This window comes from Pseudomonas furukawaii (genome assembly GCF_002355475.1).
In the GTDB taxonomy this organism is placed as follows: domain Bacteria; phylum Pseudomonadota; class Gammaproteobacteria; order Pseudomonadales; family Pseudomonadaceae; genus Metapseudomonas; species Metapseudomonas furukawaii.
Genome location: NZ_AP014862.1, coordinates 623576 through 678047, shown reverse-complemented (window position 1 = coordinate 678047; position 54472 = coordinate 623576). Strand labels below are relative to the sequence as shown.

Below are 54472 nucleotides of genomic sequence, written 5' to 3'. Positions count from 1 at the left end.
GCCCGCCAGCGGCTCGAGCGGATTCCCCTGGATGACGCGGCCCTGGACGAGATCGCCCGCCGCTGCTTCGACGCCGGCGTCGACGGCCTGCGCGCGGACCTGGTCTGGCTGCGCGCCGCCCGTGCCCATGCCGCCTGGCGCGGCGCCGAGCGGATCGCCGCCGTGGACATCGACGCCGTGGAGCGCTTCGCCCTGGCCCACCGTCGCCACCACGCACCGCCGCCGGCCGCACAGCCGCCCCGCGAAGCGCCTGCCCAGGCCCCCCGCCCCCAGCAGGACGCCAGCGGCGAAGGCCAATGGGGCGAACTGCCCGCCCAACCCACACCCACCGGGGAACGCAGGGCCCTGCCCACCTGGCCAAAAAAGCCCTGAGCACCCGCCCACGCCACGCCAAGGGGACGGGTGCCAAGCCCCGGCCAGGGCGCCTCGGCCAAGGCCGCAGCGGCGCCCGCAGCGCCGGCCAGGAGGGCGCCATCGCCTGGCTGCCCACCCTTCTGCGCGGGCGCCCGCGCCAGGCCGCCGACCTGGTCCGCACACCGCGCAGCCGTGCCCCGGAACAGCTCTGGCTGGTGATAGTCGACGCTTCCGCCTCCACCCGTCGCCACGGCGCCCTGTCCCGCGCCAAGGGGCTGCTGGCCCAGCTCTTCGACGATGCCTACCGCCAGCGCGCCCGCCTCGCTGTGCTGAGCGCCACCGGCCGAGAGGCCCGCTGGCAGTGGCAGGGCCGCAAGGCCGACGCAGGGCTGCAACCCTGGCTGGAAGGACTGGGCGCTGGCGGCGGCACGCCTTTACGGGATGCGCTCGAGCGATCGGGCCAGTGGCTGGCTCGCCGTCAGCGGCAGAAGCCCGGCGAGGAACAGTGGGTGCTGATCCTCACCGACGGCCGCCTCAAGGACCTGCCCGCCTTGCAGCCGCTGGGCTGCGCCACCCTGCTGGTGGACATCGAGTCCGGCCCCGTCCGCCTCGGCCGCGCCCGGCAACTCGCCGCCGCGCTGGGCGCGGAGTACCAGGCGCTGTCCGACTGAGTCCGGCGGTCCGCCGCACGACGAGCGCACCCAGGCCATCCAGCGGATCGCCCTGCAGTTGCACGGACCTCATCCCAGGACCGGAGTTACCCTCAAAGCCTGCGCACCTGCGAGAGAGGCACCATCTGCCCACCGCAAAACCGAACACGCGGAGTGACCATGAGCACCAACGCAGCCCCCCAGATCACGGCGATCGCCTTGGCCGATGCGTCACACATGGCCTTGCAGCACCTGGACTATGACCTCGAAACCCTGACGGTGACGCTGCGCAACTTGGAAACACAGGGCCTCACCTCCCTCCGGATCAGCGCCGTCGAAGGATTCCGCGTGCTCGACGAAGGCGACCTGCTGGAGTTCTGGCCCCATTGCTCCGGGAGTTGGCTGCACGAGATCACCGCAGGTGGCTGGCTCGATCAGGAGCGCCTCCGAGCAGGATTTCTCAGTGGCGACCGAGCCCTGAAGGAATACCTCATCTCCGGCGCAGACACATGCCTCAACGTTCTGACCTGGGAAGCCATCACCGTGCCCCAGCAGCCATGTTCACCGCCCCCTGATTACGCGCAGTAGGGCGTCCCTTTTTCCGTGTAGGCACCCAGCTCCGCCGTTCCACCTTTCGTAGCCCGGGCTTCAGCCCGGGACCGGGGTTATCCCCAATGCCACGTGCCCGGAACTGGTGGATGGAAAAGCGCCATGCACCCAACGCGAGGTCCATTCACGACCACACGACCTCGTCCATCAACCGCCTGGTGGAGCCACAAGGCGCGCGTACCCGTGTTAGGGTCCACCCCTTTTTCCCGATCGGAAGCGCCCATGACCCACGCCGTACCCTGCGCCGACAGCCCTGCCACTCGCCTGGCCACGCGCCTGGCGTTCTTCGTCTCCGGTTTCGGCATGGCTTGCTGGGCGCCGCTGGTGCCCTATGCGAAGGCGCGCCTGGACATCGGCGAGGCGGTGCTGGGGCTGTTGCTGCTGTGCCTGGGTGCCGGCTCGATGCTGTCGATGCCGGTGGCCGGTGTGCTGGCGGGGCGGATCGGCGCGCGCCCGGTGATCCTGGTGGGCGGGGTGGGCCTTTGCTGTGCCATGCCGCTGCTGGCCGGTGCGGATTTCAGCCTGTTGCTGGCCCTCGCGCTGGCACTGTTCGGCGCCTCCCTCGGCGCCATGGACGTGGCAATGAACATCCACGCCGTGGAGGTGGCGAACGATGCGCCAGTACCGCTGATGTCGGGCTTCCACGGCCTGTTCAGCCTCGGCGGTTTCGTCGGCTCCCTGGGCATGACCGGCCTGCTGGCGGCCGGTCTGGCACCGCTGACGGCGATCCTCGTCGCCCTGGTGGTGGTGATCACCGGCCTCGCCCTCGCCGCCCCGCGCCTGCTGCGCACCCGCTCGGCCGGCAGCGGGCCGCTGTTCGTGGTGCCGCGCGGGCTGGTCCTGCTGCTGGGGGCACTGACCTTCGCCATGTTCCTGGCCGAAGGCGCGCTGCTGGACTGGGGCGCCATCCTGCTGGTGGGGCTGGGGGCGGCCAACATCGTGCCGGTGCTGTTCAGTGCCGCCGGTCGCCAGGGCACCATGCCGGCCAACCTCGCCGTGGCGGCGGTGACCACCGTCGGCTATGCCGGCGTGCTCGCCGGGCCGGCACTGGTGGGCTTCGTCGCCCAGGGGCTGGGGCTGGTGACGGCCTTCGTGATCCTCGGGGTGCTGATGCTCTCGGCCCCGCTGACGGCTCTCTGGTTCGTGCGCTGAAACCGCGACCCGCTCAGATACCGGAGATCAGCAGGTCCAACGCCGCGATGATTTCGAAGCGCTGCCCCGCAAGGTCGGCCACCTGGCGCCCCAGTGCACGGCGTGGCACCCCAGCCATTTCCGGCGTGACCATTACCACCGACACCCCCTCGACCTCGAACCGAGGCATGAGCGAACCAACCGCGCGACCACCCATGGCTCGCTCGCTGTAGAGCGGCACCACCACGCGTGTTCCGAGGCCATCCAGCAGATCACTCTGCACGTCGAGGAGGTAAGGGACATCGGCCCGAGTGGCAGGGTTGGTGTTCAGGTAGACGGCGAACTGCGGCATCAGAAGCGCCTCAGCCCGTCACTGAACACACCGTCGCTTTCAACATGCTGGTTGTAGGCCGCGATGGCCTCGCGGTTTTCTGCCAACCACACCTCGCGCTGGCGCGCCCGCAACGTCTCGGCCAGGGCCTGCTCCAGGGTCGCGGACAGATTGATGTCGAGCGCGCGGGCCTTGTTCAACAAGTCGCTGTTGACGCTGAGGTTGGTGGGCTTCTTGGGCGCCTGGGGGTCGTACAGAACGGGCATCGGGATCGCCTCCTTTTAATGCGCATAATCTATGCGCATCTCATCCCTTCATCAACAACTCCGGCACCGCCCGCTCTTCGACTATCCGCTCCTGCACCCAGCGCAGCACCTGCTCCTCGCTTTCCAGGCGGTACCACTCGCCTTCCGGGTAGAGGCTGGCGGTGGGGCCGAGGTCGCAGGGGTACTGGCATTGGGTGCGGGTGATGTGCACGCCGCCTGCGCACTCCAGCTTGCCGGCGGCCTTGAGGGTTTCCCGCAGTTTCTTCCACAGCGGCAGCGCGCCCCGGCGGGTGCAGCGCGGGCCGTTGCACAGCAGCAGGCGGCGGGCGTGGGGCGGGATGCAGGACCAGGCGTGGCTCTCCGGCAGCGCCGGTACCTCCACGCAGGCCAGGTGCAGCTCGGTGCGCGCCACCAGGGCGCAGGCGGCGCCGGCCGGGTCGCTGTCGTACTGGCCCAGCAGGCTGGCGATGAACAGGTGCTCCGGGGCCTCGCACTGGCCGAGTTCGCTGCGCAACCAGTCCAGGTGCGGCGGCGTGCTCTGCGGGTCGAGGTCGATCACCAGCAGCGGGCGCGGGCTGGCCTGCACGGCCTCGCGCAGGGCGTCCGGCCCGGCACCGGTGTCGACCACATCGGCCAGCGCGGCCTCACCCCGCAGGGCGACCAGTTGGCGACGGAACAGCTCGGCGAAGGCGCCCTCGGCAAGGTCGGGCCCGGCGAACAGCACGCGGGCGTAAACGGTGGCGGTCATGGTGTGTCCAGGTAGGGGCCGAGTGCCTGCCAGAGGCCTTCGACCGAATCGAATTCGCGGGTCACCGGCGGCAGCGCCGGACGCCTGAGGATGAGCACCGGCAGGCCGCGCTCGCGGGCCACCTGCAGCTTGGGCTCGGTGGACTGGCTGCCGCTGTTCTTGCTGATCAGCACATCGGTGCCGAGGCGCTCGAACAGCGCGCGCTCCTCGTCCAGGTGGAAGGGCCCGCGCGAGCCGATCACCTCATGGCGCTCGCCCGGCGCCTGCCCTTGCAGGCAGCGCACCGTCCAGTGCTGGTGGACGGGCACCGCGTCCAGATGCTCCAGCGGCTCGCGGCCGAGGGTGAAGAAGGGCCGGCGGAACGGCGCCAGCGCGGCCATCAGTCCCGCCCAGTCGTCCACCTCGCGCCAGTCATCGCCAGGCCCGGCCTGCCAGCCGGGACGGCGCAGCGCCCAGCAGGGTACCCCGGCCTGCGCGGCGGCGCGGGCGGCGTTGTGGCTGATCTGCGCGGCATAGGGGTGCGTGGCGTCCACCAGCAGGCCGATGCCCCGCTCGCGGATATAGCCCGCCAGCCCCTCGGCACCGCCGAAGCCGCCGACGCGCACCTGGCAGGCCAGGTCCTGGGGCACCCTGCCGAGGCCGGCGAGGCTGTAGACATGGGCGGGGCCGAGGCTGCGGGCCAGGGCCAGGGCCTCGGTCACGCCGCCCAGCAGCAGGATGGGGGTCATGGGTTCTCCAGCGCCTCGCCGACGATGACGCCCTGACGATCGATGGCGAAGACTTCCAGGGCCACGCGGGCCGGCACCGTGCGCCGGGCGAAGGCCAGGGCGCGGGCGCAGACGGCGTTGCCCAGGGGCACGCCGTCGGCATGGGCCAGGGCCAGGGCCTGCTGGCTGGTGTTGGCGCCTTCGATAGCGGCCTGCAGGGCGCTGTCGGCCCCCAGCTCGGCGGCCCAGCGGGCCAGCTGCGGCAGGTCGATGCTGGAGTGGCGGCTGTGCAGGTCCATGTGCCCGGCGGCGAGCTTGCTGATCTTGCCGAAGCCGCCGCAGAGGCTGAGCCTGGCCACCGGCGCCTTGCGCAGGTGCTTGAGCACCGCACCGGCGAAGTCGCCCATCTCGATCAGCGCCGTGTCGTCCAGGCCGTAGCGCTGGCGCATGGCGTCCTCGCTGGCGTTGCCGGTGCAGGCGGCCAGGTGGGTGAAACCGTTGGCGCAGGCCACGTCGATGCCCTGGTGGATGGAGGCGATGTAGGCCGCGCAGGAAAAGGGCCGGACGATGCCGGTGGTGCCCAGGATGGAAAGTCCGCCGAGGATGCCCAGGCGCGGGTTCATGGTCTTCAGCGCCAGGGCCTCGCCGCCCTGCACGCAGACGGTCACCTCGAAGCCACCGGCATAGCCGAGCGTCCCGGCCAGTTCGGTGAGGTGGTCGGTCATCATCCGCCGGGGCACCGGGTTGATGGCCGGTTCGCCCACCGCCAGCACCAGGCCGGGACGGGTCACGGTGCCGACGCCGGGGCCGGCGTGGAAGCGCACCCCCGGCTCGGCGGCCAGCCGCACCCGGGCATGGATCAGCGCGCCGTGGGTCACGTCCGGGTCGTCGCCAGCGTCCTTCAGGGTGCCGGCCTCGGCGCCGCCGTCGATCAGTCGGCAGAACTCCAGGCGCAGCATCACCCGCTTCCCCTTGGGCAGGACGATCTCCACCGCGTCGGCCGCCTCGCCGCCCAGCAGCAGGCGCGCCGCCGCCAGGCTGGTGGCGGTGGCGCAACTGCCGGTGGTGTAGCCGCTGCGCAGGGGCGCGGGCTGCTCGGGGGTTTCGTCACGCATGGGAGCGTCCCGGCGAGGAACAGGCGGCCGTCATGGCTTGACCGCCTCCAGCAGGGTGATGGGCAGGGCCGAACGCCAGGTGTCGAAGTCCCCCAGCGGCTGGGCCTGGGCGACGGTGATGCGGGTCAGGCTGCCGCCGTTGTCGGCGCGGAAGGCCACCAGAGTCGACTCGCTCTGCAGGGTCACGGCGTTGGCCACCAGGCGGCCGCCCGGCTTGAGCCGCGCCCAGCACTGCGCCAGTACGCCGGGGTCGGTGACGCCGCCGCCGATGAAGATGGCATCCGGCGCCGGCAGACCCTCCAGCGCCGCCGGGGCCTCGCCGGCCACCAGTTGCAGCCCGGGCACGCCCAGGGCGTCGCGGTTGTGCCGGATGTGCGCCTGGCGTCCGGCATTGGCCTCGATGGCCAGGGCCCGGCAGGCGGGATGGGCGCGCATCCATTCGATGCCGATGGAGCCGCAGCCGGCGCCCACGTCCCACAGCAGCTCGCCGGGGCGCGGCGCCAGGCGGGCCAGGGTGATGGCGCGGACATCGCGCTTGGTGAGCTGGCCATCGTGGCGGTAGGCGTCGTCGGGCAGCCCGCAGGTCACCGGCAGCGCGCGGGTGCCGGGATCGGCCGCCACCTCCACCGCCACCAGGTTGAGGTCGGCCACCTCCACGGCGCTCCAGGCGCTGGCCAGGCCGTCGAGCCGGCGTTCGAGGGGACCACCCAGATGCTCCAGCACGGTGAGGCGACTGGCGCCGAAACCGGCCGCCACCAGCAGGGACGCGAGGCTCGCCGGGGTGCCGCCGTCGTTGCTCAGCACCAGCAGCCGCGCGCCGGGGTGCAGGTGGCCATTGAGCACCGCCAGGGGCCGCGCCACGGTGGAGAGCAGCGTCACCTCCTGCAGCGGCCAGCCCAGGCGCGCCGCTGCCAGGGAAGCGGACGAAGGCGCCGGCAGCACCCGCAGCTCCTCGGCCGGCACCTGACGCGCCAGGCTGGCGCCCACGCCGAACAGCATCGGGTCGCCACTGGCCAGCACGCACAGCGTCGTGCCCCGTCGCGCCAGCACCGGCTCCAGGGAGAAGGGGCTCGGCCAGGGTGTACGCACGGCACGGATGCAGCGCGGCAACAGCGCCAGCTGGCGCGGCGCCCCCACCACTTCGGCGGCGCCCAGCAGCGCATGCCGGGCGGCCTTGCCCAGCCCCCCGTAGCCGTCCTCACCGATACCCACAACCGTCAGCCAGGGCTGCATGGAAACTCCCGTTTCTACCGAGGTGTCAGCCGCTTGCCCTTCCGACAGGCAGCCTTTTCCTCATGTCGCTCAAAGCGGGCATAATAGCGCCCTTCATCGGTTGCCGGCGCCTGCCAGAGGTGCTGGCCGGGGGTCGTGACGAGGGTATTTCCCGTGCGATGCCCTGAGGGAACACGGTCGCACCGTGGCTGCCCCCGCAACTGTAAGCAGCGAGTCCACGCACCCTGGCCACTGAGCACCGCTCGGGAAGGCCGCGAAGGATGACGACCTGCCAGCCAGGAGACCTGCCGGTGAAACCAGTCGCGTGTGAGCGCATCGGGCGGGGTGTATCGATGCAAGCGTGTCCCTGGGCCAGGGATATTCCGGTCGCCGCGACGCCAACCAGGGTGACCCGTTGAAACAGGCCGAATCCGCTGCCACCTCCGTCCGCCCCTCGGCCTGCCCGGGGTTGCTGCGCATCGTGCAATCCGGCGATGGCGGCCTCTGTCGCATCAAGCTGCCCTGTGGCCGCCTCCACGCCCACCAGGCCCGTGCCGTGGCCGCCGCCGCGCGGCAGCAGGCCAGCGGCGTGATCGAGGCCACCAACCGCGCCAACCTGCAGATCCGTGGCGTGCGCCCCGGCGCCGAAGGCGCGCTGATCGAGACGTTGCTGGCCGCCGACCTGGGTGCGCCCTCCCCCGGCGCCGATGACCTGCGCAACCTGATGGTCAGCCCGCTGCTGGGCCTGGAGCCCGGCGTCGGCCAGACGGTCGCCGCCCTGGCCGAGCGCCTGCTGGCACTGCTGCAGGACACCCCGCGCTTCCATGCCCTGTCGCCCAAGTTCGCCCTGCTGCTGGACGGCGGCGAACCCCTGGCCATGCTGGAACACCCCCACGACATCTGGCTCGCTGCCCTCGGGCCGCAGGCCGACGCGCCCTTCGCCTTCGGCCTGGCCGGGTGCCCGCCGCTGCGCGCGGACGACGCCCCCGCCTTCGGCGCCGTGCCCGCCGCACAGGTGCCGGCCCTGGTGGAGGCGCTGCTGCAGCTCTTCCTCGACCGCGCCCGCCCGGAGCAGACACGCATGCGCCACCTGCTGGCCGACCTCGGCCCCGCCGCCTTGGTGGCGGAGCTGGAACGCCGACTCGGCACGCCCCTGCAGCCGTTGCCGGACTGGCGCCGCGACACCGCCGCCACCCTCGGCCACCTGGGCCCCGTGGACGGCCGCCATGCCGGCGCCGCCGCGCCCCTCGGCCGCCTCGACGCCGCTCAACTGGACGCCCTGGCGGACCTGGCGGACCAGCAGAGCGACGGCCAACTGCGCCTCACCCCCTGGCAATCGGTGCTGCTGCCGGCCCCCCGCGACCTCGACGGCACCCTCGCCGCCCTCGCCGCCCTGGGCTTGGTCACCGACGCCACCGCCCCGCTGGCCCGGCTCATCGCCTGCACCGGCTCCGCCGGCTGCCCACGCAGCCTCGCCGACACCAAGGCCGACGCCCTGGCCCTGGCGCCCCGCCTGCCACCCGAGGTGCAGCTGCACCTGACCGGCTGCCCGCGCTCCTGCGCCGCCGCCCACGTCGCGCCCTTCACCCTGCTGGCCCGCGCACCGGGCCGCTACGACCTCTACCAGCGCGCTCGCGACGGCTTCGGCCGGCTGCTGGCGAGCGACCTCGACCTCGAACAGGCCAGCGACCGACTGGCCGCCACTCCTGACAGCTGGAGCTCCTCCGAATGATCGATTACATCCGCGATGGTCAGGAGATCTATCGCCACTCCTTCTCCATCATCCGCGCCGAGGCGGACCTCAGCGCCATCCCGCCGGACCTGGAGAAGCTCGCCGTGCGGGTGATCCACGCCTGCGGCATGGTCGATGTGGTGCAGGACCTGGCCTTCTCCCCCGGCGCCGGCACCGCCGGCCGGGCCGCCCTGGCAGCCGGCGCGCCGATCCTCTGCGATGCGCGCATGGTGGCCGAGGGCGTCACCCGCGCCCGCCTGCCGGCGGACAACCGGGTGATCTGCACCCTCAACGACCCCGGCGTACCGGAGCTGGCCCGCGAACTGGGCAACACCCGCTCGGCGGTGGCCCTGGAGCACTGGCGCGAACACCTGGAAGGCAGCGTGGTGGTGATCGGCAACGCTCCCACCGCGCTGTTCTACCTGCTGGAAATGCTCGACGCCGGCGCACCGAAGCCGGCGCTGATCCTGGGCTTCCCGGTGGGCTTCGTCGGCGCAGCCGAGTCCAAGGACCTGCTCGCCGCCGACAGCCGGGGCGTGCCCTACGTGGTGGTGCGCGGCCGCCGGGGCGGCAGCGCCATGGCGGCGGCGGCGGTCAACGCCCTGGCCACGGAGGTGGAATGATGAGCGGCAAGGGACGGCTGATCGGCCTCGGCGTGGGCCCGGGCGATCCGGAACTGATCACGGTCAAGGCCCTGCGCCTGCTGCAATCGGCGCAGGTGGTGGGCTACTTCGTCGCCAAGGCCAAGGCCAATCGGGGCGAGGGCGGCAACGCCTTCGGCATCATCGAGCAGCACCTCGGCGAGGCCCAGCAGCGCATGCCGCTGGTCTACCCGGTGACCACCGAGAAGCTGGAGCCGCCGCTGTCCTACGAGACGGTGATCAGCGACTTCTACGACACCGCCGCCCAGCAGGTGGCCCAGCACCTGGACGCCGGGCGCGACGTGGCGGTGATCTGCGAGGGCGACCCCTTCTTCTACGGCTCCTACATGTACCTGCACGACCGCCTGGCCGACCGCTACGAGGTGGACGTGGTCCCCGGCGTCTGCTCCATGCTCGGCAGCGCGGCGATGCTCGGCCTGCCCCTGGTGTACCGCAACCAGAGCCTCTCGGTGCTCTCCGGGGTGCTCCCCGAGGACGAGCTCAAGGCTCGGCTGGCCACCGCCGAGGCCGCCGTGGTCATGAAGCTCGGCCGCAACTTCGACAAGGTGCGCCGGGTGCTGGTGGAGCTGGGCCTGGCCGACCGCGCCCATTACGTCGAGCGCGCCACCATGGCCAACCAGCGCATCGTGGCGCTGGACGAGGTGGATCCGATGGCCTCGCCCTATTTCTCGATGATCCTGGTCCCCGGCCAGAAATGGAGGGGCTGATGAAGGCCCCCGCCATCGTCCTCCTCGGCAACGGCGGCCTGGCCGTCGCCCGCCGCCTCCAGGGACTTTATCCACAGGCCCGGGTGCTCGGCCTCGCCGGGCGCGTCGAAGGCGCCGACGAGCCCTACAGTGAATTCGGCGAGACCCTGCGCGAGCTGTATCGCAACGACACGCCGATCATCGCCCTGTGCGCCGCCGGCATCGTCATCCGCACCCTGGCGCCGCTGCTGGCGAGCAAGGGCGCCGAACCGCCGGTGCTGGCCCTGGCCGAGGACGGCAGTGCCGTGGTGCCGCTGCTCGGCGGCCTCGGCGGGGTCAACCGCATGGCCCGCGAGATCGCCGCCTGCCTGGAGGTGGCCCCGGCCATCACCACCAGCGGCGAACTGCGCTTCGGCACCTGCCTGCTGGACCCGCCATCCGGCTACGCCCTGGCCGACCTGGAACAGGGCAAGCGCTTCGTCGCCGACCTGCTCGGCGGCGAGACGATGCAGGTGGCCGGCGACGCGCCCTGGCTGGAGGCGGTCGCCCTGCCCCGCGACAGCGCCGCGAAGCTGACCCTGCACATCACCCCCGAACAGCGCCCCGCCGCCCGCGACGAACTGCTGATCCACCCCCGGGTGCTGGCCGTGCGCGTCGACGGCGACGCCTCGGCCGAGGCCATCCGCGAGGCCCTGGTAAGTGCCGGCCTGGCACCCCAGGCGCTGGCCTGCCTGGTGGCCGACCCGGCGCGCATGACCGACGCCGGCCTCGCTGCTGCCGCCGCCGAACTCGCGGTGCCGCTGCGCTTCGCCGCCGAGGACGCCGACCTACCCAGTCCCGTGGCCCGTATCGGCGACCTGCGCCTCTACCGCGCCCAGGCGCCCCTGGACCCGGCGCGCATCGGCCAGGCCCGAGGCCGCCTGACGGTGATCGGCCTCGGCCCCGGCGACCCGGTCTTCATGACCCCGGCCACCCGCCAGGCCCTGGACGAAGCCCAGGACCTGCTGGGCTACGAAACCTACATCCGCATGGCCGGCCCCCTGCGCGCCGACCAGGTGGCCCACTGCACCGACAACCGCGAAGAGCTGCAACGCGCCCGCCACGCCTTCGAGCTGGCGGCCAGCGGGCGCCGGGTGGTGGTGGTGTCATCCGGCGATCCGGGCGTGTTCGCCATGGCCGCCGCCGTGCTGGAAGCCCTGGACGAGGCCCGCGACCCGGCCTGGCTGCGGGTGGACCTGCAGATCCAGCCGGGCGTCTCCGCCGCCCTGGCCACCGCCGCCAGGGCCGGCGCGCCGCTGGGCCACGACTTCTGCCTGATCTCGCTCTCGGACAACCTCAAGCCCTGGGACATGATCGAACGGCGCCTCGACCACGCCGGTGCCGCCGACTTCGCCATGGCCTTCTACAACCCCATTTCCAGGGCACGCCCCTGGCAACTGGGCCGCGCCCTGGAGATCGTCCGCCAGCACCGTGGACCCGAGACCCTGGTGGTGCTCGGGCGCGACATCGGCCGCCCGGCGGAGAAGCTGACGGTGACCTGCCTCGGCGACCTGCTGCCCGAACAGGTGGACATGCGCACCCTGGTGATCATCGGATCGTCACTCACCCGCCGCGTACCTCGGGCCGAAGGTGGGGATTGGGTGTACACGCCGCGCTGGTATCGGTAGCGACACCTGTAGGGGCGGGTTCGCGAGCTCAGCTCGCTCCTACAAGTGAAACTTCCGGCGCAGCTATCAGATTCGATCCCGGATCCTTGTTGCAAAACCGCGTCGCCAACAAGAGAATGCGATTGGTTTTCATTTGATATCGCTTCTCGCGGTGACGTCCATGCCCTCTCCCCTCTCGATCCAGACGCTGTACAGCGAGCACCACGGCTGGCTGAGGAGCTGGCTGCGCAGCCGGTTGGGCAATGCCGCCGATGCCGCGGACCTGGCCCAGGACACCTTCCTGCGCCTGCTGGGCAAGGGTGAACTGCCGGACCTGCGCACGCCTCGGGCCTTCCTGCGCACCGTGGCGCGTGGCCTGGTGATCGACCATTGGCGCCGGGAAGAAGTGGAGCGTGCCTATCGGGAAGCCCTGGCGCACCTGCCGGAAGCGGTAGCACCCTCCCCCGAGGAGCGGGAGCTGATCCTCGAACTGCTGGAGCGCGTCGCCCGCCTGCTCGACCGCCTCAAGCCCAGGGCCCGCATGGCCTTCCTGCTGGCCCAGTGCGAGGGGCTGACCCAGAAGGAGGTGGCCGAACGCATGGGGATCTCGCTGCGCTCGGTGGAGCGCTACATCGCCGACGCCCTGTACCAGTGCTATCTGCTGAGATTCGAGGAATGAACCCGACCTCCCGCAGCGCCAGCCCCGACGAACCGGTGGTGCGCCAGGCCATCGCCTGGATGCTGCGCCTGCGCGGCAAGGCCGACCTCGACCTGCAACGGGCCTGCGAGCACTGGCGCGGACAGAGCGACAGCCATGAACTGGCCTGGCAACGGGTGCAACAACTGGAGCAGGAACTGGGGCTGGGCCTGAAAGCCATGCCCGGGACCGCCAACCTGCTGGACGACGCCCGGACCGGCCTGCGTCGGCGCCAGGCCCTGAAGCTGCTGTCGGGCGCCGCCCTGGGGGGAAGCGCACTCTGGCTGACCCGCGACCTGGCCCCCTGGGAGCGCCTGACCGCTGACCTCGCCACCGCCACCGGCGAACGCCGCTCGCAGGCGCTGGCCGACGGCAGCCGGCTGCTGTTGAACACCGACTCGGCGGTGGACCTGCGCTTCGACGGACGACAGCGGCTGATCCGCCTGCGGCGCGGGGAAATCCTCGTCGACGGCAGCGCAGGGCCCCTGCGGGTAATGACCGACCACGGCCTGCTGGACGCCCGTGACGCCCGCTTCGTCCTGCGCCAGGGTCGGGCCTCCTCCCGCGTCAGCGTGCTCGAGGGCCAGGTGAGGCTGGGCAGCGCCAGCGGCCTGCACCGCCAGCAGGCCGACGCCGGCCAGAGCCTCGACCTGCTCCAGGATGGCATCCGCCCGGTAACGCGCCTCGACCAGGAGCCCGGCGCCTGGGCCGAAGGCCTGATCGTCACCCGCGACATGCGCCTGGCGGACTTCCTCGCCGAGGTCGCCCGCTATCGCCACGGTCGCCTCGCCTGCAGCGAGCCCGTGGCCGACCTGCGGCTGTCGGGGGTGTATCGGCTGGATGACACGGAGCGCCTGCTGGCCCTGCTGCCACAGGCCCTGCCGGTGCGACTGCACTACCGCACCCGCTGGTGGGTGACGGTGGAGGCACGGGCCTGAGGCGTCGCAATGCCGGTGTCGCTGGCCGTCGACGAACTTTTTTGGCGGGTTTTCCGGGGCGGCCCGGCAATGGGAACGACTCCCATTCACCTTGCCATTCCACGGACATCCCGATGACCTCACCCCGCGCCTCCCGCCTTGCCCTCGCCGTTCGCGGCGCCCTGATCTCCGCCGCCCTGGCCGCGCCGCTGCTGCCGGCGGCCGGTTGGGCCGACCAGGCCGCCGAAGTCGCCAGCCGCAGCTACGCCATTCCCGCCGGCCCCCTGGGGGATGCGCTGAACCGCTTCGCCCGGGAAGCGGGCATCAACCTGGCCGCCACGCCGGCCCAGGTCCGGGGCCTGCGGAGCCCCGGCCTGTCCGGCAACCATGGCGTGGAAGCGGGCCTGGCGCGCCTGCTGGAAGGCAGCGGGCTGCAGGCGGAGGACCTTGGAAACGGCAGTTTCGTCGTGCGCGAGGTTTCCTCCGGCGCGGCCCTGGAAGTGCCCAGCACCCAGGTGTTCGCCCTGGGCAATGCCCTGGGCAGCGCCGACGGCTACCTGGCCACCCACAGCCAGATCGCCACCAAGACCAGCAAGGCCCTGCTGGAAACCTCCCAGAGCGTCTCGGTGGTGACCCGCGAGCAGATCGACGACCAGGGGTCGAAGACGGTGCAACAGGCCATGCGCTACACCCCCGGCATCTTCACCGGCCAGGTGGGCGCCTCCAACCGCTACGACTACATCGTGATGCGCGGCTTCGCCGACAACAGCGTGGACAACGTCTACCTGGACGGGCTGAAGACCATGGGCGACAGCGGCACCTTCAGCTCCCTGCAGGTGGACCCCTACTTCCTCGAACGTATCGATGTGCTCAAGGGACCGTCCTCGGTGCTCTACGGCCGCAGCCTGCCGGGCGGCCTGGTGGCGCTCACCAGCAAGAAGCCCCTGTACGAGGACTACCACCAGGTTCAGGCCACCCTGGGCAACCTCGACCAGAAGGGCCTGGGCTTCGATTTCAGCGGTCCGCTGGACGAGGAGAAACGCATCGCCTACCGCCTGGTGGGCCTGGGCAAGGGCGGCGATACCCAGTTCGACCACACCCGGGACGAGCGCTACGCCATCGCCCCGACCCTGGCCATCGACTTCAGCGACGACACCACCCTCACCCTGCTGGGCTACCTGCAGCACGACCCCAATGGCGGCTACCACAGTGGCGTGCCCGCCGACGGCAGCCTCTACCCGCACAATGGCCGGCGCATCGACCGCGACTTCTTCGACGGCGAACCCGCCCTGGACGACTTCGATCGCACCCAGCGCATGGTCGGCTACCAGCTGGAGCACCGCTTCGACGATGTCTGGAGCGCCCGGCAGAACCTCCGCTACCTGTCCGCCCAGGTGGACCTGTCCCAGGTCTACGGCTACCAGTGGACCGGCGCCGGCAGCAACGCGCTGAACCGCTACTTCTCCGGCGCCAGCGAAGACCTCGACGCCTACATCCTCGACAACATGGTGCAAGCCGAATTCGACTGGGGTCCCGCGCGCCACACCCTGCTCACCGGCCTCGACTACCAGAAGCGCAAGGCGAAGGTCGACTGGACATCGGCCAGCGTGTCGCCCCTGGACGCCTTCGATCCGGTCTACGGCAATGCCACCCTCGGGCCCCTCTACGAAGACAACCACACCCGCCGCCTGGAGCAGACCGGCCTGTACCTGCAGGACCTGGTGGACCTGGACCGCTGGCGCTTCTCCCTCGGCCTGCGCCAGGACTGGGTGGACGTCTCCGACCAGAACCGCAGCACCGGCGGCAGGAGCGAGGGCGACTGGAGCCGGTTCACCGGCCGCGCGGGCGTGCTCTACCTGTTCGACAACGGTGTCGCGCCGTACATCAGCTATTCCGAATCCTTCAACCCCAACGCCTATTCGGACAACGCCGGCAAACCGCTGGAACCCACCGAAGGCAAGCAGTGGGAAGCCGGACTGAAGTTCCAGCCGGCGGACAGCGACAGCCTGTATACCGCGTCGCTGTTCCACATCGTGCAGCAGAACGTGGCCTCCAAGCTGCCGCAGAACAGCTACTACGAGTCGGTCGGCGAAGTGCGCTCCCAGGGCCTGGAACTGGAAGCCAACACCCAGCTCACCGACCAGCTCAAGGTCCTGGCCAGCTACACCTACACCGACATCACCTACAGCGAGTCCGTGGACAAGGCGGTGCAGGGCAACACCCCGAACCAGGCGCCCAGGCACATGGCCTCCATCTGGGGCCAGTACGACTTCGACGCCGGCGCGCTGGACGGCCTGCGCACCGGCCTGGGCGTGCGCTACGTCGGCAGGAGCTGGGCCGACAAGGAAAACACCCTGCGCGTGCCCTCCTACACCCTGGTGGACGCCCTCATCGGCTACGACCTTGGCAAGCTGGGCCTGAAGGGCATGGACCTCAGCCTCAACGCCAACAACCTGCTGGACGAGGACTACGTGGCCTCCTGCTACAGCCTCGACTTCTGCTACTTCGGCGAGCAGCGCAACCTCACCGCCACCCTCGGCTACCAGTTCTGAGGCCCTCCCGGGGCCGGCCGGCCAGCGATGGCCGGCCACGTTATCGTACGACCTCGATATCCCGTCCCTTCCAGCGTCCCCCGCAGACCCTAGACAAAAGCCGTATCCGCGTTGACAAGGGCGACAAGGCCTGTCGATAATCGCGCCACGTTGTACGACGACGTATGACAAAAATAACAACAAGACATTCGCTCAGGGCCCGACCATGACCCTCGACCCGCAGAACGCCGCACCATCCCGCCAGGCCCGCCGCCGACCGCTCGCCCATGCCTTCGCCCACGCCCCCAGGGCACCCACCGGATTCGCCGACGGCTAGCCGCGGCTGAACGCTGGCCTGCGCGCCAGCCACTCCCCCAATGCCCCCATGTCGATGTGCGCTCCCGGCGCGCAGGGGGTCGGCTCAACTCCAGAAACCCCGGAGCACAACAACAATGACCCTCCGCAACGCCCTCAAATCCAGCCTGGCCGCTTCCGCCACCCTCGCCTGCGGGCTTGCCCTGCTGCCCGCCAGCGTCCATGCCGCCGGTTTCGCCGAAGACGCCAAGGTCGGCCTGAACCTGCGCAACTTCTACATCAACCGCAACTTCGTCGACCCCACCTACCCGCAGGGCAAGGCCGAAGAGTGGACCCAGAGCTTCATCCTCGACGCCCGCTCGGGCTTCACCGAAGGCCCGGTGGGCTTCGGCGTCGACGCCCTCGGCCTGCTGTCGGTGAAGCTGGATGGCGGCAGGGGCACCAGGGGCACCCAGTTGCTGCCGGTGCATGACGACGGTCGTCCCGCCGACGACTTCGGCCGCCTGGCGCTGGCCGGCAAGATGCTGGTCTCCAGCACCGAACTGAAGGTGGGCGAATGGATGCCGGTGCTGCCGATCCTGCGCGCCGACGACGGCCGCTCCCTGCCCCAGACCTTCCAGGGCGGCCAGGTCACCTCGAAGGAGATCGACGGCCTGACCCTCTACGGCGGCCAGTTCCGCCAGAACAGTCCGCGCAACGACGCCAGCCTGGAAGACCTGTCCATGAACGGCAAGGCGGCCTTCACCTCCGACCGCTTCAACTTCGCCGGCGGCGAATACGCCTTCAACGAGAACCGCACCCTGGTCGGCCTCTGGTACGCCGAGCTGGAAGACATCTACCAGCAGCAGTACCTGCAGGTGATGCACAGCCAGCCGGTGGGCGACTGGACCCTGGGCGCCAACCTCGGCTTCTTCAACGGCAAGGAAGACGGCTCGGCGCTGGCCGGCGACCTGGATAACCGCACCTGGTCCGCCCTGCTCTCCGCCAGGTACGGTGGCAACACCTTCTACGTCGGCCTGCAGAAGGTCGGCGGCGATGACGCCTGGATGCGGGTGAACGGCACCAGCGGCGGCACCCTGGCCAACGACAGTTACAACTCCAGCTACGACAACGCCAAGGAGAAGTCCTGGCAGCTGCGCCACGACTACAACTTCGCCGCCCTCGGCATCCCCGGCCTGACCCTGATGAACCGCTACATCAGCGGTGACGACGTCCACACAGGCGCCGTGACGGACGGCAAGGAATGGGGCCGCGAGACGGAACTGGGCTACACCGTGCAGAGCGGCGCGTTCAAGGCCCTCAACCTGAAGTGGCGCAATGCGAGCATCCGTCGCGATTTCAGTAACAACGAGTTCGACGAGAACCGCCTGATCATCAACTACCCGCTGTCGATCCTCTGATGCGCCACCGGGGTGGGGAAGGCTCCCTTCATCCCGGCTTTCCTCCAGGCACCTTCGGGTGCCTTTTTTCTGGTTCATCGCGGAATATCGGGGAATTCCTGTTCACACTGGATTGGCGATTTTGCGTGGCGCCCTGACCCACTCCCAGTCTGCGGATACCGCCCTCTCCCCCGCCCCTCTCCCAGAAGAGGAGAGGGGTGACTCGCGCCGGCAGGGGACAAGTCATCCTGCTGCCCAAACCGATCTGAAACCAGGCGAAGACGATGACGCCGCGAGGGGACCCGGCGAAGCCGGGCCGGATGCAGGGGCAAGCCCTTTGGTTCCTTTCGGCGATTGAGAATCGGCATAGGGGGCGGCCATCGGGCCGCGCCCCTGCCACACCACCCGGCATGCGGGTCCGCACCGGGCGGTTCGAGAAGTTGAGGTCAGCAGAGTCGAGGTAGACCCAACCGGTCGAACCACGCCACCGTGAGCACTCCATGGATCAGACCGACACTGTTGTGCCAGAACCTGTGGCTGTTGCCGGCTATCGCCGCTGCCAGATCAGGCCATGCTCCAAGTTTGCGCAGTTCACGGTACGTTCTCCGTCCGGTTTTCCATTGTTTGAGCTGGATGGCCCTGAGTCGTCGGCGTATCCACTCATCAAAACCCCGCCAACGACGAGGGGTTTGCGATAGACCGAAGTACGCTTTCCAACCCAGTAGGTAAGGCCTCAGGCTTTCCACCACTTGCGACACACTTCGGCCTCCGTTTCGAGACGTCAGCTGTCGGATGCGGCTTTTGAACCGCTGCAGTGCTTGGCTGGCCACCCCGCGTTTGATCTCGCCTTGAGCCGACAGCCAAAAGCTGTAGCCCAGGAACTTGCGGCCAAACGCACTGGCAATCGCGCTCTTGCGTTCGTTCACTTGCAGCCTGAGTCGATCATAAAGGCGACGGAGCACTGCCATTACCCGCTGACCGGCCTTGAGGCTGCGTACGTAAACATTCGCGTCGTCCGCGTACCTGACGAAGCAATGGCCTCGTCGCTCCAACTCTTTGTCCACCTCATCCAGCAATACATTGGCCAGCAGTGGTGAAAGGGGGCCGCCTTGCGGTGTCCCTCGTTCACTGGCCACCACCACGCCGTCGATCAACGTCCCGCTGTTCAGGTAGGCCCGGACCAGACGCAGAACGCCTCGGTCGGTCACCTTTCTGCTCAGTCGAGCGATCAACAGGTCATGGTCGACGCGATCGAAAAACTGCTCCAGATCGACGTCCACCAGGATGTTCCGCCCCGAGTGAATGTATCGCTGCGCTGCCAGTACCGCTTGGTGAGCGCTGCGACCGGGACGAAAGCCGTAGCTATGATCACTGAACCCTGGGTCCAGCAACGGCTGCAGAATCTGTAGCAGCGCCTGCTGGATCAGCCTGTCCGTCACCGTCGGGATGCCCAGCTTGCGCTCGCCACCCTCCGGCTTGGGGATCAGGACTCTACGCACCGGACTTGGCCGATACGTCCCGGCCAGCAACTGTGCCCGTATCGCGGGCCAGGCCGTTTTCAGATGCTCGACCGTCTCATCGATCCCAAGACCGTCGACGCCCGCAACACCTTTATTAGCCCGAACGCGCTTGAGCGCCAGTTGCAGGTTCTCTCTTGTCAGGACTTCTTGCAGAAGCCCTGACCCCGTGTGGTTCTGGTCATGGCGCGGACAGCCGGCTTCATCGCTGGACGCCCCGCGTCGGGCTTCACCCGTTGCAGCTCCGTCCCGCCCCGGTTTCCCGGGCATCTGATGCAAGGCCTGCTGTATCGCCATGGTGAACCTCACTCCTTCTCGTTCGGCCCTTCGCTGCAGCGCAACTACTACGGCCTCTGCTGACTTCTCGCTCCAACTTACGTCGTTGCCCTTTCAGGCATAAGGCGAGATCTCCCCAGGTAAGAACGCCATCCTTCACCGCACAACCGCTGCATTTACGTCACCGGGCTTTGGCCACAAGAGCTTCGCAGTACCTTGGCTGCTCGCCCTGTCCGGTAACGCCTCAGATGCAGTTCGTGTACCTCGGCTCGCGGTTTACGCTCCACGCTTCCTCCCCACACTCAGTCGCCTTCATGCAGTTGCGCTTCACTTCATTCGCTGTGGCCAGCTCAAGAGAGGACTTTCACCTCTAGGATGGCGCCCATGCTGGGCGCACAAGGGACTCGCCCGGGAGGGCGAAACAGAAACTCGCAGCCTACGCGGAAATGAGCCGAGCCCCCACAAAACCTGACGCCGGTTCGACAATCCGGCTTGAGCAAGTCCCTTCCCCGATAATCTGCGAAGAACCAAAAAAATCGGCGCACTCGTGATGCGCCGTCGCTGCGAGGCTGCAGCTCAATGTCGTGGGGAGGAAAGGGTGCCGGCTTTTGGCCTGGCACCTTATAGAGGCGACCACCCGACGTGGCCGCCGCTATGGGGGGATCAGGGCACCGGGGTGAGCAGCTCGCCGGTTTCGAGGAAGGCCGCCAGATTGGCGAACACCAGCTCCTCCATCGCCAGGCGGGTCTCTTCGGTGGCACTGCCGACATGGGGCGTCAGCACCACGCTGTCGAGGCCGAGGAGCGCCTCGGGCACCTGGGGCTCGGACTCGAACACATCCAGCCCGGCACCGCCCAGGCGCCCTTCCAGCAGCGCCGCCACCAGGGCCGGCTCGTCCACCACCGAGCCCCGCGCGACGTTGATCAGGATGCCGTCCGGCCCCAGGGCGTCGAGCACCGGTGCGGACACCAGGTGCCGGGTGGCGGCGCCACCCGGGCAGAGCAGCACGAGAAAGTCGGCCCAGCGCGCCAGCGCCAGAAGATCCGGCTCGAAACCGTAGGGCGCGCCCGCATCCGGACGGCGGTTGTGGTAGCGCACCTGCATGTCGAACGCCTGCGCGCGCCGGGCCAGGTCCTTGCCGATGCGCCCGAGGCCGACGATGCCCAGGCGCTTGCCGCTGACCTTGCGCGCCAGCGGGTACTGGCCCGTCTGCCAGCGACCGTCACGAAGGAAGCGGTCGGCGGCGCTGATCCGCCGGGCGCAGTCGATCATCAAGCCCATGGCCAGGTCCGCCACGCAGTCGTTGAGCACATCCGGCGTATAGCTGACCGGGATGCCCCGTTCCCGCGCCTGGTCCACGGCGATGGCGTCGTAACCCACGCCGAAGCTGCAGATGGCGCGGAGGCGGGGCAGGCGCGCCAGGTGCGCGGCCGAGCAGCCGAAGCGTGCCGAGGTGACCAGGATCTCGAACTCGCTGCCGTGGGCGTCGAGGTAGGCCAGGGCATCCCCCTGGCGCCACAGCTGCACCACGTCTTTCCCGCTGGCCAGGCGCTGGTTGAAGCGCTCGGTCAGCGGGCCCATGTGAAGAATCCTGGGTTCCATCCGGGTACTCCCAGCCGATAGGGGCGATCAGGTTACAGGGGCTGGATTGAACAGCGTCAGGTCGTTGTGCAACCGATGCTTCTCCGCCCAGGTGCGTTGCTTCCCGCTGGCCACGTCGAGGTAGTAGTGGAACAGCTCCCAGCCCAGCTCTTCCAGGCTGACGCGCCCGGAGGTGATGCGTCCGGCGTCGACATCGATCAGGTCGGGCCAGCGCTCGGCCAGTTGGGTACGGGTGGACACCTTGATCACCGGCACCATGGACAGCCCGTAGGGCGTGCCGCGACCGGTGGTGAACACGTGCAGGTTCATGCCGGCCGCCAGCTGCAGGGTGCCGCAGATGAAGTCGCTGGCCGGGGTGGCGCAGAACTGCAGGCCCTTGCCGCGCACCCGCTCCCCAGGGGCGACGACGCCGGCGATGGCGCTGTTGCCGGACTTGGCGATGGAGCCCATGGCCTTTTCGACGATGTTGTTCAGGCCGCCCTTCTTGTTGCCGGGCGTGGTGTTGGCGCTGCGGTCGGCCATGCCCCGGGCGAGGTAGCGGTCGTACCACTCCAGTTCCCGCACCAGCGCCTGGGCCACTTCCGGCGTGGCGGCGCGCGGGGTGAGCAGGTGGATGCCATCACGCACTTCGGTGTTCTCGGAGAACATCACGGTGGCGCCGGCGCGCACCAGCAGGTCGGCGGCGACGCCCAGGGCCGGGTTGGCGGTGACGCCGGAGAAGGCGTCGCTGCCGCCGCACTGCATGCCCAGCACCAGCTCGGACGCCGGGCAGGTCTCGCGGCGGCGCGCATCCAGCACCTTCAGGCGGTCCTCGATCATGCCCATGATCTGTTCCACCATGCCGCTGAAGCCGGTGGCTGAATCCTGCAGGCGGAACAGCCAGGCCTCCTCGTCCTGGCCGGCGGTGAGGGCGTCGCCCGGCATCAGTTGCTCGGCCTGGAGCTTCTCGCAGCCGAGGCCGATCACCAGGGCCTGGCCACCCAGGTTGGGGTTGCGGGCGAGGTTGTGCAGGGTGCGGATGGGGATCACCGCGTCCGGTGCGTTGATCGCCACGCCGCAGCCGTAGCTGTGGGTCAGGGCCACCACGTCGTCGACATTGGGATAGCGCGGCAGGACTTCCTTGCGCACCCGTTCCACGCAGTGGTCCAGCACGCCGGTGACGCATTGCACGGTGGTGGTGACGCCGAGGATGTTGCGGGTACCGACGCTGCCGTCCGGGTTGCGGAAGCCCTCGAAGCTGTAGCCCGGCAGTGCGGGCAGGGCCGGCGGTACGGCCGTGGCCATCGGCAGCCGGTCCAGCGCGGGGGCCTCGGGGATGCTCAGCAGTTCCTCGCGTACCCAGGTGCCACGGGGGATCGCCTGCAAGGCGTGGCCGATGACGGTGCCGTAGCGCAGCACGGCGCCGCCGGCGGGAATGTCCACCAGGGTGACCTTGTGGCTCTGGGGAATGGCTTCACGGGTGACCAGGCCGTCGGGGAAGCGGCCGCCCTCGGCGACGCCCTGTTCATTGATGACGATGGCGACGTTGTCGTCCGGGTGCAGGCGGACGTAGCGAGGCGAGTCCTGGTGGGGGATCAGCTGCATGGATGACTCCATTGTTGTTCTGGGATTCGGGCTCCGGAGCGGACCTGCCGCCCCGGAGCGCGGGTTGCGACGGCGGGTCAGCGAACCGGGTTCACGGCCCCGTCGGCGGGGTCCGTTGCGGCCGGTGTCTCGCCCTTGAGCTCGATGCGCTTGATCTCGCCGACGATGAACAGGTAGCTGAAGGCGGCCAGCAGGGCGTTGACCCCGACGAACACCAGGGCCCACTTGAAGGAGCCGGTGGTGGCGATGATGTAGCCGATGACGATGGGGGTGGTGATGGACGACAGGTTGCCACAGGTGTTGAAGATGCCACCGGAGAGGCCGGCGATCTGCTTGGGCGAGGTGTCGGACATCACCGCCCAGCCGAGGGCGCCGATGCCCTTGCCGAAGAACGCCAGGGCCATGAAGCCCACCACCATCCAGTCGGCCTCCACGTAGTTGCAGAGGATCATGCTCATCGACAACAGCATGCCGCAGACGATGGGGGTCTTGCGGGCCAGGGTGAGGCTGTGGCCGCGACGCAGCATCCCGTCCGAGAGCACCCCGCCCAGCACGCCGCCGATGAATCCGCAGATGGCCGGCAGGGAGGCGATGATGCCCGCCTTGAGGATGGTCATGCCGCGCTCCTGCACCAGGTACACCGGGAACCAGGTGAGGAAGAAGTAGGTGATGGCGTTGATGCAGTACTGGCCGAGGTAGATGCCCACCATCATGCGGCTGGTGACCAGTTGCCGGATGTGCGCCCACTTGGGGCCGTTACCCGGCAGGCGGCGGTTCTGGTCCATGTCCACCAGGGCGCCGTTGGCCGCGATATGGTCGATCTCGGCCTGGTTGATCAGCGGGTGTTCCTTGGGGTTGTAGATGAACTTCATCCAGACCCCGGAGAAGAGGATGCCGATCACGCCCATGACGATGAACACGTGCTCCCAGCCGAAGCTGTGGACGATCCAACCCATCAGCGGCGCGAACAGCACCGTGGCGAAGTACTGGGCCGAATTGAACACGGCGGAGGCGGTGCCGCGTTCGGCGGTGGGGAACCAGGCGGCGACGATGCGCGCGTTGCCCGGGAAGGACGGCGCCTCGGCGAAGCCCACCAGGAAACGCAGCATGAACAGGGTCACCACGGTCCAGGCCACCGGCAGGGTGTCGACGAAGCCCTGCAGGAGGGTGAAGACCGACCAGGTGAAGATGCTGACGGCGTAGACACGCTTGGAGCCGAAGCGGTCCAGCAGCCAGCCGCCCGGAATCTGCCCGAGCACGTAGGCCCAGCCGAAGGCGGAGAAGATGTAGCCGAGCATCACGGCATCGATGCCCAACTCCTTCTGCATGGTGGAGCCGGCGATGGAGATGGTGGCGCGGTCGGCATAGTTGATGGTGGTTACCAGAAACAGCATGAGCAGGATCAGGTAACGCACACGGGTCTGTTTGAGGACGTCGCCCATGGTTCTTCTCTCTGAATTGTTCTTGTCGAAGAGTTCGCGCGGCGCGCCGCGCGAGTGTCGGTGTCACAGTCCGCAGGCAGCGGAGAGGCAGCGGTCGTCGACCGGATGATTGTCCCCGCGAAGAGACGATCACACAGCCGCCGCACGTCGCACCCCGTCGCCGCCCCGGCTCTCGGGGCGTCCCTGCCCCGTCGCGATCAGCTCCCGATGTAGGTGGTTTTCACCGTGGTGTAGAACTCCTGGGCATGGCGCCCCTGCTCCCGTGGTCCGTAGGACGAGCCTTTGCGACCGCCGAACGGCACGTGGTAATCCACCCCGGCGGTGGGCAGGTTGACCATGACCATCCCCGCCTGGGCGTGGCGCTTGAAGTGGTTGGCGTACTTGAGCGAGCTGGTGGCGATGCCGGCGGAGAGCCCGAACTCGGTGTCGTTGGCCAGCGCCAGCGCCTCCTCGTAGTCGGCCACGCGGATGACGTTGGCCACCGGGCCGAAGATCTCCTCGCGGCTGATGCGCATGTCCGCCGCGCTGTCGGCGAACAGCGCCGGGGCCATGAAGTAGCCTTCGGTGTCGCAACGGACCCGCTCGCCGCCGGTCACCAGGCGCGCGCCTTCGTCACGGCCGATGTCGATGTAGCGCAGGTCCTGCTCCAGTTGCGCCTGGGACACCACCGGGCCGATATCGACGCCACTGGTGAGGGCGTGGCCGACGCGGATCGCGCGCATGCGCTCGGCCATGGCCTCGATGAAGCGATCGTGGATGCCGGCGGTGACGATCAGCCGGCTGCTGGCGGTGCAGCGCTGGCCGGTGGAATAGAAGGCGCTCTGCACCGACAGCTCGACGGCGGTCTTGAGGTCGGCGTCGTCGAGGATGACCTGCGGGTTCTTGCCGCCCATCTCCAGTTGCACCTTGGCGCCCCGGGCGACGCAGCTGGCCGCGATGCTGCGGCCGACGCCGACCGAGCCGGTGAAGCTGATGCCGTCGACGCGCGTGTCATGCACCAGGGCCTCGCCCACCACCCGGCCGCTGCCCATCACCAAGTTGAAGACGCCGGCGGGGAAGCCGGCGCGGGCGATGATCTCGGCCAGGGCCCAGGCGCTGCCGGGCACCAGGTCGGCGGGCTTGAACACCACGCAGTTGCCGTAGGCCAGCGCCGGGGCGATCTTCCAGGCGGGAATGGCGATGGGGAAGTTCCAGGGCGTGATCATGCCGATCACACCCAGGGGTTCGCGGGTGACTTCCACGCCCACGCCCGGACGGACCGAGGGAATCACCTCGCCGGACAGGCGCAGGCATTCGCCGGCGAAGAACTTGAAGATGTTGCCGGCGCGCGCCACCTCGCCACTGGCTTCCGGCAGGGTCTTGCCTTCCTCCCGCGCCAGCAGCGCACCCAGCTCCTCGCGACGGGCGAGGATCTCGCTGCCCACCTTGTCGAGGGCGTCGGCGCGGGCCTGGATGCCGGAGACGGACCAGGCCGGGAAGGCCGCGCGGGCCGCCGCGATGGCCTGGGCCACCTGGGCGGCGTCGGCCTGGGCGTATTCGCCCAGGCAGTCGGAGAGGTCGGAGGGGTTGATGTTGCGGGAGTAGCCGCTGCCGGCCACCCACTCTCCGCCGATGAAATTGTCGAAGCGTTTCTGTTCGGCCACGGCTGGGCTCCTGGTTGCGGTTACTGGGCGCCCTGGGCGTCGATCAGCGCGGCGAGGCGTTCGTACTCGTCCGGCAGCAGGTCGGTCAGCGGCGCGCGCACTGGGCCGGCGTCATAGCCGGAGATGCGTGCACCGGCCTTGACGATGCTGACGGCGTAGCCGGCGCGGCGGTTGCGGATTTCCAGGTAGGGCAGGAAGAAGTCATCGATCAGCTTGCCCACGGTTTCGTGGTCGTCGCGGGCGATGGCCTTGTAGAAGTCCATGGCGGTCTTGGGGATGAAGTTGAACACGGCGGAGGAGTAAACCGGCACGCCGAGGGCCTTGTAGGCGGCGGCATAGACTTCGGCGGTGGGCAGGCCGCCCAGGTAGCTGAAGCGATCGCCCAGGCGGCGGCGGATGGCGACCATCAGTTCGATATCGCCCAGGCCGTCCTTGTAGCCGATCAGGTTCGGGCAGCGCTCGGCCAGTTGCTCCAGCAGCGCCGGGGTCAGGCGGCAGACGTTGCGGTTGTAGACCACCACGCCGATGTTCACCGACTTGCAGACCTGCTCCACATGGGCGGCGACGCCCTCCTGGCTGGCTTCGGTCAGGTAGTGCGGCAGCAGCAGCAGGCCCTTGGCGCCGAGGCGCTCGGCTTCCTGGGCGTACTGGATGGCCACGCGGGTCGGGCCACCGACGCCGGCGAGGATCGGGACCGAGTTCGCGCAGGTGTCGACGGCGGTCTTGATGATGCCGGAGTACTCGTCCGGCGCCAGGGAGAAGAATTCACCGGTACCGCCTGCGGCGAAGAGCGCCGAGGCACCGTAGGGCGCCAGCCATTCCAGGCGACGGGCATAGCTGGCGGCGTTGAAGTCGCCGGCGGCGTCGAAGTCGGTGACGGGGAAGGACAGCAGCCCGGAGGAGAGGATGGACTTGAGTTCTTGTGGATTCATTATTCGAGCACCCTGCGAAGCGGTTTGAGTTGAACCGGTGATCCGGCGGCCGGAAATCCGGTGGCCGGCACTCCGGCTTGAGAGATACGTTATCGTACAACTAAAAACATTGCCAACCCCCATTCATCCCTCCCTGATGCGCCTACCGCTGTCGACCAACGGCCGGCCCCTCGCCCCGCGCTACCGCGCCATCCCTGGCGAACCCTGCTGTAGAGCGGTTCAAGACAGGCCCAGCGTCGCCGCACCGGGACCGGATAACGCGGCCTGCTGCATGCTTGGCTTCGTACGATGACGAATTTTCAACTTTCGCCGCGTTGACAACGGAAAGAAGCCCTGTCGATAATTCGACCACAGTCATACGACAACATATGACGACGCACTCAATAACAACAACGGAAAGGCCAGAAGCATGAATCCTTCCCAACCCGCGTCCCGCTGCCTCAAGCGCATTCTGCTCACCGGTGCCGCCGGCGGCCTCGGCAAGGTCCTGCGCGAGACCACCCGCCCCTTCGCCGAAGTGCTGCGCCTCTCCGACATCGCCGCCATGGCTCCCGCCGCCGGCCCCCATGAAGAAGTGATTCCCTGTGACCTCGCCGACAAGGCGGCGGTGGATGCCCTGGTTCAGGGCGTCGACGCCATCCTGCATTTCGGCGGCATCTCGGTGGAGCGCCCGTTCGAGGAGATCCTCGAGGCCAACATCCGTGGCGTCTTCAACCTCTATGAAGCCGCCCGCCGCCATGGTGTGAAGCGCGTGGTGTTCGCCAGCTCCAACCACGTGATCGGCTTCTACCGCCAGGACCAGCGCCTCGACGCCGCCAGCCCGCGTCGACCGGACGGCTACTACGGCCTGTCCAAGTCCTTCGGCGAGGACATGGCCAGCTTCTATTACGACCGCTACGGCATCGAGACGGTGAGCATCCGCATCGGTTCTTCGTTCCCCGAGCCGCAGAATCGCCGGATGATGTCGACCTGGCTCAGCTACGACGACCTGACCCAGCTGATCGAGAAGTCCCTGTTCACCCCCGACGTCGGCCACACCCTGGTCTACGGCATGTCCGACAACCGCGAGGTCTGGTGGGACAACCACCTGGCCAGCCACCTCGGCTACCGGCCCAAGGACAGCTCCGAGCCCTTCCGCGCCAAGGTGGAAAGCCAGCCGGCGCCAGCCGCCGATGACCCGGTCGCGGTCTACCAGGGCGGCGCCTTCGTCGCGGCCGGCCCGTTCGACTGAACCCGCTCCTCTCCCGCACGGCCCACAAGAACAAGAGACCGACCGCCATGCATGCCGAACTGATCCTGGATGCCCGCAACGCCACCGGAGAAAGCCCGGTGTGGCATCCACGGGAACAGGCCCTTTACTGGGTCGATATTCCCGCCCGCCGCCTGCACCGCTGGCGCCTGGCCGACGGCGCCAGCCAGAGCTGGGAAGCCGACGAGATGATCGCCTGCATCGCCCGTCGCGAAGACGGTCGCGGCGGTGGCTGGATCGCCGGGATGCAGAGCGGCGTCTTCCAGCTGCAGCCGGGTGACGACGGCCGCCTGCAGTCCACCCGCCTCGCCCCGGTGGAGCATGCCGTACCGGCGATGCGCTTCAACGATGGCCGCTGCGATCGCCAGGGTCGCTTCTGGGCGGGCACCATGCTGCTGGACATGGCCGCCGGCGCACGCGTCGGCGCCCTCTACCGCTTCGACGGCGAGTCCGGACCGCTGACGGCACGCCTGGGCGACTTCATCGTGCCCAACGGCCTGGCCTTCAGCCCGGATGGCACCCGCATGTACCTCTCCGACTCGCACCCCGAGGTGCAGGCGATCTGGGCCTTCGACTACGACACCGACAGCGGCATCCCCTACAACCGCCGGCTGTTCGTGGACATGCGCGAGTTCCCGGGCCGCCCGGACGGCGCCGCCGTGGACGAGGACGGCTGCTACTGGATCTGCGGCAACGATGCCGGCCTGGTGCATCGCTTCACCCCGGACGGCCGCCTCGATCGCTCCCTGGCCGTACCGGTGAAGAAGCCCGCCATGTGCGCCTTCGGCGGACCCGGCCTGGCCACCCTCTTCGTCACCTCCATACGCCCCGCCGGCGACCTCTCCGACCAGCCCCTGGCTGGCGGCCTGTTCGCCCTGTCGCCCGGGGTGAAGGGCCTGGAGGAGCCCGTGTTCCGGGGCTGAGCCCCGACCCGCCGTACCGCTGTTCCCAGAATCGAAACCAGACAACAACAAGACCGGAGTTTCACCATGAACCTGAAACGCAAGCTGCTCGTCGCCGCCCTGCCCTTCGCCTTCAGCCTGGTCGGCAGCGCCCAGGCCCTGGATATCAAGTTCGCCGACGTCCATCCGGCGGGTTACCCCACGGTGGTGGCCGAGCAGAACATGGGCAGGAAGCTGGAGGAAGCCAGCAAGGGCGAGATCACCTTCAAGATGTTCGCCGGCGGCGTGCTGGGCTCCGAGAAGGAAGTGATCGAGCAGGCGCAGATCGGCGCCATCCAGATGGCCCGCGTCAGCCTCGGCATCGTCGGCCCGGTGGTGCCGGACGTGAACGTCTTCAACATGCCCTTCGTGTTCCGTGACCACGCCCACATGCGCAAGGTCATCGACGGCGAGATCGGCCAGGAGATCCTCGACAAGATCACCCACTCCGAATTCAACCTGGTGGCCCTGGCCTGGATGGACGGCGGTACGCGCAACCTCTACACCAAGGAGCCGGTGCGCAGCATCCAGGACCTGCAAGGCAAGAAGATCCGCGTCATGGGCAACCCGCTGTTCATCGACATGATGAACGCCATGGGCGGCAACGGCATCGCCATGGACACCGGCGAGATCTTCAGCGCCCTGCAGACCGGAGTGATCGACGGGGCCGAGAACAATCCGCCGACCATGCTGGAGCACAACCACTTCCAGAACGCCAAGTACTACACCCTGACCGGCCACCTGATCCTTCCCGAGCCGCTGGTGATGTCCAAGACCACCTGGAACAAGCTGACTCCCGAGCAACAGGCCCTGGTGAAGAAGGTGGCCCGCGAGGCGCAGATGGAGGAGCGCGCCCTGTGGGACGCCAAGTCCGCCGCCAGCGAGGAGAAGCTGAAGGCCGCCGGCGTCGAGTTCATCACCGTGGACAAGAAGCCCTTCTTCGACGCCACCGCGCCGGTGCGCGAGAAGTACGGCGCCCAGTACGCCGACCTGATCCAGCGCATCGCCGACGTCCAGTAACCGCGTCCCAACTCCCTGACGAACACCGTGGCGGGCCAGTCCGCCGCGGTGCCGGTGAAGTCCCATGAAAGACACCCTGCTGCGTTTCAACGACGGCCTCTACATGACCTGCATCTGGGTCGCGGGCCTGTCCGTCGCCACCATGTCACTGATCATTCCCTGGGGCATCTTCGCCCGCTACGTGCTGGGCACCGGGTCCAGCTGGCCCGAGCCGGTTTCGATCCTGCTGATGGTGGTGTTCACCTTCGTCGGCGCCGCCGCCAGCTACCGGGCCGGCGCGCACATGGCGGTGGGCATGCTGGTGGACCGCCTGCCGCAACGGATTCGCCTGTCCGCCTCGCTGCTGGTGCAGGTGCTGATGGCGCTGATCTGCCTGTTCATGGCCCTCTGGGGCGCCAAGCTGTGCGCCACCACCTGGAACCAGTTCGTCGCGTCGCTGCCCGGCCTGCGGGTGGGCCTGACCTACGCGCCGATCCCGATCGGCGGCGTGCTGACCCTGGTGTTCGTACTCGAGAAGCTCCTCCTGGGCGACCAGAGCCACCGCCGCGTGGTGCAGTTCGATCTGGTGGAAGAAAACGAAGGAGCCGCATAAGTGGACGCATTCATTCTGCTGGGCAGTTTCATCCTGCTGATTCTCCTGGGCATGCCGGTGGCCTATGCCCTGGGACTGTCCGCCCTGATCGGCGCCTGGTGGATCGACATCCCGCTGCAGGCGATGATGATCCAGGTGGCCGGTGGCGTTAACAAGTTCTCCCTGCTGGCCATTCCCTTCTTCGTGCTGGCGGGCGCCATCATGGCCGAGGGCGGCATGTCACGCCGCCTGGTGGCCTTCGCCGGTGTCCTGGTGGGCTTCGTGCGGGGCGGCCTGTCCCTGGTGAACATCATGGCCTCCACCTTCTTCGGCGCCATCTCCGGTTCCTCGGTGGCGGATACCGCCTCGGTGGGCTCGGTGCTGATCCCGGAGATGGAGCGCAAGGGCTATCCCCGCGAGTTCTCCACCGCCGTGACCGTGAGCGGTTCGGTACAGGCGCTGCTGACGCCGCCCAGCCACAACTCGGTGCTCTACTCCCTGGCGGCGGGCGGCACCGTGTCCATCGGCGCGCTGTTCATGGCCGGGGTCATGCCCGGGCTGCTGCTCTCGGCGGTGATGATGGGCCTGTGCCTGCTGTTCGCGAAGAAGCGCAACTACCCCAAGGGCGAGGTGATCCCGCTGCGCCAGGCGCTGAAGATCGCCGGCGAGGCGCTCTGGGGCCTCATGGCCATGGTGATCATCCTCGGCGGCATCCTCTCCGGGGTGTTCACCGCCACCGAGTCGGCGGCCATCGCGGTGGTCTGGTCGTTCTTCGTGACCATGTTCATCTACCGCGACTACAAGTGGCGCGACCTGCCCAAGCTGATGCATCGCACGGTGCGGACCATCTCCATCGTGATGATCCTCATCGCCTTCGCGGCCAGCTTCGGCTACATCATGACCCTGATGCAGATCCCGGCGAAGATCACCACGCTGTTCCTGACCCTGTCGGACAACCGCTACGTGATCCTCATGTGCATCAACGCCATGCTGCTGTTGCTGGGCACCGTGATGGACATGGCGCCGCTGATCCTGATCCTGACTCCGATCCTGATGCCGGTGATCACCGACATCGGCGTCGACCCGGTGCACTTCGGCATGATCATGCTGGTGAACCTGGGCATCGGCCTGATCACCCCGCCGGTGGGCGCGGTGCTCTTCGTCGGCTCGGCGATCGGCAAGGTCAGCATCGAGAGCACCGTGAAGGCCCTGCTGCCCTTCTACGCCGCGCTGTTCCTGGTGCTGATGGCGGTGACCTACATCCCCGCCATCTCCCTCTGGCTGCCCAGCGTCGTACTCTGACCCACCCCGGCGGGCCGGCATCCGGCCCGCTTCCCCTCCTCCAGAAGAACGGCCGCACGCCGTCCGGAGAACCCGCGCCGAGTCCACAGCGCCTGACAAGGACAGTTTCCATGCCTGCCAGCCTTCCCTTCCCCCGGCACATCGCCGTCCTGATGCTCGTCCTGCTGGCCTGCGCCTTCGCCGGCAACCACATCGCCGCGCGCTTCGCCTTCGACGACGGCACCGGCCTGCTGCTGGCCATCCTCTGCCGCTCCGGCGTCGCCATGACGGTCCTCACCGGCCTGGTGCTCTGGCAGCGCCAGCCGCTGGCCCTGCCACCGGGCAGCCGTCGCTGGCAGTTGCTGCTGGGACTGCTGATCGCCACCCAGAGCCTCTGCCTCTATTCGGCCGTGGCCCGTATCCCGGTGGCCCTGGCCTTGCTGGTGGGCAACACCTTCCCCATCGTCCTGGCCCTGCTGACCTGGGCCCTGGGCGGTGGCGCGCCGAGCCGGCGCAACGCGTTGCTGATGGGTCTGATCCTGGTGGGGCTGGTGTTCGCCCTGGACGTGCCGGCGCGCCTGGCCGCCAGCGAGGGAGCGGGGCCGGAATGGACGCTGGGGGTGGGCCTGGCCTTCTGCGCCGCCTGCGCCTTCGCCTGCGCCCTGTGGATAACCGATCACAGGCTGGCCGGTCTCAGAGGCCCGGTGCGCAGCATGCTCACCCTGATGATCGTCTTCGCCAGCATGGCCATCGCCGGCGCCAGCGGCCTGGTGCCGGGCGGTATGTCGCCCCCCTCGAGTCCCGCCGGCTGGGTCGCGCTGGGCGCCCTGGTGTTGCTTTATGGCACGGCCTTCTCGGTACTCTTCGTCAGCGTGCCGCGCCTGAACATGCCGCAGAACGCGCCGGTGATGAACGTCGAGCCCATCGCCACGCTGCTGTTCGGCTGGGTGCTGCTGGATCAGGTGCTGGGCGGCATGCAGCTGATCGGCGGGGCCATCGTCGTGGCGGGGATCGTGCTGCTGACCTACAGGAGGGATGCCTGAGCCATGCCGGCCCAGGCGCGGGGTTCAGGCTTCCTGCTGCTCCCGCTCGGCCTCTTCGTGTGCCTGGCGCAGGCGCTCGCGGCTGTTGGTGAGGTGCAGGCGCATGGCCGCCCGCGCCGCCTCGGCATCCTGACGGGCGATGGCTTCGTAGATCTCTTCGTGTTCGCGCACCAGCCGGGCCATGTACTGCTCGTGGTCGGCGTGGGCGATGCGCGCCGAGTTGAGCCGGGTGCGCGGAATGATGCTGGTGCCCAGGTGGGTCATGATGTCGGTGAAGTAGCGGTTGCCGGTGGCCAGCGCGATCTGCAGGTGGAACTGGAAGTCAGAGCCGACCGCGTCGGTGCCATGGGCGGCGTTGAGAAACACATCCAGCGCCTCGCGGATCGCCTTCAACTGCTCGGGACTGCGACGCTGGGCGGCGAGCCCCGCCGACTCCACCTCCAGGCTGATGCGCAGCTCGAGGATGGCGATGACATCGCGCAGGGTGACGATGGTGGCCGGATCGATGCGAAAGCCCATGGGACTCGGGGTATCCAGCACGAAGGTGCCGATGCCGTGCCGGGTTTCCACCAGGCCGGCGGCCTGCAGCCGCGAGATGGCCTCGCGCACCACGGTGCGGCTGACCCCCTGGGCTTCCATGATGGCCGATTCCGTCGGCAGCTTTTCCCCACGCTTGATCACGCCGCTCTGGATCTGCTGGGAGAGTTCGCTCACCAGCTCCTGGGCCAGGCTGCGGTGCTTGCGGCGCGGACGTTGCTGGGTACTTGGGGTGTCCATGTCGGGGTTCGATCTCGGCGGAAACTGAGCGCCCATCATAGCCCAGCGAGTTGTACGATGACACATTTCCGCAACGGCGCCCGGGGCATTTTTCCACCTGTCCACATCCCCGCGAGCCCATCATGAAGCCTGACCTGATCTGCCTCGAAGACCCTATCAGTCGCCTCACCCTGGCCCCCGCCCTTGGCGGCGCCATCGCCAACTGGCGCCTGCTGGAGGGCGATGTGCCGCTGCTCCGCCCGGCGGATGACGACGCCCTGGCCGCCGGCACGCCGCGCCGCCTGGGCTGCTATCCCCTGGCGCCCTGGTCCAACCGCATCGGCGCCGGGGGCTTCGCCATTCCGGACGGCTGGCTGGAGCTGACGCCCAACGCCGAGGGTGAAGCCCTGCCGATTCACGGCAGCGCCTGGCAACAACCCTGGACACTGCTGGAACAGGCTGGCGACCTGGTACGGCTGGGGCTGGAGAGCGCCCTGCCCTTCGCCTATCGGGCCGAGCAGCGTTTCCGCCTCCGGGATGGCGAGCTGGAAGTTCGCCTGAGGGTGACCCAGGTCGATGAGCGGGCCATCTGGCACGGGCTCGGCCTGCACCCCTACTTCCCACGCACCGCCCGGACTCGCTTGCAGGCGAAGGCGGACGCGACCTGGCTCTGCGGACCGGACAAGCTCCCCACCCGGCAGGTTGCGCGGCCCGATGAGTGGAACTTCGACGAGCACCGGCCCTTGCCGTCGAGCCTGGTGGACAACGGGTTCAGGGGCTGGCCGGGGCATTGCCGCATCCTGCAACCCGACCTGGGTTACCAACTGGACTGCAGCGCCAGCGGCTGCGACGCGTTCCTGCTGTTCTGCCCGGAGGCGCAGCCCTTTTTCTGCTTCGAGCCGGTCACCCACCCGGTGAACGCCCATCACCTCGAAGGACGACCGGGGCTGACGCTGCTGTCGCCCGGGCAGTCGCTGGAGATCACCTGGCGCATGGCGGTCCGCCCCCTGGGGACGGGTTGAAGGTCCCGCTTCGCAGACAGCGTCTCCGGGTGCCACGAACGTATCTCCGCCGAGATCCTGGAGACCCCGGCCATGAAAAAGCCCCCGGAGCCTGAGGCTGCGGGGGCTTTTCGAGTCGCTTGCCGGCGCTTAGAACGGAATGTCGTCGTCGAAGCTGTCGTAGTCCGGTGCCGGCTGGGCGGCAGGCTGGGGAGCCGGACGCTGCTGCGGGGCGGACTGCTGCGACTCGCGCTGCGGGCGCGGGGCTCGGGGGGCGCCATCATCGGCACCCGGGCGGCCGCCCAGCAACTGCATCTGGCCATTGATGTCGACCACGATTTCGGTGGTGTAACGCTTCACGCCGTCCTTTTCCCACTCGCGGGTGCGCAGGGAACCTTCGACGTATACCTGCGAACCCTTGCGCAGGTACTCGCCGGCGATCTCGGCAAGACGACCGAAGAACACCACGCGGTGCCACTCGGTACGCTCCTGCTGCTGGCCGGTCTGCTTGTCCTTCCAGGACTCGCTGGTGGCCAGCGTGATGTTGGTTACCGCGTTGCCGTTGGGCAGGTAGCGGGTTTCCGGATCACCACCGACGTTGCCAACCAGAATGACTTTGTTAACCCCACGGGCCATGACGTTCTCCTAGGCTTCAGCACGTTCCGGGGCCGATTGGATCAGGCGCTCCAGGGACGTGCGGTCCAGTTTTTCAGAATCCACTTTGATGTAGATGGCCGCCTCTTCGGCCACCACGACGGCATCCGCCACTCCGGGCAATGCCAGTAAACGCGCCACCAGCCCGGTATCGGCTACGGCCGCTGCACTGAGCGGCAGGCGCAGGCTGGTCACGTACGGAGGTTCGCGCATAGTAACAGCAATAAGGACCCAAATCGCACAGACCGCCGCACATCCGATGAACACCACCGACAGGCCGCCATGCTGGAATAACCAGCCACCCAGGATGCCGCCGAGGGCGGCGCCGAGGAATTGGCTGGTGGAATAGACCCCCATGGCGGTGCCCTTGCCGCCGGCCGGTGCGACCTTGCTGATCAGGGACGGCAGCGAGGCTTCCAGCAGGTTGAAGGCGGTGAAGAAGACGATGGTGCCGAATACCAGGGCGCGGAGGCTGTCGCCGAAGCCCCAGAAGAACAGCTCGCAGAGGAACAGCGTGGCGACGGCGCCGACCAGCACGCGCTTCATGCGGCGCTTCTTCTCGCCATAGATGATGAAGGGAACCATGCCGAAGAAGCCCACCAGCAGCGCGGTGAGGTAGACCCACCAGTGCTCCTCCCTGGGCAGGCCGGCCTTCTCCACCAGGGCCAGGGGCAGCGCGACGAAACTGGCCATGAGCACGGCGTGAAGGGCCAGGATGCCGAAGTCCAGGCGCAGGAGGTCCGGGTGTTTCAGGGTGGGGATCAGGGCCTGGCCGGCCACGCCCGACTCGCGGTGCTGCAGCGGGTGGGCGGCGCGGGGGACCAGGGCGACGATGATGACGATGCCCAGCAGCGCCATCAGGGAGGTGGCCCAGAACAGGCCGGAAAGACCGAAGGCGCGAGTCAGCAGCGGCCCGACCACCATGGCCACGGCGAAGGACAGGCCGATGCTCATGCCGATCATCGCCATGGCCTTGGTGCGATGCTGTTCGCGGGTCAGGTCGGAGAGCAGGGCCATGACCGCCGCGGAAATGGCACCCGCCCCCTGCAGCACCCGTCCGGCGATCACGCCCCAGATGGAGTCGGCGTTGGCCGCCAGGGCGGCGCCGGCGGCGAAGATCAGCAGGCCGGCATAGATCACCGGCAGGCGACCGATGCGGTCGGAAAGGATACCGAAGGGAATCTGCAGCAGGGCCTGGGTCAGCCCGTAGGCGCCGATGGCCAGGCCAATCAGCGCCGGGGTAGCGCCCGCCAAGTCCTGGCCGTAGGTGGCCAGCACCGGCAGGACCATGAACATGCCCAGCATGCGGAAGGCGAACACCAGGGCCAGGCCGCCGGCGGCTCGCGTTTCACTGCCGCTCATGCGTTCAGCGTGGGAATCGTGCATAGGTGCCTCGAGGGGAAACGATCGGGGCCGGCGTCATGCGCCCCAGTTCGGCTGACCACCCATTCCCGGGTGCCCGGCAGTGGCCGAAGCCTGAAAAATGCCGCGCATTCTAGCAGTCCCGACGCGTTGCGACACCGTTGTGACGCTTTGCCGCGCGCCTTTGGCGACCCGTATAATCGCCGGTTTCCGCCCGCCAAGTGAGGCCGTTGTGGACAAGATCCTGATCCGTGGGGCGCGCACCCACAACCTGAAGAACGTCGACCTCACCCTCCCCCGGGACAAGCTGATCGTGATCACCGGCCTGTCCGGCTCCGGCAAGTCTTCGTTGGCCTTCGACACCCTCTACGCCGAAGGCCAGCGCCGTTACGTGGAATCCCTGTCGGCCTATGCCCGCCAGTTCCTGTCGATGATGGAAAAGCCCGATGTGGACACCATCGAGGGCCTGTCGCCGGCCATTTCCATCGAGCAGAAATCCACCAGCCACAACCCACGGTCCACCGTCGGCACCATCACCGAGATCTACGACTACCTGCGCCTGCTCTACGCCCGCGTCGGCATGCCCCGCTGCCCGGATCACGATGTGCCCCTGGAGGCGCAGACCGTCAGCCAGATGGTGGACCAGGTGCTGGCCCTGCCCGAGGGTCGCAAGCTTATGCTGCTGGCCCCGGTGGTACGCGAACGCAAGGGCGAGCACCTGGCGCTCTTCGATGAGTTGCGCGCCCAGGGATTCGTCCGCGCCCGGGTGAACGGCAAGCTCTACGAGCTGGATGAACTGCCCAAGCTGGACAAGCAGAAGAAGCACTCCATCGATGTGGTGGTGGACCGCTTCAAGGTGCGCAGCGACCTGCAGCAACGCCTGGCCGAGTCCTTCGAGACCGCCATCAACCTTGCCGACGGCATTGCCCTGGTCGCGCCGATGGATGACGAGGAAGGCGAGGAAATCATCTTCTCCGCGCGCTTCGCCTGCCCCCATTGCGGCCACTCCATCAGCGAGCTGGAACCCAAGCTGTTCTCCTTCAACAACCCGGCGGGCGCCTGCCCCACCTGCGACGGCCTCGGGGTGAAGCAGTTCTTCGACGCCAAGCGCCTGGTGAATGGCGAGCTGACCCTGGCCGAAGGGGCCATTCGCGGCTGGGACCGGCGCAACGTCTACTACTTCCAGATGCTGGGCTCCCTGGCCGCCCACTACGGATTCAGCCTGGAGAAGCCCTTCGACCAGCTCGAAGCCGAGGACCAGAAGGCGGTGCTGTTCGGCAGCGGCCGGGAGAACGTCGATTTCCGCTACCTCAATGACCGGGGCGACATCGTCAAGCGTTCGCACCCCTTCGAGGGCATCATTCCCAACCTGGAGCGCCGCTACCGCGAGACCGAGTCCGCGACGGTGCGCGAGGAGCTCGCCAAGTTCCTCAGCACCCAGCCCTGTCCGGACTGCCGAGGCACCCGCCTGCGCCGGGAAGCGCGCCACGTGTGGGTGGGCGACAAGACCCTGCCGGCGGTCACCGGCCTGCCGGTGGGCGACGCCTCGGAGTACTTCGGCGGGCTCAGCCTGACCGGGCGCCGTGGCGAGATCGCCGAGAAGATCCTCAAGGAGATCCGCGAGCGCCTGCAGTTCCTGGTGAACGTCGGCCTGGACTACCTGACCCTGGACCGCAGCGCCGACACCCTCTCCGGCGGCGAGGCCCAGCGCATCCGACTGGCCAGCCAGATCGGCGCGGGCCTCGTCGGCGTGATGTACATCCTCGACGAACCGTCCATCGGCCTGCACCAGCGGGACAATGAGCGCCTGCTGGCGACCCTCACCCACCTGCGCAACCTGGGCAACACCGTGATCGTGGTGGAGCACGACGAAGACGCCATCCGTCTCGCCGATTACGTGGTGGACATCGGCCCCGGCGCGGGCGTGCATGGTGGCCAGATCGTCGCCCAGGGCACGCCGGGCGAGGTCATGGCCCATCCGGAATCGCTCACCGGCAAGTACCTGTCCGGACGCGTGAAGATCGCCGTGCCCCCCGCCCGCACGCCACGGGACAAGAAGAAGTCCCTGAAACTGAAAGGCGCCAGCGGCAACAACCTGCAGAACGTGAACCTGGAGATCCCGGTGGGCCTGCTGACCTGCGTCACCGGCGTCTCGGGCTCGGGCAAGTCGACGCTGATCAACAACACCCTGTTCCCCATCACCGCAACCGCCCTGAACGGCGCCACCAGCCTGGAAGCGGCCCCCTACGACAGCTTCGACGGGCTGCAGCACCTGGACAAGGTGGTGGACATCGACCAGAGCCCCATCGGCCGTACGCCGCGCTCGAACCCGGCGACCTACACCGGGCTGTTCACCCCGATTCGCGAGCTGTTCGCCGGGGTGCCGGAGTCACGCTCGCGGGGCTATGGCCCGGGTCGCTTCTCCTTCAACGTCAAGGGTGGCCGCTGCGAGGCTTGCCAGGGCGACGGCGTGATCAAGGTGGAGATGCACTTCCTGCCGGACATCTACGTGCCCTGCGACGTCTGCAAGGGCAAGCGCTACAACCGCGAAACCCTGGAGGTGAAGTACAAGGGGCGCAGCATCACCGAGGTGCTGGACATGACCATCGAAGAGGCGCGGGAGTTCTTCGACGCCGTCCCGGCCATCGCCCGCAAGTTGCAGACGCTGATGGATGTCGGCCTCGCCTATATCCGGCTCGGCCAGTCGGCGACGACGCTGTCGGGCGGCGAAGCGCAACGGGTCAAACTGTCGCGCGAGCTCTCCAAGCGGGATACCGGCAAGACGTTGTACATCCTCGACGAGCCCACCACGGGCCTGCACTTCGCGGACATCCAGCAACTGCTCGACGTGCTGCATCGCCTGCGGGACCACGGCAATACCGTGGTGGTGATCGAGCACAACCTGGATGTGATCAAGACCGCCGACTGGCTGGTGGACCTCGGGCCGGAAGGCGGCTCCCGGGGCGGCCAGATCATCGCCACTGGCACCCCTGAGGAGGTGGCCGAAATGCCTCAATCCCACACCGGACGCTTCCTCAGGCCCCTGTTGGAACGAGATCGCGCCTGAAACGAAAGAGCCCCGCACATGCGGGGCTCTTTCCTGGTGCGGGTGAATCAGGCCAGATCGAAACGATCGAGGTTCATCACTTTGGTCCAGGCGGCCACGAAGTCCCTGGCGAACTTCTCCTTGGCATCGGTACTGGCGTAGACCTCCGCATAGGCGCGCAGCACCGAGTTGGAACCGAACACCAGATCACTGCGGGTACCGGTGAACTTCAGGTCCCCGGTCTTGCGATCACGCCCTTCGAAGACTTCGCCACTGGCATCAGCCGGCTTCCACTCGGTCGCCATGTCCAGCAGGTTGACGAAGAAATCGTTGCTGAGAACGCCCACCTTGTCGGTGAACACCCCATGCTGGCTGCCATCGTAGTTGGCACCCAGCACCCGCAGGCCGCCGACCAGTACGGTCAACTCCGGCGCGGTCAGGGTCAGCAACTGCGCCTTGTCCACCAGCATCGCTTCCGTGGGAACGCCCAGATTGGCCTTGGCGTAGTTACGGAAGCCGTCCGCCGCCGGCTCCAGCACATCGAAGGAGTCGACATCGGTCTGGTCCTGACGGGCATCGACCCGGCCCGGCGCGAAGGGAACGTCGACACTGATACCGGCCGCCTTGGCGGCGAGCTCGATCCCGACATTCCCCGCCAGGACGATCACATCGGCCAGGGATGCCTTGCCCGATGCCTGCTGGATCTCCACGAGCTTGGGCAGGGCGCCCATGGCGCGCTGGTTCACCGGCCAATCCTTCTGGGGCGCGAGAGCCAGGCGGGCACCGTTGGCGCCGCCACGCTTGTCACCGCCACGGAAGGTGGAGGCTGACGCCCAGGCGACGGACACGAGATCGCCTACCGAAAGCCCGGATGCGGCGATGCGCGATTTCAGGTCGGCAATGTCCGCCGCGCTGGGATTATGGGTCGGCGCGGGCAAGGGATCCTGCCAGATCAGGTCCTCCTTCGGCACCTCCGGCCCCAGGTAGCGGGCCTTCGGCCCCATGTCGCGGTGGGTCAGCTTGTACCAGGCGCGCGCGAAGGCATCGGCGAAGGCCTGCGGATCATCCAGGAAACGCTTGGAGATCTTGCCGAACTCAGGATCGAATCGCAGGGTCAGGTCGGTGGTAAGCATGGTCGGCTTGTGGAACTTGCCGGGGACATGGGCGTCCGGAATGATCTCCGGCGCGTCCTTGGCCACCCACTGCTTGGCCCCTGCGGGCGAGGTGGTCAGCTCCCACTCGTACTTGAACAGGTTCTCGAAGAAGTTGTTGCTCCACAGGGCGGGGGTCTTGGTCCAGGTGACTTCAATGCCACTGGAAATGGTGTCCTTGCCATGACCGCTCCCGAAACTGCTCATCCAGCCCAGGCCCTGGGCCTCGATCGGCGCGCCCTCCGGTTCCGGCCCCTTGTGGGACTCGGGAGCCGCGCCGTGGGCCTTGCCAAAGGTGTGACCACCGGCGATCAACGCCACGGTCTCTTCGTCATCCATGGCCATGCGGCCGAAGGTGGCTCGGATGTCCTTGGCGGCCAGCATGTAGTCGCCGCTGGCGTTCGGGCCCTCGGGGTTCACGTAGATCAGGCCCATATGGGTGGCGCCGAACGGCGGGGTCAGCTCACGGTCGTCCTTCACACGCTCGGCGTCGACACCCAGCCAGGCGACCTCGGCCCCCCAGTTCACATCCAGGTCCGGTTCCCAGACATCCTCGCGACCGGCGCCAAACCCGAAGGTGCGGAACCCCATGGACTCGAGGGCGACGTTACCGGCGAGCACCAGCAGATCAGCCCAGGAAATCTTCTGGCCATACTTCTGCTTGATGGGCCAGAGCAGTCGACGGGTCTTGTCGATGTTGACGTTATCGGGCCAGGAGTTGAGGGGAGCGAAACGCTGCTGGCCGCGGCCACCACCACCACGACCGTCGGTTGTGCGGTAGGTACCCGTGGCGTGCCAGGCCATGCGGATCATCTGGGGACCGTAGTGGCCGAAGTCGGCAGGCCACCAGTCCTGGGAGTCGGTCATCAGTCTGACCAGGTCTGCCTTGAGCGCCTTGTAGTCGAGCTTCTTGAACTCTTCGGCGTAGTTGAACTTCGCACCGAGGGGGTTGGATTTGTCGGAATGCTGGTTGAGCAGATCAACGCGAAGCTGGTTGGGCCACCAATCCCGGTTGGTAGTGCCGCCGCCGGCGACATGATTGAACGGGCATTTACCTTGGTTCGTCATTGTTCCCTCCTTCTCCTCATCAGGTCGGCCATGCATCAGCGGCCAACGGTTGACTAAGACTAGACCGCGTTCTTTTGAAGAGCCAATTTATGAATATCAATAGATCGATAGTTTTTTTCTTCAGGCGAACCGCGAAGAATGAACTACGCGCCTATCGCACCCAGGCAGCGTCGGATACCGCTTCCTTGGGTTCATGGCCGGAGCGCGGTGACGAGGACAGTAGAGGCGGAGAGAAGGTGTTGCATCAGGACAAGTCAGAATAAAAAAACCGGGCACAAGGCCCGGTTTCTTTTATTGCTGCGACCGAATTACTCGGCTGCGGCCTCGACTTCACCAGCGACCGGACGGTCAACCAGCTCGACGTAAGCCATGGGAGCGTTGTCGCCAGCGCGGAAACCGCACTTCAGGATGCGCAGGTAGCCACCCTGACGGTTGGCATAGCGCTTGCCCAGGTCGTTGAACAGTTTGCCGACGGCAGCTTTCGAACGAGTACGGTCGAAAGCCAGACGACGGTTGGCAACGCTGTCTTCCTTGGCCAGGGTGATCAGCGGCTCGGCAACGCGACGCAGTTCCTTGGCTTTGGGCAGGGTGGTTTTGATCAGTTCGTGCTCGAACAGCGACACCGCCATGTTCTGGAACATGGCCTTGCGGTGTGCGCTGGTGCGGCTGAGGTGACGGCCACTTTTACGATGACGCATGGTTCAATTCCTTACCAAACTTCTACGTTCGGTGATTACGACGATCAGGCAGTCGCCTTGTCGTCCTTCTTGAGACTTGCCGGCGGCCAGTTGTCGAGGCGCATACCGAGGGACAGACCGCGGGAGGCCAGGACGTCCTTGATCTCAGTCAGGGACTTCTTGCCCAGGTTCGGAGTCTTCAACAGCTCTACTTCGGTGCGCTGAATCAGGTCACCGATGTAGTAGATGTTCTCCGCCTTGAGGCAGTTGGCCGAACGAACGGTCAGCTCGAGGTCATCAACAGGACGCAGCAGGATCGGGTCGATCTCGTCCTCCTGCTCGACCACTACCGGCTCGGCGTCGCCTTTCAGGTCGACGAACGCAGCCAGTTGGTGTTGCAGGATGGTAGCGGCGCGACGGATGGCCTCTTCAGGATCCAGGGTGCCGTTGGTTTCGAGATCGATGACCAGCTTGTCCAGGTTGGTGCGCTGCTCGACACGGGCGTTTTCTACCACGTAGGCAACACGGCGGACCGGGCTGAACGAGGCGTCGAGCTGCAGACGACCAATGCTGCGGCTCTCGTCTTCGTCGCTCTGGCGCGCGTCGGCGGGCTCATAGCCACGACCGCGGGACACCTTGAGCTTCATGTTCAGGACACCGTTATCCGCCAGGTTGGCGATCACGTGGTCGCCGTTGACGATTTCGACATCATGATCCAGCTGAATATCGGCGGCAGTGACCACGCCCGGGCCCTTCTTCGACAGGCTCAGCGTTACTTCGTCACGGCCGTGCAGCTTGATGGCCAGGCCTTTCAGGTTGAGCAGGATTTCAATGACGTCTTCCTGAACACCTTCGATGGCACTGTACTCGTGGAGTACGCCGTCGATCTCGGCCTCGACTACTGCACAGCCAGGCATGGAGGACAACAGGATGCGACGCAGCGCGTTGCCCAGGGTATGGCCGAAACCACGCTCGAGAGGCTCGAGCGTGATCTTGGCGCGGGTCTGACTGACCACCTGCACATCAATGTGGCGGGGGGTCAGGAACTCATTTACCGAACTCTGCATGGATGCACCTATTTTCTAGCCCTTACTTGGAGTAGAGCTCGACAATCAGGTTTTCGTTGATGTCGGCGGACAGATCGCTGCGAGCCGGCACGCTCTTGAACACGCCGGACTTCTTCTCTGCGTCCACCTCAACCCACTCGGCACGGCCGCGCTGGGCGCTGAGCTCGAGGGCCTGGGAGATACGCAGTTGGTTCTTGGACTTCTCGCGAACGGCTACCACGTCACCAGCTTTGATCTGGAAGGACGGGACGTTCACGGTCTGGCCGTTGACGGTGATGGACTTGTGGGAAACCAGCTGACGAGATTCGGCACGAGTAGCGCCAAAGCCCATGCGGTAAACCACGTTGTCCAGACGGCACTCCAGCAGCTGCAGCAGGTTCTCGCCGGTAGCGCCCTTGCGACGGGCAGCTTCCTTGTAGTAACCGCTGAACTGACGCTCCAGTACGCCGTAGATACGACGGACTTTCTGCTTTTCACGCAGCTGGGTACCGTAGTCGGACAGACGACCACGACGAGCGCCGTGCTGGCCGGGGGCCGATTCGATGTTGCACTTGGATTCGAGCGCGCGGGCACCACTCTTCAGGAAGAGGTCGGTACCTTCACGACGGGACAGTTTGCACTTGGGACCAATGTAACGAGCCATTTCTCACTGTCTCCTGTCTTACACGCGACGCTTCTTCGGCGGACGGCACCCGTTGTGCGGGATAGGCGTCACGTCGGTGATGCTGGCGATCTTGTAGCCGCAAGCGTTCAGAGCACGCACGGCGGATTCGCGACCCGGACCCGGGCCCTTGACGTTTACGTCGAGGTTCTTCAGGCCGTATTCCAGAGCAGCCTGACCGGCACGCTCAGCTGCAACCTGGGCAGCGAACGGGGTGCTCTTACGGGAACCGCGGAAACCGGAACCACCGGAGGTCGCCCAGGACAATGCGTTGCCCTGACGATCAGTGATGGTAACGATGGTGTTGTTGAAAGAAGCGTGGATATGGGCGATCCCATCCACCACTGTCTTTTTGACTTTCTTACGAGGACGAGCAGCAGGCTTAGCCATGACTTAATTCCTGTCGATTCGCGGGCGCAATTACTTGCGGATCGGCTTACGCGGGCCCTTGCGGGTACGCGCGTTGGTCTTGGTGCGCTGGCCATGAACGGGCAGGCCGCGACGGTGACGCAGACCGCGGTAGCAGCCCAGATCCATCAGACGCTTGATGTTCATGTTGATTTCGCGGCGCAGGTCACCTTCAGTGGTGAGCTTCGCGACTTCGCCACGCAGCTGTTCGATCTGCTCGTCGGACAGATCCTTGATCTTTGCCGCCGGGTTCACGCCGGTGACAGCGCAGATTTTCTGCGCAGTGGTGCGACCAACACCGTAGATGTAGGTCAGCGAGATAACAGTGTGCTTGTTATCTGGAATGTTGACGCCTGCAATACGGGCCATTCAGTGAAACTCCAGTTGACAGCTACCTACGCCCCGGAAGCCAAGAAAAGGGCGCGAGATATTAGCGCTGTAAAAACGATTAATCAACCCGGCAGCGCACTAGCTGCCGGGTTCACGACGCGTGAATCACACTCAGCCTTGGCGCTGTTTGTGACGCGGTTCCGCGCTGCAGATCACGCGAACGATACCGTCGCGACGGATGATCTTGCAGTTGCGGCACAGCTTTTTCACCGATGCACGAACTTTCATCAGTAACTCCTAGAACCTTACGGAACCGGGTCAGCGGAGCATGCCGCCGCCGTAGCCCTTCAGGTTGGCTTTCTTCATCAGGGATTCGTACTGGTGCGAAACGAGGTGCGATTGTACTTGGGCCATAAAGTCCATCACAACCACGACCACGATCAGCAACGAGGTCCCGCCAAGGTAGAACGGTACATTCGCTGCAACCACCAGGAACTGGGGCAACAGGCAAACAGCCGTCATGTACAGGGCACCGAACATGGTCAGACGAGTCAGTACGCCATCGATATAGCGCGCAGACTGCTCACCAGGACGAATACCCGGAATAAAGGCACCGGACTTCTTCAGGTTCTCCGCCACGTCTTTCGGATTGAACATCAGCGCTGTGTAGAAGAAGCAGAAGAAGATGATCCCTGCACTAAACAGCAGAATGTTCAACGGCTGACCAGGAGCGATAGCCTGTGCGACGTCCTGCAGCCAGCCCATGCTTTCGGACTGACCGAACCAGGCGCCCAGAGAGGCCGGGAACAGCAGGATGCTGCTGGCGAAAATAGCCGGAATCACACCAGCCATGTTCACCTTCAACGGCAGGTGGCTCGTCTGCGCAGCGAAGACCTTACGGCCCTGCTGACGCTTGGCGTAGTGCACCGCGATACGGCGCTGACCACGCTCGATGAACACAACGAAACCGATGATCGCTACTGCCAGCAAACCGATTGCGACCAAGGCGAAGATGTTGATATCGCCTTGACGAGCAGACTCGAAGGACTGCCCGATCGCACTCGGCAGACCGGCCACGATGCCAGCAAAAATCAGCATCGAGATACCGTTGCCGACACCGCGCTCAGTAATCTGCTCGCCCAACCACATCATGAACATCGCACCAGCCACGAAGGTGGTGACCGCCACGAAGTGGAAGCCGAAATCAGACGCGAAAGCGACGCCCTGACCGGCCAGACCAACGGACATGCCGATGGCCTGAACCAGTGCCAGGACTACAGTGCCGTAGCGGGTGTACTGGCTGATCTTGCGACGGCCAGCTTCACCTTCCTTCTTCAACTGCTCCAGTTGCGGACTGATCGCGGTCATGAGCTGCATGATGATCGACGCCGAGATGTACGGCATGATCCCCAACGCAAAAATACTCATGCGCTCCAGCGCGCCACCGGAAAACATGTTGAACAAGCTAAGAATGGTCCCCTCATTCTGCCGAAACAGCTCGGCCAGCCGGTCAGGGTTGATACCCGGCACTGGGATGTGCGCGCCGATCCGGTAGACGATGATCGCCAGGAACAGGAAACGCAGTCGAGCCCAGAGCTCGGACAACCCGCCATTGCTGAGCGCGGAGAGAGCACCTTGCTTAGCCATTTAGTCCTCGAACTTACCGCCAGCTGCTTCGATAGCCGCACGCGCACCTTTGGTGGCGGCGATACCTTTCAGGGTGACCGCGCGAGTAACGTCGCCGGACAGCATGACTTTCACACGCTGCACGTTCTGGTTAATCACGTTGGCATCCTTCAGCGCCTGCAGGGTAACGACGTCGCCTTCGACCTTGGCCAGCTCGGAAGTGCGCACTTCGGCGCGATCCATAGCCTTCAGGGATACGAAGCCGAACTTGGGCAGACGGCGATGCAGCGGCTGTTGGCCGCCTTCGAAGCCCGGAGCGATGGTGCCACCGGAGCGGGAGGTCTGACCTTTGTGACCGCGGCCACCAGTCTTGCCCAAACCGCTGCCGATACCACGGCCCGGACGGTGCTTCTCGCGACGGGCACCCGGCGCGGAACGCAGATCGTTCAGTTTCATGGATTAACCCTCGACACGCAGAAGGTAGTAAGCCTTGTTGATCATGCCGCGATTCTCAGGAGTGTCCTGAACTTCGACGGTGTGACCAATGCGACGCAGGCCGAGACCCTTGACGCAAGCCTTGTGGTTAGCCAGACGGCCATTAACGCTCTTGACCAGCGTTACTTTGACAGTTGCCATGATTAGAGAATCTCCTCGACGCTCTTACCACGCTTGGCCGCAACGGATTCAGGGGACTGCATGTTCTTCAGACCCTTGAAGGTGGCGTAAACCACGTTCACCGGATTGGTGGAACCGTAGCACTTGGCCAGAACGTTCTGCACACCGGCCACTTCCAGAACGGCACGCATGGCGCCGCCGGCGATGATACCGGTACCTTCGGAAGCCGGCTGCATGAACACCTTGGAGGCGCCGTGAGCGGACTTGATCGGGTACTGCAGGGTGGTGCCATCCAGGTCAACCTGGATCATGTTGCGGCGAGCAGCTTCCATCGCTTTCTGGATGGCAGCAGGTACTTCGCGGGACTTACCGCGACCGAAGCCAACGCGGCCTTTACCGTCACCCACCACCGTCAGTGCGGTGAAGGTGAAGATACGACCACCCTTAACGGTCTTGGCAACGCGATTAACCTGGACCAGCTTCTCGATGTAGCCTTCGTCGCGCTTTTGCTCGTTATTTGCCATAACTTAGAACTCCAGCCCGCCTTCACGAGCAGCATCAGCCAACGCCTTGACGCGGCCGTGGTACTTGAAGCCAGAACGATCGAACGCCACCTGAGTCACGCCAGCCGCTTTCGCACGCTCTGCAACCAGTTGACCAACCTTCTTGGCCGCGTCGACGTTGCCAGTGGCGCTGTCACGCAGTTCTTTGTCCAGGGTCGAGGCACTGGCCAGGACCTTGGCGCCGTCGGCCGAAATGACCTGGGCGTAGATGTGCTGGGAAGAGCGGTACACGCAGAGGCGTACGGCTTCCAGCTCGCGCATTTTCAGGCGTGCCTTGCGAGCGCGACGCAGACGAGTTTCTTTCTTTACGCTCATTTGCTATGCCCTACTTCTTCTTAGCTTCTTTACGACGGACGACTTCGTCGGCGTAACGTACACCCTTGCCCTTGTAAGGCTCCGGCGGACGGAAGTCGCGAATCTCAGCGGCCACCTGACCGACCAGCTGCTTGTCGATGCCCTTGATCAGGATATCGGTCTGGCTGGGGGTTTCAGCGGTAATGCCTTGCGGCAGTTCGTAGTCCACCGGATGCGAGAAGCCGAGGGCCAGGGACAGCACTTGACCTTTGGCCTGAGCCTTGTAACCAACGCCGACCAGCTGGAGCTTGCGCTCGAAGCCCTGGCTGACGCCGATCACCATGTTGTTCACCAACGCACGGGTGGTACCGGCCATGGCCTTGTTCTGCTGGTCACCGTTGCGAGCAGCGAAACGCAGCTCACCGGATTCTTCGAGAACTTCCACGGACGGATGTACTTTCAGCTCCAGGGTGCCCTTGGCGCCCTTGACCGAAAGCTGCTGACCAGCGAGTTTGATTTCTACGCCAGCGGGCAGCTTGACGGGGTTCTTAGCAACGCGAGACATGCTTCAACCCCCTTAGAACACAGTGCAAAGCACTTCGCCGCCAACACCAGCAGCGCGAGCAGCACGATCAGTCATCACACCCTTGTTGGTGGAAACGATCGAAACGCCCAGGCCGCCACGTACTTTGGGCAGCTGATCGACGGACTTGTACTGGCGCAGGCCAGGACGACTTACGCGCTTCAATTCCTCGATGACCGGACGGCCTTCGAAGTACTTGAGCTCGATGGACAGCAGCGGCTTGATGTCACTGCTGACTTGGTATCCCGAAATGTAACCTTCGTTCTTCAGAACGTCGGCTACTGCCACCTTCAGCTTGGAGGACGGCATGCTTACGACAGACTTTTCAGCCATCTGGGCATTACGGATACGAGTTAGCATGTCCGCTAACGGGTCCTGCATACTCATGGGCTAGATGCTCCTGATACAAAAAGAAATAGCCTTTCGGCTAACGTCACACACGGAAACCGGACAAATCGATGCCAGAACCGGGCGAGCCGGACATTCTAGAGAGAGTCCAGAAACGAATCAAGCCCCAAAAGGGGCTTGATTCCAATGATCCGGAAAGAGTCGACCGAAATCGACTCAACCCTTGATCATTACCAGCTGGCCTTGACCAGACCCGGCACATCACCGCGCATCGCGGCTTCACGCAGCTTGTTACGGCCGAGGCCGAACTTGCGGTACACGCCGTGCGGACGTCCGGTGATGCGGCAACGGTTACGCAGGCGCGAGGCACTGGCGTCACGAGGCTGCTTCTGCAGGGCTACCTGAGCTTCCCAACGAGCTTCCGGAGTGGAGTTCGGGTTGGCAATGGTAGCTTTCAGCTCGGCACGCTTCTTGGCGTACTTGGCAACCGTGCGCTGACGCTTCAGCTCGCGGTTCTTCATGCTTTGCTTGGCCATGTTCCTACTCCAATCAGTTGCGGAACGGGAAGTTGAAGGCGCGCAGCAGCGCACGACCTTCTTCGTCCGTACGGGCGGTGGTGGTCAGGGTGATGTCCAGACCGCGCAGCGCATCGATTTTGTCGTAATCGATTTCCGGGAAAATGATCTGCTCTTTAACACCCATGCTGTAGTTGCCACGACCGTCGAAGGACTTGGCATTCAGGCCGCGGAAGTCACGCACGCGCGGCAGGGAGATGGAGAGCAGGCGATCCAGGAACTCGTACATACGATCACGGCGGAGGGTGACCTTGACACCGATCGGCCAACCTTCGCGAACCTTGAAGCCAGCAATGGACTTGCGAGCGTAGGTCACGACGGCTTTCTGACCGGTGATCTTCTCCAGGTCGGCTACGGCGTTCTCGATGACTTTCTTGTCACCGATGGCCTCGCCCAGACCCATGTTCAGGGTGATCTTGGTGATGCGCGGAATTTCCATCACGTTGGCAAGCTGAAGTTGTTCCTTCAGCTTGGGAGCGATTTCGTTCCGGTAAATCTCTTTCAGTCGTGCCATGGTTATCTACCTAGCAGTTCTCAAGCATCAACCGGCTTTTGGGTCGACTTGAAGACACGAATTTTCTTACCGTCTTCAACCTTGAAGCCAACGCGGTCTGCCTTGTTGGTTTCAGCATTGAAAATGGCAACGTTGGAGAGGTGCAGAGGCGCCTCCCGCTCGACGATACCGCCCTGAACACCGGACATCGGGTTCGGCTTGGTATGGCGCTTGATCAGGTTCACGCCACCGACCAGCACACGGCTGTCAGCCAGAACCTTGAGCACCTTACCGCGCTTGCCTTTGTCTTTGCCGGCGATGACGATGATCTCGTCGTCACGACGAATCTTTTGCATGACGGCTTCTCCTTACAGCACTTCGGGGGCGAGCGAGACGATCTTCATGAACTTCTCGGAACGCAGTTCACGGGTCACGGGCCCGAAGATACGGGTGCCGATAGGCTCCTGCTTGTTGTTCAGCAGAACCGCGGCGTTGCCGTCGAAGCGGATGATCGAACCGTCGGGGCGACGAACGCCGTGCTTGGTGCGAACCACGACAGCGGTCATCACCTGGCCTTTCTTCACCTTGCCGCGGGGAATCGCTTCCTTCACGGTCACCTTGATGATGTCGCCGATACCGGCGTAACGACGGTGCGAACCACCAAGGACCTTGATGCACATAACGCGACGAGCACCGCTGTTGTCAGCGACGTCGAGCATGGATTGAGTCTGAATCATATCTTTCTCCGACCCTTAGTCCTTAGACTTCCACGGCACGTTCGACGACTTCCACCAGGGACCAGGACTTGGTCTTGGCCAGCGGACGGGTCTCACGAATGGTGACCTTGTCGCCGATGCGGCACTGGTTGGTTTCGTCGTGGGCGTGCAGCTTGGTCGAGCGCTTCACGTACTTACCGTAGATCGGGTGCTTAACGCGACGCTCGATCAGAACGGTGATGGTCTTGTCCATCTTGTCGCTGACAACGCGGCCGGTCAGCGTACGGACGGTTTTCTGAGCTTCAGCCATGATCACTTACCTGCTTGCTGGTTGAGCACAGTTTTCACGCGAGCGATGTCGCGCTTCACTTGCGAGAGCAGGTGAGACTGCCCCAACTGGCCAGTGGCTTTCTGCATGCGCAGATTGAACTGGTCGCGCAGCAGGCCAAGCAATTGCTCGTTCAGCTGCTCTACGGTCTTTTCACGAAGTTCCTTCGCTTTCATCACATCACCGTCCGCTTAACAAAGGAGGTGGCGAGCGGCAGCTTTGCAGCAGCCAGGGCAAATGCCTCACGCGCCAGCTCTTCGGAAACACCCTCGATCTCGTACAGGACCTTGCCCGGCTGAATCTGGGCAACCCAGTACTCGACGCCACCCTTACCTTTACCCATACGTACTTCCAGGGGCTTCTTGGTAACGGGCTTGTCAGGGAACACGCGGATCCAGATCTTGCCGCCACGCTTGACGTGACGGGTCAGGGCACGACGAGCGGCCTCGATCTGACGAGCGGTGAGACGACCACGGCCGGTCGCTTTCAGCGCGAATTCGCCGAAGCTGACCTTGCTACCGCGATGAGCCAGACCACGGTTGTGGCCGGTCATCTGCTTGCGGAATTTCGTACGCTTTGGTTGCAGCATGTTGCGTACTCCTTACTTAGCAGCTTTTTTACGAGGAGCGGGCGCTACGGGCTTCAGCTCTTCCTGGCGGCCACCAATGACCTCGCCTTTGAAGATCCAAACCTTCACACCGATCACACCGTAGGTGGTGTGCGCTTCATAGGTTGCGTAATCGATGTCGGCACGCAGGGTGTGCAGGGGCACACGACCTTCGCGGTACCATTCGGTACGAGCGATTTCAGCGCCACCGAGACGACCGCTAACCTGGATCTTGATGCCCTTGGCACCAATGCGCATGGCGTTCTGCACGGCGCGCTTCATAGCGCGACGGAACATCACGCGACGCTCCAGCTGCTGAGCTACGCTTTGCGCAACCAGCATACCGTCGAGCTCCGGCTTACGGATCTCTTCGATGTTGATGTGCACCGGCACACCCATTTGCTTGGTCAGGTCCTGACGCAGCTTCTCGACATCTTCACCCTTCTTGCCGATCACGATACCGGGACGGGCAGTGTGGATGGTGATGCGTGCGGTTTGAGCCGGACGAGCGATGTCGATACGGCTTACGGACGCGCTTTTTAGTTTGTCTTGGAGGTACTCACGCACCTTCAGGTCGGCAAACAGATAATCGGCATAAGTGCGCTTATCTGCGTACCAGACGGAGGTGTGCTCCTTGACGATGCCCAGGCGAATGCCAGTGGGATGTACTTTCTGACCCATCTGATCGACTCCGTTACTTGTCCGCAACCTTGACAGTGATATGGCAAGACCGCTTGACGATGCGATCAGCACGGCCCTTGGCGCGCGGCATGATGCGCTTCAGCGAACGCCCTTCGTTGACGAAGACGGTGGAGACCTTGAGATCATCCACATCAGCGCCTTCGTTGTGCTCGGCGTTGGCTACGGCCGACTCCAGCACTTTCTTCATGATTTCAGCGGCTTTCTTGCTGCTGAAAGTCAGCAGGTTGAGCGCTTCGCCCACCTTCTTCCCGCGGATCTGGTCGGCGACCAAGCGGGCTTTCTGGGCGGAGATTCGAGCGCCCGACAGCTTAGCGGCTACTTCCATCGTTCCTTACCCCTTAACGCTTGGCTTTCTTGTCCGCAGCGTGACCGCGATAGGTGCGGGTGCCAGCGAACTCGCCGAGTTTGTGGCCGACCATGTCTTCGTTCACGAGAACGGGGACGTGTTGACGACCGTTATGAACCGCGATGGTCAGACCAACCATTTGCGGCAGAATGATGGAGCGACGCGACCAGGTTTTCACCGGCTTGCGATCGTTTTTCTCCACCGCCACTTCGATCTTCTTCAGCAGGTGAAGATCGATAAAAGGACCTTTTTTCAGAGAACGCGGCACTGTCGTATCCTCAGTTATTTACGGCGACGGACGATCATGTTGTCGGTGCGCTTGTTCGCGCGGGTCTTCGCACCCTTGGTCGGGAAGCCCCACGGAGACACCGGATGACGGCCACCAGAGGTACGACCTTCACCACCACCATGCGGGTGGTCTACCGGGTTCATCGCCACGCCGCGGACGGTCGGGCGAACACCACGCCAGCGTTTGGCACCCGCTTTACCCAGCGAACGCAGGCTGTGCTCGGAGTTCGAGACTTCACCCAGAGTCGCACGGCACTCAGCCAGGACTTTACGCATTTCACCGGAGCGCAGACGCAGGGTCACGTAGGCACCTTCGCGAGCAACCAGCTGTACGGAAGCACCGGCGGAGCGGGCGATCTGAGCACCTTTACCGGGCTTCAGCTCGATACCGTGAACAGTGCTACCTACCGGAATGTTGCGCAGCGGGAGGGTATTACCTGCCTTGATCGGGGCATTGACGCCGGAGATCAGCTGGTCGCCAGCGCTCACGCCTTTCGGCGCGATGATGTAGCGACGCTCGCCATCGGCGTACTTCAGCAGAGCGATGTGAGCAGTACGGTTCGGGTCGTACTCGATGCGTTCAACGACAGCAGGAATGCCATCCTTGTTGCGACGAAAATCGACCAGACGGTAGTGCTGCTTGTGACCACCGCCAATATGACGGGTGGTGATGCGACCGTTGTTGTTACGGCCACCGCTCTTGGACTTCTTCTCGACCAGCGGAGCGTAGGGAGCGCCTTTGTGCAGCTCCTGGTTGACCACCTTGACCACGAAACGGCGGCCAGCGGAGGTCGGTTTGCATTTAACGATTGCCATGATGCACCCCTTTACTCAGCGCTGCTGGCGAAATCGAGATCTTGGCCCGGCTGAAGAGCGATGTACGCCTTCTTCCAGTCGTTACGCTTGCCCAGACCGCGAACAGTGCGCTTGGTCTTACCCTTGACGTTCAGGGTGTTGACTTCGGCTACTTTCACGTTGAACAGGCTTTCAACGGCCTTCTTGATTTCCAGCTTGGTTGCATCGGTGGCAACCTTGAAAACGAATTGGCTCTTGCCGTCGGCCAGCATGGTGGCCTTCTCGGAGATGTGCGGGCCAACCAGCACCTTGAATACGCGTTCCTGGTTCATCCCAGCAGCTCCTCGAATTTCTTCACGGCGGAGACAGTGATCAGCACCTTGTCGTACGCGATCAGGCTGACGGGGTCGGAGCCCTGTACATCACGAACGTCAACGTGCGGCAGATTGCGAGCAGCCAGGTACAGGTTCTGATCAACGGCATCGGAAACGATCAGCACATCGGTCAGCCCCAGGCCGTTCAGCTTGCCCAGCAGAGCCTTGGTTTTCGGAGCCTCGACAGCGAAGTCCTCAACCACAACCAGACGCTCCTGACGAACGAGCTCGGAGAGGATGGAGCGCAGG

General features: G+C 65.9%; 62 protein-coding genes and 1 riboswitch (2 of these 63 cut by a window edge). Of the genes, 20 read left to right on the top strand and 42 right to left on the bottom strand.

All coding sequences use genetic code 11. From position 1 onward, the window contains the following. The 4 genes from KF707C_RS03150 to KF707C_RS03135 all read left to right on the top strand — a co-directional run. On the top strand, positions 1-372 hold the final stretch of the coding sequence (locus tag KF707C_RS03150) for an ATP-binding protein (protein WP_004420564.1). Its footprint begins 636 nt before the window's first position; only the last 372 of its 1008 coding nucleotides appear in the window; the start codon falls outside the window, past its left edge; the stop codon is at positions 370-372. Continuing rightward, the gene (locus tag KF707C_RS03145; RefSeq protein WP_108703073.1) at positions 297-1025 is read left to right on the top strand and encodes a vWA domain-containing protein; all 729 of its coding nucleotides are present in this window, start codon (positions 297-299) and stop codon (positions 1023-1025) included. Before KF707C_RS03150 ends, KF707C_RS03145 begins: the two co-directional genes overlap by 76 nt. 159 nt (positions 1026-1184) lie before the next feature. Further along, the gene (locus tag KF707C_RS03140) at positions 1185-1592 is read left to right on the top strand and encodes a hypothetical protein (protein ID WP_051050680.1); all 408 of its coding nucleotides are present in this window, start codon (positions 1185-1187) and stop codon (positions 1590-1592) included. 243 nt (positions 1593-1835) lie between these two features. Next, on the top strand, positions 1836-2765 hold the full coding sequence (locus KF707C_RS03135; protein WP_004420567.1) for an MFS transporter: 930 nt from the start codon (positions 1836-1838) through the stop codon (positions 2763-2765). A gap of 13 nt (positions 2766-2778) precedes the next feature. Here the strand turns inward: KF707C_RS03135 and KF707C_RS03130 are convergent, their stop codons facing one another. The 6 genes from KF707C_RS03130 to KF707C_RS03105 are packed head-to-tail and all read right to left on the bottom strand — an operon-like array spanning position 2779 to position 7144. Further along, positions 2779-3096 (bottom strand): CcdB family protein, encoded by a 318-nt coding sequence (locus tag KF707C_RS03130; RefSeq protein WP_004420568.1) that lies wholly within the window; start codon positions 3094-3096, stop codon positions 2779-2781. After that, the gene (locus KF707C_RS03125; protein WP_004420569.1) at positions 3096-3341 is read right to left on the bottom strand and encodes a type II toxin-antitoxin system CcdA family antitoxin; all 246 of its coding nucleotides are present in this window, start codon (positions 3339-3341) and stop codon (positions 3096-3098) included. The genes KF707C_RS03130 and KF707C_RS03125 overlap by 1 nt, the downstream gene beginning before the upstream one ends. A gap of 40 nt (positions 3342-3381) precedes the next feature. Further along, positions 3382-4089 carry a (2Fe-2S) ferredoxin domain-containing protein gene (locus tag KF707C_RS03120; protein ID WP_004420571.1) on the bottom strand — a complete coding sequence of 236 codons (708 nt, stop codon included), beginning with the start codon at positions 4087-4089 and terminating at the stop codon, positions 3382-3384. Then, on the bottom strand, positions 4086-4817 hold the full coding sequence (locus KF707C_RS03115) for a cobalt-precorrin-6A reductase (protein WP_004420573.1): 732 nt from the start codon (positions 4815-4817) through the stop codon (positions 4086-4088). The genes KF707C_RS03120 and KF707C_RS03115 overlap by 4 nt, the downstream gene beginning before the upstream one ends. Then, positions 4814-5911, bottom strand: coding sequence for a cobalt-precorrin-5B (C(1))-methyltransferase (locus KF707C_RS03110; protein WP_004420575.1), 1098 nt, complete (start codon positions 5909-5911; stop codon positions 4814-4816). The genes KF707C_RS03115 and KF707C_RS03110 overlap by 4 nt, the downstream gene beginning before the upstream one ends. Positions 5912-5941: 30 nt before the next feature. Next, positions 5942-7144, bottom strand: coding sequence for a bifunctional cobalt-precorrin-7 (C(5))-methyltransferase/cobalt-precorrin-6B (C(15))-methyltransferase (locus tag KF707C_RS03105; RefSeq protein ID WP_004420577.1), 1203 nt, complete (start codon positions 7142-7144; stop codon positions 5942-5944). 134 nt (positions 7145-7278) lie between these two features. Further along, positions 7279-7450: riboswitch (cobalamin riboswitch) on the top strand. Positions 7451-7538: 88 nt separating this feature from the next. Here KF707C_RS03105 and cobG point away from each other — a divergent pair. From cobG to KF707C_RS03065, 8 genes are all read left to right on the top strand, one after another. Further along, complete coding sequence (gene cobG, locus KF707C_RS03100) at positions 7539-8855, top strand: precorrin-3B synthase (RefSeq protein WP_036991388.1); 1317 nt, start codon at positions 7539-7541, stop codon at positions 8853-8855. Next, positions 8852-9478, top strand: coding sequence for a precorrin-8X methylmutase (locus KF707C_RS03095; protein WP_004420585.1), 627 nt, complete (start codon positions 8852-8854; stop codon positions 9476-9478). Before cobG ends, KF707C_RS03095 begins: the two co-directional genes overlap by 4 nt. After that, positions 9475-10224 (top strand): precorrin-2 C(20)-methyltransferase, encoded by a 750-nt coding sequence (locus tag KF707C_RS03090; protein WP_004420587.1) that lies wholly within the window; start codon positions 9475-9477, stop codon positions 10222-10224. Before KF707C_RS03095 ends, KF707C_RS03090 begins: the two co-directional genes overlap by 4 nt. Then, entirely contained in the window at positions 10224-11870 is a 1647-nt protein-coding gene (cobJ, locus tag KF707C_RS03085) for a precorrin-3B C(17)-methyltransferase (RefSeq protein WP_004420590.1), read from the top strand. Before KF707C_RS03090 ends, cobJ begins: the two co-directional genes overlap by 1 nt. Before the next feature lie 160 nt (positions 11871-12030). Further along, positions 12031-12528: a sigma-70 family RNA polymerase sigma factor gene (locus KF707C_RS03080; protein WP_004420594.1), complete on the top strand. Its 498-nt coding sequence runs from the start codon at positions 12031-12033 to the stop codon at positions 12526-12528. After that, complete coding sequence (locus KF707C_RS03075; RefSeq protein WP_004420597.1) at positions 12525-13484, top strand: FecR domain-containing protein; 960 nt, start codon at positions 12525-12527, stop codon at positions 13482-13484. The genes KF707C_RS03080 and KF707C_RS03075 overlap by 4 nt, the downstream gene beginning before the upstream one ends. Positions 13485-13597: 113 nt before the next feature. Further along, positions 13598-16015, top strand: coding sequence for a TonB-dependent siderophore receptor (locus tag KF707C_RS03070; protein ID WP_004420600.1), 2418 nt, complete (start codon positions 13598-13600; stop codon positions 16013-16015). Between the two features lie 431 nt (positions 16016-16446). Then, positions 16447-17709, top strand: a complete 1263-nt coding sequence (locus KF707C_RS03065) for an OprD family porin (RefSeq protein ID WP_096368002.1) — start codon at positions 16447-16449, stop codon at positions 17707-17709. A 425-nt stretch (positions 17710-18134) separates the two neighbouring features. Here KF707C_RS03065 and ltrA read toward each other — a convergent pair whose 3' ends face one another. The 6 genes from ltrA to kdgD all read right to left on the bottom strand — a co-directional run bounded on the left by ltrA (position 18135) and on the right by kdgD (position 26684). Next, positions 18135-19502 (bottom strand): group II intron reverse transcriptase/maturase, encoded by a 1368-nt coding sequence (gene ltrA, locus KF707C_RS03060; protein WP_003453656.1) that lies wholly within the window; start codon positions 19500-19502, stop codon positions 18135-18137. 642 nt (positions 19503-20144) lie between these two features. Next, on the bottom strand, positions 20145-21062 hold the full coding sequence (locus KF707C_RS03050) for a 2-hydroxyacid dehydrogenase (RefSeq protein WP_004419973.1): 918 nt from the start codon (positions 21060-21062) through the stop codon (positions 20145-20147). Positions 21063-21110: 48 nt separating this feature from the next. After that, positions 21111-22667 carry a galactarate dehydratase gene (gene garD / locus KF707C_RS03045; RefSeq protein WP_004419971.1) on the bottom strand — a complete coding sequence of 519 codons (1557 nt, stop codon included), beginning with the start codon at positions 22665-22667 and terminating at the stop codon, positions 21111-21113. Positions 22668-22744: 77 nt separating this feature from the next. Further along, a complete protein-coding gene (locus KF707C_RS03040) occupies positions 22745-24109 on the bottom strand; it encodes an MFS transporter (protein ID WP_004419968.1) in 1365 nt (454 codons plus the stop codon). Between the two features lie 197 nt (positions 24110-24306). Then, positions 24307-25752 (bottom strand): aldehyde dehydrogenase family protein, encoded by a 1446-nt coding sequence (locus KF707C_RS03035; RefSeq protein ID WP_004419964.1) that lies wholly within the window; start codon positions 25750-25752, stop codon positions 24307-24309. A gap of 20 nt (positions 25753-25772) precedes the next feature. Beyond that, entirely contained in the window at positions 25773-26684 is a 912-nt protein-coding gene (gene kdgD, locus KF707C_RS03030; protein WP_004419961.1) for a 5-dehydro-4-deoxyglucarate dehydratase, read from the bottom strand. Positions 26685-27093: 409 nt separating this feature from the next. On the opposite strand from kdgD, the gene KF707C_RS03025 reads away from it, so the two are divergent. The 6 genes from KF707C_RS03025 to KF707C_RS03000 all read left to right on the top strand — a co-directional run bounded on the left by KF707C_RS03025 (position 27094) and on the right by KF707C_RS03000 (position 32789). Next, positions 27094-27915, top strand: a complete 822-nt coding sequence (locus tag KF707C_RS03025; RefSeq protein ID WP_004419958.1) for an NAD-dependent epimerase/dehydratase family protein — start codon at positions 27094-27096, stop codon at positions 27913-27915. Between the two features lie 47 nt (positions 27916-27962). Beyond that, positions 27963-28856: a glucurono-1,5-lactonase gene (locus KF707C_RS03020; RefSeq protein WP_004419957.1), complete on the top strand. Its 894-nt coding sequence runs from the start codon at positions 27963-27965 to the stop codon at positions 28854-28856. Positions 28857-28922: 66 nt separating this feature from the next. Continuing rightward, a complete protein-coding gene (locus KF707C_RS03015) occupies positions 28923-29894 on the top strand; it encodes a TRAP transporter substrate-binding protein (RefSeq protein ID WP_004419956.1) in 972 nt (323 codons plus the stop codon). Between the two features lie 64 nt (positions 29895-29958). Next, entirely contained in the window at positions 29959-30486 is a 528-nt protein-coding gene (locus KF707C_RS03010) for a TRAP transporter small permease (RefSeq protein WP_004419953.1), read from the top strand. Continuing rightward, a complete protein-coding gene (locus tag KF707C_RS03005; RefSeq protein ID WP_004419952.1) occupies positions 30487-31767 on the top strand; it encodes a TRAP transporter large permease in 1281 nt (426 codons plus the stop codon). A 110-nt stretch (positions 31768-31877) separates the two neighbouring features. Then, positions 31878-32789 (top strand): EamA family transporter, encoded by a 912-nt coding sequence (locus tag KF707C_RS03000; protein ID WP_004419950.1) that lies wholly within the window; start codon positions 31878-31880, stop codon positions 32787-32789. A 24-nt stretch (positions 32790-32813) separates the two neighbouring features. On the opposite strand, the gene KF707C_RS02995 is transcribed toward KF707C_RS03000, so the two are convergent. After that, complete coding sequence (locus KF707C_RS02995; RefSeq protein WP_004419948.1) at positions 32814-33566, bottom strand: FadR/GntR family transcriptional regulator; 753 nt, start codon at positions 33564-33566, stop codon at positions 32814-32816. 122 nt (positions 33567-33688) lie between these two features. Between KF707C_RS02995 and KF707C_RS02990 the strand changes: the two genes are divergently transcribed. Continuing rightward, on the top strand, positions 33689-34567 hold the full coding sequence (locus tag KF707C_RS02990) for an aldose 1-epimerase (protein WP_004419946.1): 879 nt from the start codon (positions 33689-33691) through the stop codon (positions 34565-34567). Between the two features lie 129 nt (positions 34568-34696). Here the strand turns inward: KF707C_RS02990 and KF707C_RS02985 are convergent, their stop codons facing one another. Then, positions 34697-35182 carry a single-stranded DNA-binding protein gene (locus KF707C_RS02985; protein WP_004419944.1) on the bottom strand — a complete coding sequence of 162 codons (486 nt, stop codon included), beginning with the start codon at positions 35180-35182 and terminating at the stop codon, positions 34697-34699. Between the two features lie 9 nt (positions 35183-35191). Next, positions 35192-36586, bottom strand: a complete 1395-nt coding sequence (locus KF707C_RS02980; RefSeq protein WP_004419943.1) for an MFS transporter — start codon at positions 36584-36586, stop codon at positions 35192-35194. 208 nt (positions 36587-36794) lie between these two features. On the opposite strand from KF707C_RS02980, the gene uvrA reads away from it, so the two are divergent. Then, positions 36795-39629, top strand: a complete 2835-nt coding sequence (gene uvrA / locus KF707C_RS02975; RefSeq protein WP_004419941.1) for an excinuclease ABC subunit UvrA — start codon at positions 36795-36797, stop codon at positions 39627-39629. A gap of 47 nt (positions 39630-39676) precedes the next feature. On the opposite strand, the gene katG is transcribed toward uvrA, so the two are convergent. From katG to rplD, 27 genes are all read right to left on the bottom strand, one after another. Further along, entirely contained in the window at positions 39677-41827 is a 2151-nt protein-coding gene (katG, locus tag KF707C_RS02970; RefSeq protein ID WP_004419940.1) for a catalase/peroxidase HPI, read from the bottom strand. Positions 41828-42135: 308 nt separating this feature from the next. Next, positions 42136-42525 carry a 50S ribosomal protein L17 gene (gene rplQ, locus KF707C_RS02965; protein WP_004419938.1) on the bottom strand — a complete coding sequence of 130 codons (390 nt, stop codon included), beginning with the start codon at positions 42523-42525 and terminating at the stop codon, positions 42136-42138. A 44-nt stretch (positions 42526-42569) separates the two neighbouring features. Beyond that, positions 42570-43571, bottom strand: a complete 1002-nt coding sequence (locus tag KF707C_RS02960) for a DNA-directed RNA polymerase subunit alpha (RefSeq protein ID WP_004419937.1) — start codon at positions 43569-43571, stop codon at positions 42570-42572. A gap of 22 nt (positions 43572-43593) precedes the next feature. Further along, positions 43594-44214, bottom strand: coding sequence for a 30S ribosomal protein S4 (rpsD, locus tag KF707C_RS02955; RefSeq protein ID WP_004419934.1), 621 nt, complete (start codon positions 44212-44214; stop codon positions 43594-43596). An 18-nt stretch (positions 44215-44232) separates the two neighbouring features. Continuing rightward, positions 44233-44622, bottom strand: coding sequence for a 30S ribosomal protein S11 (gene rpsK, locus KF707C_RS02950; RefSeq protein ID WP_003093689.1), 390 nt, complete (start codon positions 44620-44622; stop codon positions 44233-44235). 30 nt (positions 44623-44652) lie between these two features. Next, positions 44653-45009: a 30S ribosomal protein S13 gene (gene rpsM / locus KF707C_RS02945; protein ID WP_003448758.1), complete on the bottom strand. Its 357-nt coding sequence runs from the start codon at positions 45007-45009 to the stop codon at positions 44653-44655. Positions 45010-45141: 132 nt separating this feature from the next. Continuing rightward, complete coding sequence (gene rpmJ, locus KF707C_RS02940) at positions 45142-45258, bottom strand: 50S ribosomal protein L36 (RefSeq protein ID WP_003093693.1); 117 nt, start codon at positions 45256-45258, stop codon at positions 45142-45144. Between the two features lie 30 nt (positions 45259-45288). Continuing rightward, positions 45289-46617 carry a preprotein translocase subunit SecY gene (gene secY, locus KF707C_RS02935; RefSeq protein ID WP_003448754.1) on the bottom strand — a complete coding sequence of 443 codons (1329 nt, stop codon included), beginning with the start codon at positions 46615-46617 and terminating at the stop codon, positions 45289-45291. Continuing rightward, positions 46618-47052 carry a 50S ribosomal protein L15 gene (gene rplO / locus KF707C_RS02930; protein WP_036991156.1) on the bottom strand — a complete coding sequence of 145 codons (435 nt, stop codon included), beginning with the start codon at positions 47050-47052 and terminating at the stop codon, positions 46618-46620. Positions 47053-47055: 3 nt separating this feature from the next. Further along, positions 47056-47232: a 50S ribosomal protein L30 gene (gene rpmD / locus KF707C_RS02925; RefSeq protein ID WP_036991154.1), complete on the bottom strand. Its 177-nt coding sequence runs from the start codon at positions 47230-47232 to the stop codon at positions 47056-47058. Positions 47233-47234: 2 nt separating this feature from the next. Next, the gene (rpsE, locus tag KF707C_RS02920) at positions 47235-47735 is read right to left on the bottom strand and encodes a 30S ribosomal protein S5 (RefSeq protein WP_003448746.1); all 501 of its coding nucleotides are present in this window, start codon (positions 47733-47735) and stop codon (positions 47235-47237) included. Between the two features lie 3 nt (positions 47736-47738). Beyond that, complete coding sequence (gene rplR, locus KF707C_RS02915; RefSeq protein ID WP_003448744.1) at positions 47739-48089, bottom strand: 50S ribosomal protein L18; 351 nt, start codon at positions 48087-48089, stop codon at positions 47739-47741. Positions 48090-48099: 10 nt separating this feature from the next. Beyond that, on the bottom strand, positions 48100-48633 hold the full coding sequence (rplF, locus tag KF707C_RS02910) for a 50S ribosomal protein L6 (RefSeq protein WP_003448742.1): 534 nt from the start codon (positions 48631-48633) through the stop codon (positions 48100-48102). A gap of 12 nt (positions 48634-48645) precedes the next feature. Next, positions 48646-49038, bottom strand: a complete 393-nt coding sequence (gene rpsH / locus KF707C_RS02905; protein WP_036991152.1) for a 30S ribosomal protein S8 — start codon at positions 49036-49038, stop codon at positions 48646-48648. Between the two features lie 191 nt (positions 49039-49229). Beyond that, on the bottom strand, positions 49230-49535 hold the full coding sequence (gene rpsN, locus KF707C_RS02900) for a 30S ribosomal protein S14 (RefSeq protein WP_003448740.1): 306 nt from the start codon (positions 49533-49535) through the stop codon (positions 49230-49232). 13 nt (positions 49536-49548) lie between these two features. Next, complete coding sequence (gene rplE, locus KF707C_RS02895) at positions 49549-50088, bottom strand: 50S ribosomal protein L5 (protein WP_003448738.1); 540 nt, start codon at positions 50086-50088, stop codon at positions 49549-49551. A 20-nt stretch (positions 50089-50108) separates the two neighbouring features. Continuing rightward, on the bottom strand, positions 50109-50423 hold the full coding sequence (gene rplX / locus KF707C_RS02890; RefSeq protein WP_003448735.1) for a 50S ribosomal protein L24: 315 nt from the start codon (positions 50421-50423) through the stop codon (positions 50109-50111). A 12-nt stretch (positions 50424-50435) separates the two neighbouring features. Further along, positions 50436-50804, bottom strand: a complete 369-nt coding sequence (rplN, locus tag KF707C_RS02885) for a 50S ribosomal protein L14 (RefSeq protein ID WP_003448734.1) — start codon at positions 50802-50804, stop codon at positions 50436-50438. A 22-nt stretch (positions 50805-50826) separates the two neighbouring features. Beyond that, positions 50827-51093: a 30S ribosomal protein S17 gene (gene rpsQ / locus KF707C_RS02880; RefSeq protein ID WP_003448733.1), complete on the bottom strand. Its 267-nt coding sequence runs from the start codon at positions 51091-51093 to the stop codon at positions 50827-50829. Positions 51094-51095: 2 nt separating this feature from the next. Continuing rightward, a complete protein-coding gene (rpmC, locus tag KF707C_RS02875; RefSeq protein ID WP_003448732.1) occupies positions 51096-51287 on the bottom strand; it encodes a 50S ribosomal protein L29 in 192 nt (63 codons plus the stop codon). Beyond that, positions 51287-51700: a 50S ribosomal protein L16 gene (rplP, locus tag KF707C_RS02870; protein ID WP_003448731.1), complete on the bottom strand. Its 414-nt coding sequence runs from the start codon at positions 51698-51700 to the stop codon at positions 51287-51289. Before rplP ends, rpmC begins: the two co-directional genes overlap by 1 nt. Before the next feature lie 12 nt (positions 51701-51712). After that, the gene (rpsC, locus tag KF707C_RS02865) at positions 51713-52399 is read right to left on the bottom strand and encodes a 30S ribosomal protein S3 (protein WP_003448730.1); all 687 of its coding nucleotides are present in this window, start codon (positions 52397-52399) and stop codon (positions 51713-51715) included. A gap of 13 nt (positions 52400-52412) precedes the next feature. After that, entirely contained in the window at positions 52413-52745 is a 333-nt protein-coding gene (rplV, locus tag KF707C_RS02860) for a 50S ribosomal protein L22 (RefSeq protein ID WP_007161246.1), read from the bottom strand. 13 nt (positions 52746-52758) lie between these two features. Next, complete coding sequence (rpsS, locus tag KF707C_RS02855; RefSeq protein WP_003448728.1) at positions 52759-53034, bottom strand: 30S ribosomal protein S19; 276 nt, start codon at positions 53032-53034, stop codon at positions 52759-52761. Between the two features lie 14 nt (positions 53035-53048). After that, a complete protein-coding gene (rplB, locus tag KF707C_RS02850) occupies positions 53049-53870 on the bottom strand; it encodes a 50S ribosomal protein L2 (protein WP_003448727.1) in 822 nt (273 codons plus the stop codon). 11 nt (positions 53871-53881) lie between these two features. After that, on the bottom strand, positions 53882-54181 hold the full coding sequence (rplW, locus tag KF707C_RS02845; RefSeq protein WP_003448726.1) for a 50S ribosomal protein L23: 300 nt from the start codon (positions 54179-54181) through the stop codon (positions 53882-53884). Next, positions 54178-54472, bottom strand: the end of a protein-coding gene (gene rplD / locus KF707C_RS02840; protein WP_003448725.1) for a 50S ribosomal protein L4. The gene runs 308 nt beyond the window's last position; 295 of the gene's 603 nt are visible here — the last part of the coding sequence; its start codon lies off the right edge, out of view; the stop codon is at positions 54178-54180. Before rplD ends, rplW begins: the two co-directional genes overlap by 4 nt.

Bases quoted from the DNA above. Each gene is read 5' to 3' on its own strand.
- KF707C_RS02980 (WP_004419943.1), bottom strand. From the start codon at position 36,586: ATGCACGATTCCCACGCTGAACGCATGAGCGGCAGTGAAACGCGAGCC.
- KF707C_RS03065 (WP_096368002.1), top strand. From the start codon at position 16,447: ATGACCCTCCGCAACGCCCTCAAATCCAGCCTGGCCGCTTCCGCCACC.
- KF707C_RS03040 (WP_004419968.1), bottom strand. From the start codon at position 24,109: ATGGGCGACGTCCTCAAACAGACCCGTGTGCGTTACCTGATCCTGCTC.
- KF707C_RS02990 (WP_004419946.1), top strand. From the start codon at position 33,689: ATGAAGCCTGACCTGATCTGCCTCGAAGACCCTATCAGTCGCCTCACC.
- kdgD (WP_004419961.1), bottom strand. From the start codon at position 26,684: ATGAATCCACAAGAACTCAAGTCCATCCTCTCCTCCGGGCTGCTGTCC.
- rpsH (WP_036991152.1), bottom strand. From the start codon at position 49,038: ATGAGTATGCAGGACCCGTTAGCGGACATGCTAACTCGTATCCGTAAT.
- KF707C_RS03125 (WP_004420569.1), bottom strand. From the start codon at position 3,341: ATGCCCGTTCTGTACGACCCCCAGGCGCCCAAGAAGCCCACCAACCTC.
- rplP (WP_003448731.1), bottom strand. From the start codon at position 51,700: ATGCTGCAACCAAAGCGTACGAAATTCCGCAAGCAGATGACCGGCCAC.
- KF707C_RS03010 (WP_004419953.1), top strand. From the start codon at position 29,959: ATGAAAGACACCCTGCTGCGTTTCAACGACGGCCTCTACATGACCTGC.
- KF707C_RS02985 (WP_004419944.1), bottom strand. From the start codon at position 35,182: ATGGCCCGTGGGGTTAACAAAGTCATTCTGGTTGGCAACGTCGGTGGT.
- KF707C_RS03135 (WP_004420567.1), top strand. From the start codon at position 1,836: ATGACCCACGCCGTACCCTGCGCCGACAGCCCTGCCACTCGCCTGGCC.
- KF707C_RS03140 (WP_051050680.1), top strand. From the start codon at position 1,185: ATGAGCACCAACGCAGCCCCCCAGATCACGGCGATCGCCTTGGCCGAT.
- rplO (WP_036991156.1), bottom strand. From the start codon at position 47,052: ATGAAACTGAACGATCTGCGTTCCGCGCCGGGTGCCCGTCGCGAGAAG.
- KF707C_RS03105 (WP_004420577.1), bottom strand. From the start codon at position 7,144: ATGCAGCCCTGGCTGACGGTTGTGGGTATCGGTGAGGACGGCTACGGG.
- rplR (WP_003448744.1), bottom strand. From the start codon at position 48,089: ATGAGCGTAAAGAAAGAAACTCGTCTGCGTCGCGCTCGCAAGGCACGC.
- KF707C_RS03015 (WP_004419956.1), top strand. From the start codon at position 28,923: ATGAACCTGAAACGCAAGCTGCTCGTCGCCGCCCTGCCCTTCGCCTTC.
- rplQ (WP_004419938.1), bottom strand. From the start codon at position 42,525: ATGCGTCATCGTAAAAGTGGCCGTCACCTCAGCCGCACCAGCGCACAC.
- rpsC (WP_003448730.1), bottom strand. From the start codon at position 52,399: ATGGGTCAGAAAGTACATCCCACTGGCATTCGCCTGGGCATCGTCAAG.
- katG (WP_004419940.1), bottom strand. From the start codon at position 41,827: ATGACGAACCAAGGTAAATGCCCGTTCAATCATGTCGCCGGCGGCGGC.
- KF707C_RS02960 (WP_004419937.1), bottom strand. From the start codon at position 43,571: ATGCAGAGTTCGGTAAATGAGTTCCTGACCCCCCGCCACATTGATGTG.
- KF707C_RS03000 (WP_004419950.1), top strand. From the start codon at position 31,878: ATGCCTGCCAGCCTTCCCTTCCCCCGGCACATCGCCGTCCTGATGCTC.
- cobJ (WP_004420590.1), top strand. From the start codon at position 10,224: ATGAAGGCCCCCGCCATCGTCCTCCTCGGCAACGGCGGCCTGGCCGTC.
- KF707C_RS03025 (WP_004419958.1), top strand. From the start codon at position 27,094: ATGAATCCTTCCCAACCCGCGTCCCGCTGCCTCAAGCGCATTCTGCTC.
- rpsQ (WP_003448733.1), bottom strand. From the start codon at position 51,093: ATGGCTGAAGCTCAGAAAACCGTCCGTACGCTGACCGGCCGCGTTGTC.
- ltrA (WP_003453656.1), bottom strand. From the start codon at position 19,502: ATGGCGATACAGCAGGCCTTGCATCAGATGCCCGGGAAACCGGGGCGG.
- rpmD (WP_036991154.1), bottom strand. From the start codon at position 47,232: ATGGCAACTGTCAAAGTAACGCTGGTCAAGAGCGTTAATGGCCGTCTG.
- rplB (WP_003448727.1), bottom strand. From the start codon at position 53,870: ATGGCAATCGTTAAATGCAAACCGACCTCCGCTGGCCGCCGTTTCGTG.
- KF707C_RS03145 (WP_108703073.1), top strand. From the start codon at position 297: ATGGGGCGAACTGCCCGCCCAACCCACACCCACCGGGGAACGCAGGGC.
- rplW (WP_003448726.1), bottom strand. From the start codon at position 54,181: ATGAACCAGGAACGCGTATTCAAGGTGCTGGTTGGCCCGCACATCTCC.
- rpsN (WP_003448740.1), bottom strand. From the start codon at position 49,535: ATGGCCAAGCAAAGCATGAAGAACCGCGAGCTGAAGCGTCAGCGCACG.
- KF707C_RS03070 (WP_004420600.1), top strand. From the start codon at position 13,598: ATGACCTCACCCCGCGCCTCCCGCCTTGCCCTCGCCGTTCGCGGCGCC.
- rpmC (WP_003448732.1), bottom strand. From the start codon at position 51,287: ATGAAAGCGAAGGAACTTCGTGAAAAGACCGTAGAGCAGCTGAACGAG.
- secY (WP_003448754.1), bottom strand. From the start codon at position 46,617: ATGGCTAAGCAAGGTGCTCTCTCCGCGCTCAGCAATGGCGGGTTGTCC.
- rpsE (WP_003448746.1), bottom strand. From the start codon at position 47,735: ATGGCAAATAACGAGCAAAAGCGCGACGAAGGCTACATCGAGAAGCTG.
- KF707C_RS03130 (WP_004420568.1), bottom strand. From the start codon at position 3,096: ATGCCGCAGTTCGCCGTCTACCTGAACACCAACCCTGCCACTCGGGCC.
- garD (WP_004419971.1), bottom strand. From the start codon at position 22,667: ATGCAGCTGATCCCCCACCAGGACTCGCCTCGCTACGTCCGCCTGCAC.
- KF707C_RS03110 (WP_004420575.1), bottom strand. From the start codon at position 5,911: ATGCGTGACGAAACCCCCGAGCAGCCCGCGCCCCTGCGCAGCGGCTAC.
- rplF (WP_003448742.1), bottom strand. From the start codon at position 48,633: ATGTCTCGCGTTGCTAAGAACCCCGTCAAGCTGCCCGCTGGCGTAGAA.
- rpmJ (WP_003093693.1), bottom strand. From the start codon at position 45,258: ATGAAAGTTCGTGCATCGGTGAAAAAGCTGTGCCGCAACTGCAAGATC.
- KF707C_RS03020 (WP_004419957.1), top strand. From the start codon at position 27,963: ATGCATGCCGAACTGATCCTGGATGCCCGCAACGCCACCGGAGAAAGC.
- rpsM (WP_003448758.1), bottom strand. From the start codon at position 45,009: ATGGCCCGTATTGCAGGCGTCAACATTCCAGATAACAAGCACACTGTT.
- KF707C_RS03115 (WP_004420573.1), bottom strand. From the start codon at position 4,817: ATGACCCCCATCCTGCTGCTGGGCGGCGTGACCGAGGCCCTGGCCCTG.
- rpsD (WP_004419934.1), bottom strand. From the start codon at position 44,214: ATGGCTCGTTACATTGGTCCCAAGTGCAAACTGTCCCGTCGTGAAGGT.
- KF707C_RS02995 (WP_004419948.1), bottom strand. From the start codon at position 33,566: ATGGACACCCCAAGTACCCAGCAACGTCCGCGCCGCAAGCACCGCAGC.
- rplV (WP_007161246.1), bottom strand. From the start codon at position 52,745: ATGGAAGTAGCCGCTAAGCTGTCGGGCGCTCGAATCTCCGCCCAGAAA.
- rplE (WP_003448738.1), bottom strand. From the start codon at position 50,088: ATGGCACGACTGAAAGAGATTTACCGGAACGAAATCGCTCCCAAGCTG.
- KF707C_RS03050 (WP_004419973.1), bottom strand. From the start codon at position 21,062: ATGGGCCCGCTGACCGAGCGCTTCAACCAGCGCCTGGCCAGCGGGAAA.
- rpsK (WP_003093689.1), bottom strand. From the start codon at position 44,622: ATGGCTAAGCCTGCTGCTCGTCCTCGTAAGAAAGTCAAAAAGACAGTG.
- KF707C_RS03075 (WP_004420597.1), top strand. From the start codon at position 12,525: ATGAACCCGACCTCCCGCAGCGCCAGCCCCGACGAACCGGTGGTGCGC.
- rplX (WP_003448735.1), bottom strand. From the start codon at position 50,423: ATGCAAAAGATTCGTCGTGACGACGAGATCATCGTCATCGCCGGCAAA.
- KF707C_RS03090 (WP_004420587.1), top strand. From the start codon at position 9,475: ATGATGAGCGGCAAGGGACGGCTGATCGGCCTCGGCGTGGGCCCGGGC.
- rplN (WP_003448734.1), bottom strand. From the start codon at position 50,804: ATGATTCAGACTCAATCCATGCTCGACGTCGCTGACAACAGCGGTGCT.
- KF707C_RS03080 (WP_004420594.1), top strand. From the start codon at position 12,031: ATGCCCTCTCCCCTCTCGATCCAGACGCTGTACAGCGAGCACCACGGC.
- KF707C_RS03095 (WP_004420585.1), top strand. From the start codon at position 8,852: ATGATCGATTACATCCGCGATGGTCAGGAGATCTATCGCCACTCCTTC.
- KF707C_RS03120 (WP_004420571.1), bottom strand. From the start codon at position 4,089: ATGACCGCCACCGTTTACGCCCGCGTGCTGTTCGCCGGGCCCGACCTT.